This is a genomic window from Virgibacillus sp. 7505 (assembly GCF_002272135.1).
GTDB lineage: Bacteria > Bacillota > Bacilli > Bacillales > Amphibacillaceae > Terribacillus.
Genome location: NZ_NPBF01000025.1, coordinates 56,622 through 114,292, shown reverse-complemented (window position 1 = coordinate 114,292; position 57,671 = coordinate 56,622). Strand labels below are relative to the sequence as shown.

At 43.3% G+C, this 57,671-nt stretch carries 60 protein-coding genes (2 of these 60 cut by a window edge); 17 read left to right on the top strand and 43 right to left on the bottom strand.

Features of this window, described 5'->3' with window-relative positions:
- From CHH91_RS10330 to CHH91_RS10315, 4 genes are all read right to left on the bottom strand, one after another.
- Positions 1–131: the beginning of a carbohydrate ABC transporter permease gene (locus CHH91_RS10330; RefSeq protein ID WP_095223361.1), read on the bottom strand. 808 nt of this gene lie to the left of the window's left edge; 131 of the gene's 939 nt are visible here — the first part of the coding sequence; the start codon lies at positions 129–131; its stop codon lies off the left edge, out of view.
- A gap of 18 nt (positions 132–149) precedes the next feature.
- A complete protein-coding gene (gene arfA / locus CHH91_RS10325; RefSeq protein WP_095223360.1) occupies positions 150–1,670 on the bottom strand; it encodes an arabinosylfuranosidase ArfA in 1,521 nt (506 codons plus the stop codon).
- A 249-nt stretch (positions 1,671–1,919) separates the two neighbouring features.
- On the bottom strand, positions 1,920–3,263 hold the full coding sequence (locus CHH91_RS10320) for an ABC transporter substrate-binding protein (protein ID WP_095223359.1): 1,344 nt from the start codon (positions 3,261–3,263) through the stop codon (positions 1,920–1,922).
- Positions 3,264–3,565: 302 nt separating this feature from the next.
- Positions 3,566–4,696, bottom strand: a complete 1,131-nt coding sequence (locus tag CHH91_RS10315) for a GntR family transcriptional regulator (RefSeq protein ID WP_095223358.1) — start codon at positions 4,694–4,696, stop codon at positions 3,566–3,568.
- A gap of 278 nt (positions 4,697–4,974) precedes the next feature.
- Here CHH91_RS10315 and CHH91_RS10310 point away from each other — a divergent pair, with 278 nt between their 5' ends.
- Positions 4,975–5,601, top strand: a complete 627-nt coding sequence (locus CHH91_RS10310; protein WP_095223357.1) for a Crp/Fnr family transcriptional regulator — start codon at positions 4,975–4,977, stop codon at positions 5,599–5,601.
- An 18-nt stretch (positions 5,602–5,619) separates the two neighbouring features.
- Positions 5,620–6,327, top strand: coding sequence for a YjjG family noncanonical pyrimidine nucleotidase (locus tag CHH91_RS10305; RefSeq protein WP_095223356.1), 708 nt, complete (start codon positions 5,620–5,622; stop codon positions 6,325–6,327).
- Between the two features lie 131 nt (positions 6,328–6,458).
- On the opposite strand, the gene CHH91_RS10300 is transcribed toward CHH91_RS10305, so the two are convergent.
- On the bottom strand, positions 6,459–7,334 hold the full coding sequence (locus CHH91_RS10300) for a LysR family transcriptional regulator (RefSeq protein WP_095223355.1): 876 nt from the start codon (positions 7,332–7,334) through the stop codon (positions 6,459–6,461).
- A 15-nt stretch (positions 7,335–7,349) separates the two neighbouring features.
- The gene (locus CHH91_RS10295; RefSeq protein WP_095223354.1) at positions 7,350–8,654 is read right to left on the bottom strand and encodes a CitMHS family transporter; all 1,305 of its coding nucleotides are present in this window, start codon (positions 8,652–8,654) and stop codon (positions 7,350–7,352) included.
- Between the two features lie 202 nt (positions 8,655–8,856).
- Between CHH91_RS10295 and CHH91_RS10290 the strand changes: the two genes are divergently transcribed.
- Complete coding sequence (locus CHH91_RS10290) at positions 8,857–9,471, top strand: RraA family protein (RefSeq protein WP_176465752.1); 615 nt, start codon at positions 8,857–8,859, stop codon at positions 9,469–9,471.
- On the opposite strand, the gene CHH91_RS10285 is transcribed toward CHH91_RS10290, so the two are convergent.
- The 16 genes from CHH91_RS10285 to CHH91_RS10210 all read right to left on the bottom strand — a co-directional run bounded on the left by CHH91_RS10285 (position 9,464) and on the right by CHH91_RS10210 (position 26,380).
- Positions 9,464–10,315 carry a LysR family transcriptional regulator gene (locus tag CHH91_RS10285; protein WP_095223352.1) on the bottom strand — a complete coding sequence of 284 codons (852 nt, stop codon included), beginning with the start codon at positions 10,313–10,315 and terminating at the stop codon, positions 9,464–9,466. The genes CHH91_RS10290 and CHH91_RS10285 overlap by 8 nt on opposite strands.
- 29 nt (positions 10,316–10,344) lie before the next feature.
- Positions 10,345–13,050 (bottom strand): aconitate hydratase AcnA, encoded by a 2,706-nt coding sequence (gene acnA / locus CHH91_RS10280; protein ID WP_286160747.1) that lies wholly within the window; start codon positions 13,048–13,050, stop codon positions 10,345–10,347.
- A gap of 133 nt (positions 13,051–13,183) precedes the next feature.
- A complete protein-coding gene (gene araA, locus CHH91_RS10275; RefSeq protein WP_095223351.1) occupies positions 13,184–14,656 on the bottom strand; it encodes an L-arabinose isomerase in 1,473 nt (490 codons plus the stop codon).
- A gap of 12 nt (positions 14,657–14,668) precedes the next feature.
- Entirely contained in the window at positions 14,669–16,363 is a 1,695-nt protein-coding gene (locus CHH91_RS10270) for a ribulokinase (protein ID WP_095223350.1), read from the bottom strand.
- Positions 16,364–16,375: 12 nt separating this feature from the next.
- Positions 16,376–17,074 (bottom strand): L-ribulose-5-phosphate 4-epimerase, encoded by a 699-nt coding sequence (araD, locus tag CHH91_RS10265; RefSeq protein ID WP_095223349.1) that lies wholly within the window; start codon positions 17,072–17,074, stop codon positions 16,376–16,378.
- 154 nt (positions 17,075–17,228) lie between these two features.
- Positions 17,229–18,644 carry an amidohydrolase gene (locus CHH91_RS10260; RefSeq protein ID WP_286160746.1) on the bottom strand — a complete coding sequence of 472 codons (1,416 nt, stop codon included), beginning with the start codon at positions 18,642–18,644 and terminating at the stop codon, positions 17,229–17,231.
- A 125-nt stretch (positions 18,645–18,769) separates the two neighbouring features.
- Complete coding sequence (locus tag CHH91_RS10255) at positions 18,770–19,117, bottom strand: PTS sugar transporter subunit IIA (RefSeq protein ID WP_286160745.1); 348 nt, start codon at positions 19,115–19,117, stop codon at positions 18,770–18,772.
- 12 nt (positions 19,118–19,129) lie between these two features.
- Positions 19,130–19,462, bottom strand: a complete 333-nt coding sequence (locus CHH91_RS10250; RefSeq protein WP_095223347.1) for a PTS sugar transporter subunit IIB — start codon at positions 19,460–19,462, stop codon at positions 19,130–19,132.
- Between the two features lie 116 nt (positions 19,463–19,578).
- Positions 19,579–20,916 carry a PTS sugar transporter subunit IIC gene (locus CHH91_RS10245; RefSeq protein ID WP_095223346.1) on the bottom strand — a complete coding sequence of 446 codons (1,338 nt, stop codon included), beginning with the start codon at positions 20,914–20,916 and terminating at the stop codon, positions 19,579–19,581.
- An 88-nt stretch (positions 20,917–21,004) separates the two neighbouring features.
- The gene (locus tag CHH91_RS10240; protein ID WP_095223345.1) at positions 21,005–22,876 is read right to left on the bottom strand and encodes a BglG family transcription antiterminator; all 1,872 of its coding nucleotides are present in this window, start codon (positions 22,874–22,876) and stop codon (positions 21,005–21,007) included.
- Between the two features lie 116 nt (positions 22,877–22,992).
- Complete coding sequence (locus CHH91_RS10235; RefSeq protein WP_095223344.1) at positions 22,993–23,580, bottom strand: type 1 glutamine amidotransferase family protein; 588 nt, start codon at positions 23,578–23,580, stop codon at positions 22,993–22,995.
- Positions 23,581–23,605: 25 nt separating this feature from the next.
- Positions 23,606–24,034, bottom strand: a complete 429-nt coding sequence (locus tag CHH91_RS10230) for a GNAT family N-acetyltransferase (RefSeq protein ID WP_095223343.1) — start codon at positions 24,032–24,034, stop codon at positions 23,606–23,608.
- Positions 24,035–24,046: 12 nt separating this feature from the next.
- On the bottom strand, positions 24,047–24,514 hold the full coding sequence (locus CHH91_RS10225; protein WP_095223342.1) for a GNAT family N-acetyltransferase: 468 nt from the start codon (positions 24,512–24,514) through the stop codon (positions 24,047–24,049).
- A gap of 100 nt (positions 24,515–24,614) precedes the next feature.
- Entirely contained in the window at positions 24,615–25,328 is a 714-nt protein-coding gene (locus CHH91_RS10220; RefSeq protein WP_095223341.1) for an AAA family ATPase, read from the bottom strand.
- A 75-nt stretch (positions 25,329–25,403) separates the two neighbouring features.
- Positions 25,404–25,805: a YvaD family protein gene (locus tag CHH91_RS10215; RefSeq protein ID WP_095223340.1), complete on the bottom strand. Its 402-nt coding sequence runs from the start codon at positions 25,803–25,805 to the stop codon at positions 25,404–25,406.
- Positions 25,805–26,380 (bottom strand): TetR/AcrR family transcriptional regulator, encoded by a 576-nt coding sequence (locus CHH91_RS10210; protein WP_095223339.1) that lies wholly within the window; start codon positions 26,378–26,380, stop codon positions 25,805–25,807. The genes CHH91_RS10215 and CHH91_RS10210 overlap by 1 nt, the downstream gene beginning before the upstream one ends.
- Positions 26,381–26,576: 196 nt before the next feature.
- Here CHH91_RS10210 and CHH91_RS10205 point away from each other — a divergent pair, with 196 nt between their 5' ends.
- Both CHH91_RS10205 and CHH91_RS10200 read left to right on the top strand, forming a co-directional pair.
- Positions 26,577–27,515, top strand: coding sequence for an ATP-binding protein (locus CHH91_RS10205; RefSeq protein ID WP_095223338.1), 939 nt, complete (start codon positions 26,577–26,579; stop codon positions 27,513–27,515).
- An 11-nt stretch (positions 27,516–27,526) separates the two neighbouring features.
- A complete protein-coding gene (locus CHH91_RS10200; RefSeq protein ID WP_095223337.1) occupies positions 27,527–29,218 on the top strand; it encodes a tetratricopeptide repeat protein in 1,692 nt (563 codons plus the stop codon).
- Positions 29,219–29,407: 189 nt separating this feature from the next.
- On the opposite strand, the gene CHH91_RS21465 is transcribed toward CHH91_RS10200, so the two are convergent.
- Positions 29,408–29,494 (bottom strand): putative holin-like toxin, encoded by an 87-nt coding sequence (locus tag CHH91_RS21465; RefSeq protein ID WP_353615322.1) that lies wholly within the window; start codon positions 29,492–29,494, stop codon positions 29,408–29,410.
- A 272-nt stretch (positions 29,495–29,766) separates the two neighbouring features.
- Between CHH91_RS21465 and CHH91_RS10195 the strand changes: the two genes are divergently transcribed.
- A complete protein-coding gene (locus tag CHH91_RS10195; RefSeq protein WP_095223336.1) occupies positions 29,767–30,462 on the top strand; it encodes a FadR/GntR family transcriptional regulator in 696 nt (231 codons plus the stop codon).
- Between the two features lie 31 nt (positions 30,463–30,493).
- On the opposite strand, the gene CHH91_RS20275 is transcribed toward CHH91_RS10195, so the two are convergent.
- From CHH91_RS20275 to CHH91_RS10160, 8 genes are all read right to left on the bottom strand, one after another.
- Entirely contained in the window at positions 30,494–30,637 is a 144-nt protein-coding gene (locus tag CHH91_RS20275; protein ID WP_141234151.1) for a GapA-binding peptide SR1P, read from the bottom strand.
- Between the two features lie 38 nt (positions 30,638–30,675).
- On the bottom strand, positions 30,676–32,007 hold the full coding sequence (locus CHH91_RS10190; RefSeq protein WP_095223335.1) for an MFS transporter: 1,332 nt from the start codon (positions 32,005–32,007) through the stop codon (positions 30,676–30,678).
- A gap of 56 nt (positions 32,008–32,063) precedes the next feature.
- Positions 32,064–32,822, bottom strand: a complete 759-nt coding sequence (locus CHH91_RS10185; RefSeq protein WP_095223334.1) for an SDR family NAD(P)-dependent oxidoreductase — start codon at positions 32,820–32,822, stop codon at positions 32,064–32,066.
- Between the two features lie 21 nt (positions 32,823–32,843).
- Entirely contained in the window at positions 32,844–33,794 is a 951-nt protein-coding gene (locus CHH91_RS10180) for a transketolase family protein (RefSeq protein ID WP_095223333.1), read from the bottom strand.
- Positions 33,791–34,627 (bottom strand): transketolase, encoded by an 837-nt coding sequence (locus CHH91_RS10175; RefSeq protein ID WP_176465751.1) that lies wholly within the window; start codon positions 34,625–34,627, stop codon positions 33,791–33,793. Before CHH91_RS10175 ends, CHH91_RS10180 begins: the two co-directional genes overlap by 4 nt.
- A 234-nt stretch (positions 34,628–34,861) precedes the next feature.
- A complete protein-coding gene (locus tag CHH91_RS10170; RefSeq protein WP_095223331.1) occupies positions 34,862–35,302 on the bottom strand; it encodes a GNAT family N-acetyltransferase in 441 nt (146 codons plus the stop codon).
- Positions 35,303–35,324: 22 nt separating this feature from the next.
- Entirely contained in the window at positions 35,325–35,474 is a 150-nt protein-coding gene (locus CHH91_RS21460; RefSeq protein WP_353615321.1) for a hypothetical protein, read from the bottom strand.
- A 170-nt stretch (positions 35,475–35,644) separates the two neighbouring features.
- Positions 35,645–35,902, bottom strand: a complete 258-nt coding sequence (locus CHH91_RS10160; RefSeq protein ID WP_095223330.1) for a YesK family protein — start codon at positions 35,900–35,902, stop codon at positions 35,645–35,647.
- A gap of 251 nt (positions 35,903–36,153) precedes the next feature.
- Here CHH91_RS10160 and CHH91_RS10155 point away from each other — a divergent pair, with 251 nt between their 5' ends.
- The gene (locus CHH91_RS10155) at positions 36,154–37,590 is read left to right on the top strand and encodes a PrpR N-terminal domain-containing protein (RefSeq protein WP_176465750.1); all 1,437 of its coding nucleotides are present in this window, start codon (positions 36,154–36,156) and stop codon (positions 37,588–37,590) included.
- A gap of 46 nt (positions 37,591–37,636) precedes the next feature.
- Here the strand turns inward: CHH91_RS10155 and CHH91_RS10150 are convergent, their stop codons facing one another.
- From CHH91_RS10150 to CHH91_RS10130, 5 genes are read right to left on the bottom strand one after another with little or no spacing between them, the layout of a single operon-like run.
- Complete coding sequence (locus CHH91_RS10150) at positions 37,637–38,281, bottom strand: isochorismatase family protein (protein ID WP_176465749.1); 645 nt, start codon at positions 38,279–38,281, stop codon at positions 37,637–37,639.
- Positions 38,282–38,297: 16 nt separating this feature from the next.
- Complete coding sequence (locus CHH91_RS10145) at positions 38,298–39,035, bottom strand: sulfite exporter TauE/SafE family protein (RefSeq protein WP_286160744.1); 738 nt, start codon at positions 39,033–39,035, stop codon at positions 38,298–38,300.
- A 39-nt stretch (positions 39,036–39,074) separates the two neighbouring features.
- Entirely contained in the window at positions 39,075–39,617 is a 543-nt protein-coding gene (gene ssuE, locus CHH91_RS10140) for an NADPH-dependent FMN reductase (protein WP_095223326.1), read from the bottom strand.
- 19 nt (positions 39,618–39,636) lie between these two features.
- Positions 39,637–40,536 (bottom strand): carbon-nitrogen hydrolase family protein, encoded by a 900-nt coding sequence (locus CHH91_RS10135; RefSeq protein ID WP_095223325.1) that lies wholly within the window; start codon positions 40,534–40,536, stop codon positions 39,637–39,639.
- Positions 40,537–40,549: 13 nt separating this feature from the next.
- A complete protein-coding gene (locus CHH91_RS10130) occupies positions 40,550–41,614 on the bottom strand; it encodes an LLM class flavin-dependent oxidoreductase (protein ID WP_095223324.1) in 1,065 nt (354 codons plus the stop codon).
- A 176-nt stretch (positions 41,615–41,790) separates the two neighbouring features.
- Here CHH91_RS10130 and CHH91_RS10125 point away from each other — a divergent pair, with 176 nt between their 5' ends.
- A complete protein-coding gene (locus CHH91_RS10125; protein WP_095223323.1) occupies positions 41,791–42,438 on the top strand; it encodes a hypothetical protein in 648 nt (215 codons plus the stop codon).
- 101 nt (positions 42,439–42,539) lie between these two features.
- Here CHH91_RS10125 and CHH91_RS10120 read toward each other — a convergent pair whose 3' ends face one another.
- Positions 42,540–43,412, bottom strand: a complete 873-nt coding sequence (locus CHH91_RS10120) for a YitT family protein (RefSeq protein WP_095223322.1) — start codon at positions 43,410–43,412, stop codon at positions 42,540–42,542.
- Positions 43,413–43,952: 540 nt separating this feature from the next.
- Between CHH91_RS10120 and fbp the strand changes: the two genes are divergently transcribed.
- Entirely contained in the window at positions 43,953–45,884 is a 1,932-nt protein-coding gene (gene fbp / locus CHH91_RS10115) for a fructose-1,6-bisphosphatase (RefSeq protein ID WP_095223321.1), read from the top strand.
- 85 nt (positions 45,885–45,969) lie between these two features.
- Here the strand turns inward: fbp and CHH91_RS10110 are convergent, their stop codons facing one another.
- From CHH91_RS10110 to melA, 5 genes are all read right to left on the bottom strand, one after another.
- Positions 45,970–46,866, bottom strand: coding sequence for an AraC family transcriptional regulator (locus CHH91_RS10110; protein ID WP_095223320.1), 897 nt, complete (start codon positions 46,864–46,866; stop codon positions 45,970–45,972).
- Between the two features lie 93 nt (positions 46,867–46,959).
- Positions 46,960–47,790 (bottom strand): carbohydrate ABC transporter permease, encoded by an 831-nt coding sequence (locus CHH91_RS10105; RefSeq protein ID WP_095223319.1) that lies wholly within the window; start codon positions 47,788–47,790, stop codon positions 46,960–46,962.
- Entirely contained in the window at positions 47,790–48,704 is a 915-nt protein-coding gene (locus CHH91_RS10100; RefSeq protein ID WP_286160743.1) for a carbohydrate ABC transporter permease, read from the bottom strand. The genes CHH91_RS10105 and CHH91_RS10100 overlap by 1 nt, the downstream gene beginning before the upstream one ends.
- 51 nt (positions 48,705–48,755) lie before the next feature.
- Positions 48,756–50,003 carry an ABC transporter substrate-binding protein gene (locus tag CHH91_RS10095; protein ID WP_095223317.1) on the bottom strand — a complete coding sequence of 416 codons (1,248 nt, stop codon included), beginning with the start codon at positions 50,001–50,003 and terminating at the stop codon, positions 48,756–48,758.
- Between the two features lie 77 nt (positions 50,004–50,080).
- Positions 50,081–51,412 carry an alpha-glucosidase/alpha-galactosidase gene (gene melA, locus CHH91_RS10090; protein ID WP_095223316.1) on the bottom strand — a complete coding sequence of 444 codons (1,332 nt, stop codon included), beginning with the start codon at positions 51,410–51,412 and terminating at the stop codon, positions 50,081–50,083.
- Between the two features lie 266 nt (positions 51,413–51,678).
- Here melA and CHH91_RS10085 point away from each other — a divergent pair, with 266 nt between their 5' ends.
- The 8 genes from CHH91_RS10085 (at position 51,679) to CHH91_RS21455 (ending at position 56,713) form a co-directional block, all read left to right on the top strand.
- Positions 51,679–52,098, top strand: a complete 420-nt coding sequence (locus CHH91_RS10085; RefSeq protein ID WP_095223315.1) for a MarR family winged helix-turn-helix transcriptional regulator — start codon at positions 51,679–51,681, stop codon at positions 52,096–52,098.
- Positions 52,099–52,113: 15 nt separating this feature from the next.
- The gene (locus CHH91_RS10080; protein WP_095223314.1) at positions 52,114–52,503 is read left to right on the top strand and encodes a rhodanese-like domain-containing protein; all 390 of its coding nucleotides are present in this window, start codon (positions 52,114–52,116) and stop codon (positions 52,501–52,503) included.
- Positions 52,504–52,815: 312 nt separating this feature from the next.
- Complete coding sequence (locus tag CHH91_RS10075; RefSeq protein ID WP_095223313.1) at positions 52,816–53,868, top strand: tetratricopeptide repeat protein; 1,053 nt, start codon at positions 52,816–52,818, stop codon at positions 53,866–53,868.
- 15 nt (positions 53,869–53,883) lie between these two features.
- Positions 53,884–54,024 (top strand): hypothetical protein, encoded by a 141-nt coding sequence (locus CHH91_RS20555; protein ID WP_175074793.1) that lies wholly within the window; start codon positions 53,884–53,886, stop codon positions 54,022–54,024.
- Between the two features lie 207 nt (positions 54,025–54,231).
- Positions 54,232–54,576 (top strand): winged helix-turn-helix transcriptional regulator, encoded by a 345-nt coding sequence (locus tag CHH91_RS10070; RefSeq protein ID WP_095223312.1) that lies wholly within the window; start codon positions 54,232–54,234, stop codon positions 54,574–54,576.
- Positions 54,577–54,726: 150 nt separating this feature from the next.
- Positions 54,727–55,758, top strand: a complete 1,032-nt coding sequence (locus CHH91_RS10065; protein WP_095223311.1) for a zinc-binding alcohol dehydrogenase family protein — start codon at positions 54,727–54,729, stop codon at positions 55,756–55,758.
- Between the two features lie 276 nt (positions 55,759–56,034).
- Positions 56,035–56,529 (top strand): hypothetical protein, encoded by a 495-nt coding sequence (locus CHH91_RS10060; protein ID WP_095223310.1) that lies wholly within the window; start codon positions 56,035–56,037, stop codon positions 56,527–56,529.
- A gap of 49 nt (positions 56,530–56,578) precedes the next feature.
- Positions 56,579–56,713, top strand: coding sequence for an HAD hydrolase-like protein (locus CHH91_RS21455; protein WP_095223602.1), 135 nt, complete (start codon positions 56,579–56,581; stop codon positions 56,711–56,713).
- A gap of 326 nt (positions 56,714–57,039) precedes the next feature.
- On the opposite strand, the gene CHH91_RS10050 is transcribed toward CHH91_RS21455, so the two are convergent.
- Positions 57,040–57,671, bottom strand: the 3' portion of a protein-coding gene (locus CHH91_RS10050; RefSeq protein WP_095223309.1) for a pyridoxal phosphate-dependent decarboxylase family protein. The gene runs 1,003 nt beyond the window's last position; 632 of the gene's 1,635 nt are visible here — the last part of the coding sequence; its start codon lies beyond the right edge, outside the window; it ends in the stop codon at positions 57,040–57,042.

Below are 57,671 nucleotides of genomic sequence, written 5' to 3'. Positions count from 1 at the left end.
AAAAGAAGCAGAGACAGGACAAATGGCGAAATGAAAACGAACGGGACTACTTTCTTTGAATTTAGAAACCGGAGGAACTTATTCTGTTTCTTCCGTGCTCTCACCGGTGTCACTGGTGTAACTGTATTCATCACAATCCCCCCTCACCCTTAATTTTTACTGGCTTTCCGCAGCCGGATGACATTCCAGGAAGTCCTATTCAATTGCGCCTTCAGTCTGCCGTCTTCCAACCTCGATTCACCATTGCTGTGCGGCGCGACGCGTGATGTGTCTTTTGTGTTAGCTGCCTTCAAATCATGATGCTCCAGCACGATATGCTCTGCAAGTTCATATCCTTCAAAGCTGCGTAGGTCAACATCGAGCGGAATAGCTTCTTCCAAATGCTTGTTCACTAGGAAAATTGTTAACGCCTCTTCTTGCTCATCATAAACAGCAGCGCTATCAATGAACGGGACATCTGTGAAGTCTTTGCTATCATACTTCGGAGAAGAAAGGATCGGCTGCAAGCTGATTCCCCGACCGAATACGGATGCGTGCAAGTAAGGATAATAGATTGTCTGTTTCCAAGATTGGCCGTTGTTCTCCGTCATAATCGGCGCAATGACGTTCACCAGCTGAGCCATGCAAGCCATCTTCACACGATCAGCGTGACGGAGCAAGGTAATGAGCATGCTTCCAACCAATAGAGCATCTTCAAAATTGTAGACGTCCTCCAGCTGAGGCGGTGCGACTGTCCACGGATCCAGCTTTTCATCATGCTCCCTGGAGTGATACCATACGTTCCATTCATCAAAGCTCAAGTTGATTGTTTTCTTGCTGCGATGCTTTGCTTTGATGTAATCACAGGTAGCAGTTACGGTCTTAATAAAATGATCCATATCCATATTCTTCGCCAAATAGTTGGCTGGATCATTGGAAGGGTTGCCGTAATATTGATGCAGGGAGATATAATCCACTTCGTCATATGCGATATCCAATGTTGTCGCCTCATACTCTGGGAAAGTCGGCATATCCGTATTCGAGCTGCCACATGCAACAAGCTCAATACTCGGATCGACGAGTTTCATTGCCTTACCTGTCTCTTTGGCGATTCTGCCATATTCGGCCGCTGTCTTATGCCCTACCTGCCACGGTCCATCCATTTCATTTCCTAAACACCAAGTCTTGATGTTATGGGGCTGCTCGTAACCATGCTCCCTGCGTAAATCACTCCAGTACGTCCCGCTGGGATGGTTTGTATATTCGATTAGATTACGCGCTGCATCAATACCTCGCGTACCAAGGTTCACTGCCATCATAACTTCCGCTTGCGCTTTCTTCGCCCAATCCACGAATTCATTCGTCCCTATTTCATTGGTCTCGATTGTGCGCCAGGCCAGCTCCAGCCGTTTTGGCCGGCTTTCCTTCGCTCCGACACCATCTTCCCAGTTATAAGCAGACACCATATTACCGCCAGGATAACGAACGATAGGCACTTGCAGCTCCTTCACCAGCTCAATTACATCTTTTCGGAAACCTTGTTCATCAGCATCGGGATGACCAGGCTCATAAATACCGCCATATACTGCTCTACCTAGATGTTCAATGAATGATCCGTAAATACGTTTGTCGACTTCGCTGATCTGATAACTCTTATCCAAAACCATCTTCGCTTGCAATTTATCTGCCATTTATCCCCACTCCTCTTTCTTTTTTGATAACGCTTACAATTAAGGTAAAAAAAGAAGGTGACACACATCGCATCACGTACGAACATATTCCACCTTTAATCTCCACATCCAGAAATATGTACGTATAAGTTTATATATTCAGTATAGACAGATGTGTCTGTAAAAACAAGCGTTTTTTGAACCCAGAAACAAATATTATAAAAACCCCAAGCTGCGATAGTGCTGCTTGGGGTTTTTAGGGAGTCTGTTCTATTCCTGCATCGTGCTTTCGATCTTATCAGCAGCTTCTTTCATGGCTTCCTCAGGCGACTTATTCTTCTGCCTCAGCACAGAATCTGCAATTATTGTATTATACTCCGTCGAAACATCTGGTGTATTTTCGGTGATATTCAATGTGTTGATCTCATCCTTCACCTCTAAAAGCATATCGAAGATACCGTCACCGAAGAATTGATAATACTTATTATCTTCTCTGACTGCTTCACTTTCCCATACATCCCAGCGAGGCGGGTCAAATCCGAGAACCTTCCACAGATTGATGCTTCCTTCTTCCGAAAGCTTGGTGTATGCCAGGAATTCCTTCGCCAAGTCCGTCTCTTCTGACTGATTGGTTACGACTGTTCCTGTACCACCCATACCAGCGGAACGCTTACCGCCTTCTTCCCAAGCAGGAAGCGGTTTGATGGCAATTTTACCTTCCATTTCCGGCATATTATCAAGGAAGCGTCCCATGTACCAAAGCGGCGCTAGTATGGCAGCTGACTTTCCTTCTGAATAATACTTATAAAAATCCTCTGATTGGTTCATACCACCAGGAGTAAGTTCAGCAATTTTCTCTGTATAAATAGCATCATACAAGAATTGAAGGGTCTTTACATTGGTTTCGTTATCCAATGTCAAATTTCCTTCGGCATCAAAGAAGTCCGAATCCTGCTGTGAAACCATCGGCCACAAATCCATCAGGAAGTCACCTGTACCGACGTTCCACATAACTGCATCTGTTTTTTCTGTCACTTGTTTACCGGCTTCTACGAAGTCATCCCATGTCTTGATGGAATCGATATCAACTCCTGCTTGCTCCATAATTTCTGTATTATAGTACATGACAGTTGCCCCTACGTGAGTTGGAACGCCGTAATAGTCGCCCTCTTTCGCATATAGGTCAAAACGAGCCTCTACAGAATCAGCAAGTACTGGTTCTACATATTCGTTCATTGGTTCAAGCTGCGGTGTTCCTTGTAAAAAGTTCGGAAACTTACTCAATTCGATATCCGCTATATCCGGTGCACCTTTACCTGATTGCAGACTAAGCAGCAGATTATTGTGCATATTATCGTATGGATATGTTTCGGCTACGAGCTTGATAGGCCGATCAGGAAATTCCTCATTCCAGCGTTCCGCTGAATCCTTGAATAAATCCATATGCTGACCGACAAAAGTCCAATAAGTCAATTCAGTTGCGTTCTCCAAGTCTGCACCGACAACTTCTGTTTCATCCGCCTCACTGCCTCCGCCTCCACTGCCGCCCTTGCTGCAAGCGACCAATACAATGATCATCAAACCAATCATCAGCGTCTTCAAGACTTTCTTCATCAAAGCTACCCCCTCATTTTTTCATTTCAAAGCAGTTATTGAAAGCGTTTACCAAAGAGGTCATACCTCCCTTTCCGTAATCGGCTAACTGAGGATTGTTCTGGATGATAGCGCATACATTTGGATGCGTCAGCCTATACGATGCGTGTTATGAACATGGTATCATCGCAGAAACAATCAGTCAATAAGTTTTGGTTTATTATCCTCATAACTTATACGAACAAGATATTAATATATCAATTATCTATAACACTTATTTAACAAGTCGTATAAAAAAACAGAGCTGACCGTTCCAGCTCTGTTTACTTTATCTTTTCTAACGCATCTGCCTGTATAGCTTGTGTCGACTGCCTCGCTACCAGCTTAGTCGGAAAGACAATACTCTCGATTGCCCCTTCAGAGCCTTTGCCGTGATTACTTTCGATTAAATCCAGGATCAATTTACCTGCTGCCTTGCCAAGCTCTGACTTTGGATGTTCAACAGAAGTAAGCTTCACTTCCGACAATTCGGTCAGGAAGGAATTATCAAAGCCCACAATTGACATGTCCTGTGGAATTTTCATATTGTGTTCCCGCAGCACATTGATCAGTTTGATGGCCAGTTCATCGTTATAGCATACCAATCCAGTCGGCTTGGCATCTGTCTGATTCAATAATGCTTCAAGCTCTTGTATTGGCTTATCATGCTTTTCCTCCGTACTGTATGTCACGATATGCTTCGGATTAATTGGCACCTTATATTCACGGTGCGCCTTCAAATATCCTTTCATCCGCAGCGTTCCCTGCATGTCGTCCGTTTTGAAGAAACCGATAATATCCTTATGCCCTTGCTTGATGAGGTGCTCTGTTTGCAGGAAAGCACCACGCTCATCATCGACAAGCACCCGGTACGGTTCCAATGCATCATAATAAGCATTGATCATGATATACGGAATCTGCAGCCGCTCCAAGTTCAAATAGTAGTTTATATTCGGGTTAGCTGAAGCACTTTTGGTCGGCTCAATAATTGCGCCGTCAAAACCAGTAGTGATGATCCGCTCGAGATACTCCCGCTCTTTTTCATGATTGTTATTCGTATTAAACAAGCTTACATTATAGCCATGATCGCTTAAATAAGCTTCTGCTCCACGAATGATCGATGGGAATATATAATCTGAAATGTACGTAGTTACGATGGCAATATTTTTATTTTGTGTACCATTGTGCTGCAATTGCTGCTTCGAACGATCGGCACAGAAAGTACCCGCTCCCTGCTCGCGGTAGAGCCATCCTTCTGTCACTAGTTCTCCAATTGCCAGCCGCACTGTATGACGGCTCACGTCGAATTGCTTCATCATCTCGCTCTCAGATGGAATTTTTGCATGCGGCTCATACGTACCATCGAGGATTTTAGATTTGATTGCCTGTTTAACAATTGCATATTTTGTCTGCATAACTTACACCAGCTTCCTTGACATGTTCGTATAAGTTAGCATAACACATGCAAAGGGGCTGGCGCACTATGTTGCTTTAAAATAAAAGTCCAATCACGTAAAGTCAGATGGCGGTAAGGAGATGTCTACCTTCCTTTGCCGATCAGATAACGATATGATACGATCGGGACATATGTCCTTTCCTTTGCAAATAACGGACATATAATATAGCTGGAAGGCAGGCCTGCTTATGCAACCTGTACATAATGAGACTCTTCTTGAATCTTATATAGAAAAGTATGATATCAGGAAGCCATTTCCGTTTATACCGTGCCGGTAACGGTGATGCTATCTGTGAACAAGGAGAACATGTATCGCAGCTGTATCTGCTCGTAAAGGGAAAAGCAACCGTCTCTTACATTGCAGAGAATGGCAATAAACTGATCGTTTCATTCAAGCAAGCTTTTGAATTATTTGGTGATATAGAATATATCAAGCAGATGGATGCATTACATACGGTAGAGGCTGCGAGTGAAGTATATTTGATCGGGATACCAATTGATTCACTACATACATATGCGGCGTCATATCCGCCTTTCCTTCAGCTTTTGCTGCGCGAGGTAACAGAGAAGTTCCAGCTGAAATCAAAAGCGTTCAGCTTCAGTCTGACCCATGGCGCCCTTACCAGGTTAGCGAGCTACCTATTCCGTATTATGTCAGAGTATGACGGAAAACGGCTGACTGGTTCCCTGCCCATTAACCGGACAGGCGACATCGCGGATCATATCGGGACGACCTCCCGGCATGTGAACCGTTTACTTACTACGTTAGCTAAAGAAGGTATTATCGAGCGCAGCAACAGTGCAATATCCATAAAAGACTGGGAAAAACTTGAACAGCTAGCAAGTCGATCAATTTATGCTTAATAACTGGAGGTAGACAACATGACAAAGCGATATGATGCTTTATTTTTTGACGTTGACAACACTATTCTAGACTTCACAAAAACCGAGCAGGAAGCTCTGCCGCTTCTATTCAGCCAGCATGGCCTGCCAACAGACGAAGCAGCGATGACTGCGTATCGCACTATCAACCACAGACTTTGGAGTTCTTTTGAAAAAGGGGAAATCGATCGCGATAATGTTGTCAGTTCCAGATTTACTGAGTTCTTCGCCCTCTACGATAAACAAGTAGATGGAGCTGATCTGGATGCCGCTTATCGAGAGCTGCTCGCACAAGGAAGACATATGATAGCTGGTGCTGCAGAAGTATTGGAGAAACTATCCCAGGATTATCCTTTATATATCGTGACAAACGGTGTTTCCGAGACACAATTCCGCCGCCTGAAAGCGACCGGACTGCTTCCTTACTTCCAATCAGTTTTCGTATCAGAAGATACTGGATACCAGAAACCGATGGCAGGGTTCTTTGACTATGTGTTTGAACGCGTTCCTGGAATTAAGCCAGAGCGTTCATTGATTATCGGTGATTCCCTAGTGGCCGATATCCAAGGAGGAAATATGGCAGGCATGGATACTTGCTGGTTCAACCCTGGCAGACTGCCTAACCATCTCCCGCTTCATCCGGATTACGAAATAACTAAATTAGAGGAACTGCTAAGTATACTAAGAGAAAACGCAGTTAACTTATAATCGAACATCCATGGATAATGGTGTGGTTTTAAAAATCTTATATCCTACACCCTTTTCTCCAACTTCTCTCGATAGTATATAAGGCTGTGGATGTTAAAAGAAGATGTGCAATCAGCACATCTTCCTTTTATTTACAATGCTCTCTCATGCAAATAGTTTTGGACATATTCGGTAAATTGACGTAAAGCAAAGAACTGTTCATGTCTCTCATGCTTCGAGAACATCCAGGAGTTGCGCGTTATTTTGTTTCCTTCTTTATCTTGTATCGGGATCTTATGGAGTTCATTATGATTCCGGACTACTAAACCAGGCAGGATCGAGAACCCTAAGTTATTCGATATCATATCAAGACAAGTGTCTGCACGATCGACTTCCATTATGACTTGTGGTGCTACAGTAAAATGTTCATACCACCATTTATCTATCATGTTCTTCAGCTTAATATCCGTCTTATAGCTGATCATTGGAAGCTGAGGCAAAGAGTCAATCATTAATGGTTTGCTGGAGACGACCACCATATCCTCCTCAAATAGAAGCTGCCCCATTCCTGCCCAGCCATAATCCCCTCTGACAAATGCTACATGTAATTCATCCTTCACCAGTAAATCGAATATATCCCTGCTCCACCCTGTCTCAATCTGAAAATGAATACGTGGATAAAGAGCCTGAAAATCGCGCAGGACATCAAGGAATAGGAACTTCGTGAAGAAATTAGAGATACCTACTTTGATTGTTCCACTAGGCTCAGGCTGCATACTCCAGCCGATTTCCCTTATTTCTTGCTGTTTTTTTAAAAGTGATTTCGCTTTGCTGGCGAGGAACTCTCCTTCTGTCGTAAAGCTAATCCCTCTCCGCTCCCTTTTCACTAATGTGATGCCATATTCCGTCTCTATTTGTTTTAACCGCTTCGTAAGAGCAGGCTGTGTCAATCCAAGATTATGTGCAGTTTTTGTGATATTCCGGCTCTTATAAAGATCCTGCAGTGTCAGCAGAGTGGAAAACTTCATCAAATCATTCCTTTATCAAATAATGATACCGAAAAGTATTGCGACTAGTATCATGACTACGCTTGTACCGACTGCCCATTTTAGGATGAATTTCTGATGATCACCGAATTCTACACCAGCCATCCCTACTAGCAAGTAGGTGGAGGCAATTAACGGGCTCATGGCATGCAATGGCTGTCCTAGCACAGAAGCTCTGGCGATGTGTACTGGGTCCACTCCGTAAGCTGCAGCGGTTTCAGCAATGATTGGAAGGACACCAAAGTAATAGGGATCATTCGCCATAAAGTAAGTCAGCGGCATGCTAGTTACAGCTGTAATGATTGCGAACCAGGAGCCGAACTGTTCAGGAATGATCGAAACCAATGAACCAGCCATTTCATCGACCATATGCGTACCAGAAAGTATACCAGTGAAAACACCCGAAGCAAAAATAAGGGAAACAACGATCAAAACGTTAGGTGCATGTGATTCCATCCGTTTCTTTTGTTCCTCCAGATTAGGATAATTAACGCACAGCGCTATTCCAAATGCAATTACAAACAGAACAGGAAGCGGAAGGACACTAGTGACAAGTCCAACAATCAATAAAACAGTGAGTACAAAGTTGAACAAGATAAGCTTTGGACGCTTAGTCGAGCTGCCTGCCTCCAGCGTTGCAGCTTCCTCGGTGCGCAAATCATTCATAAATCCGGATTCCAGCTCGATGATGCCCAGCCTTTTCCGCTCTTTTTTTCCAAGGATGAAGGCTGTAAGGAATACCCAGCCTAATCCAGCCACCATGACAGGGATAAGCGGCGGGAATACCTCTGACGCATCCAGATTCAAGGAAGAAATTGCTCTTGCTGTCGGCCCGCCCCACGGAACGATGTTCATGACGCCAAAAGCCATCATCGCTGTGCATGTCAGTACAAGCGGATTCATTTTAAGCTTTTTATAGAGCGGGAGCATGGCAGATACTGTGATTATATAGGTTGTGGTCCCATCTCCGTCCAGTGCAACCATCGTTGCTAAAACTGCTGTACCGATGACAACCTTTAACGGATCACCCTTTACGATAGCCAAAATTCTATTTATCAAAGGATCGAACAATCCAGCATCAATCATAATGCCAAAATACATAACAGCAAACAACAGCATGATCCCAGTCGGAGCTACCCCTATAAGTCCATCCAGAATCATCGGTCCAAGCTCCAAGCCAAATCCTCCTATAATAGCGAAGATGATTGGTACTAAAATCAGTCCCAGCAAAGCCGATAAACGTTTCGTCACAATAAGCAGGATAAACATAAACATCATCGCAAACCCTAGCAATGCAATCATTTCCAACCCACCCCTTCTTTGTAATCGCTTACAAAGAATATATAGGATTATGCTGAGAGACGGAAATATCGTATATTCATCCATAGCGATAACAATTAGTTATCTGTATGAAGTTATGTGCAGGTATAACTTTAAACTATTTAAAGTTTACTAGATTCAGCAGTATACTAGGTATATCACAAACTGGAAGGAGCAGATGGAATTGGATAATATTCTGGAAAAACTCAGTCAGCTAACGACTACAAGCCTATCTGATGCATTGGATATAACGCATAATATGGATAGTAACATCAAGCCTCTCAATCCTGCACACAAAGTATGCGGCAAGGCATTTACAGTAGATCTGCCTGCCGGAGAGAACAAGACGTTATTCGAAGCAATAAATGAAGCAGGCGAAGACGATATTCTTGTATTAAGCTATAAAAATGAAACACGTTATGCATTTGCGGGAGATTTCATTATCGGCTTGATGCAGACACTTGGTATCCGAGGTGTCGTTGCAGATGGCGCAGTGAGGGATTTACACGGCGTATTAGATCTTAATTATCCGGTATTCTGCCTTGGGACAACGATGGCCGCTGGGAAAAAGAATATTCCTGGAACAATCAAATCGACTATTTCCTGTGGCGGAAGTATTGTCAGACATGGTGATTACATTGTCGGCGATGCAGATGGCGTCATTGTCATTCCGCAGGATAAGGTGAACGACGTCATCCAGGCCGCATCGGAAAAGCTGGAAAAAGATCAAATCCGAGAAGAAAAATACGGAAAAGATCAGGAAAGTGTTCGCGCCTACTTAAATAATGTCATCAATTGAGCAGCATGCCGATGAACTCGCCAGATGGTGCATTCAAGCTGCTCCTTTCAAAATAGATCCACGTATGGATTTCACAAGGCTTTTTATCGTCCAATAGGATATCATCCAAAAATATATGTTCGTGACTGCTCAATGCCAGCTTCGGAAGGATGGCGTAGCCCAGCCCTTGTACTACCATTTCTTTGCAGGAGTCGATGTCATCGACCTCCACGCTGATTGCAGCTTTTTGACCGTAGTTTGCATCCCACCAGCCAGCAATGAGTTCCTCCATCTCCTTATCCATCCGATAGTGGATTTGGGGAAGCTTGGGAAGGTCAGCTGCGTCAATCCTTTCCCTCGAAGCAATGCATAGTCTATCCGTAAACAATAACTCCTTTTCGCCTTTCCAATCCGGTAATTCAGCCTCCATGATAGCGAGCTCAATCTTGTTATGTATAAAAGCTTTTTTGATTTCCTTATTCCAGTCCGTCACGATATCCAGAGATACGTCCGGATATTTTTCTTTAAAGATTTTCAAAATAGTCGGCAAGCAGTATTTTGCATACAAATTCGTCGTGCCAAGACGCAATGTCCCGCTTATCCTCTCTTTTAGCTCCGCTAATTCTCTTCTAACTAACTCATACTCTTCCAGCATAGTGCCCGCACAGGAAACGATATAGCGTCCAAATTCCGTCAGAATGATTCCGTTGCTTTTCTTCTCAATGATACTTGCTCCGAAAAACTTCTCAATCTTTTTCAATCTTTTCGTAACGGAAGGCTGTGAGATGTACAGTAATGACGCTATTTGTGTAATATTCTGATATTCTTTCAAATACTTCAGTATAAGCCAATCTCTCTCATCCAATCCGTTTACCTCCTTGCTAAGAAGAGGGATCAGACATGCGAACCCTCTTCTTGCTTCATGAAGTACTCAAACATATGGGGTAATATGCCCCCCTTGAGATAATATTTCAGATCAATGATACTGTCCAGCCGTACAATTGTATCGAATTGGACTGTCGAACCATCTTTCCTAATCATCTGAACGCTGCATAATTCTTTCGGTCTACTGCTGCTGGTAATCTGCTCAAAGGTAAATGTTTCTTCTCCGGTGATTCCCAGCGTGTCTGCAGAGCTGCCTGGCGTGAACTGCAAAGGCAGGATTCCCATCCCGACAAGATTGCTGCGATGGATTCGTTCAAAGCTTTCAGCAAGCACTGCTTTTACGCCAAGCAATACGGGGCCTTTTGCCGCCCAATCACGAGAGCTCCCAGTTCCATACTCTTTTCCTGCTATAACGATCAAAGGTGTTTGTGTGTTTTTATAAAGAGTAGCAGCCTCGTAGATGGACATAGTTTCCGCCGAAGGAAGATACCTTGTAAAACCGCCTTGCTTTTCAGGCGCAAGCTTATTGTACAATCGCGGATTCCCAAAAGCAGCCCGTTCCATAACCAAATGATTTCCTCTTCGTGACGGGAAAGAATTGAATTCAGATCTTGGTACGCCTTTCGTTTTGAGATATCTTCCAGCTGGACTATCCACCCGAATAGCGCCTGACGGGGAGATATGATCGGTTGTAATACTGTCTCCTAAAAGCGCCAGTACTTTTGCATTTTCTATTCTCTTTCCGGGCTCAGAATGGGAAGCTTCGTCAATGAATGGGGCCTCTTGAATATATGTGGAATTGTTATCCCAGTCATATAAGGCGGCATCAGGGGAATCCATCGCGTCCCATTTTGGATTCAGTTGATCCATATTGCTGTACCTTTCCTCAAACATTTCCGTTTTGATATAGGTAGCGATATACGCTTCGACTTCCTGTTTATCTGGCCAAAGGTCCTTTAAATAAACTGGGCTGCCATTTTGAGTATATCCTATCGGATCCTTCGTGAGGTCCTTATCAATCGTACCCGCTAATGCATAAGCTACGACGAGCGGAGGAGAAGCAAGATAATTCATTTTGACAAGGGGATGAATCCTTCCTTCAAAATTGCGATTGCCGGAAATGACAGAAGCAGCAGGTATACCTGTTTTTTCGATGTATGCCTCGATGTCTTGATCCAAAGGACCTGAATTACCGATGCACGTTGCACACCCGTATCCAGCAATGTGGAAGCCTAATGCTTCCAGATCAGAAAGCAAGCCAGAAGCGCGTAAATAATCTGTCACAACTCTAGATCCTGGTGTGAGCGATGTTTTTACATGCTGAGCAACCTTCATCCCTAACTGCCGCGCTCTCTTGGCGATAAGACCAGCCTGCATGAGCACATGAGGGTTGGACGTATTAGTACAGCTTGTAATCGCTGCTATCACGACGTCACCTGGCTTGACAGCATTATCATATCCTTCTCTATTATTCTCTTTCATTTGGAAGCCGCCGTCTTCCAAAGACTTATGCAGCAATTGCTGATAGTTGTGCTGCACTTCCCCCAGACCTATTCTGTCTTGCGGCCGCTTAGGCCCGGCAAGTGATGCCTCCACCTTTGCCAAATCCAATGCAACAGTATCTTCATAATGTATGCGTTTATTTTCTTCGTCATTGTAAAACAATTTCTGCGCTTTGTAATAGTGTTCTGCCAATTGTATATCATGCTGACTTCTGCCGATATAAGCTAAGTACTCAAGCGTTCGTTCATCCACCGGAAAATAGCCCATTGTTGCGCCGTACTCCGGTGCCATATTCGCAATGGTGGCACGATCAAATACTGTCAGATGTTTCACACCCTGACCGTAGAACTCCACTATTTTTCCGATGACGCCTTTCTTTCGGAGTATGCTCGTAATCGTTAAAGCTAAGTCTGTGGCAGTAGCTGTCTCTGACAGCTCACCCGTCAATTCAAAGCCGACTACTTCCGGAATCGTTGAATACAAAGGGAGCCCCAATATAGCAGCTTCTCCCTCAATGCCCCCGACACCATATCCCAATACTCCTAAACCATTGATCATCGTTGTATGAGAATCTGTTCCTACTAGTGAATCAGGAAATAGAACTGTTTCCTCGCCCACCTGTTTTCGTGCTACTACGGACGACAGGTACTCCAGATTGATTTGATGCATGATACCAGTAGATGGCGGGAAAATGCGGAAGTTATCGAAAGACTTTTTTGCCCAATGCAGAAAACGAAAACGTTCTTTATTTCGTTCAAATTCCAAGTTTTCATTCAGCTGAATGGACTCTTTTACGCCATAGTAATCGACTACCACGGAATGATCCACGACGAGATCGACCGGGATTTGCGGATTTATTTTATGTTCATTGCCTCCAGCTCGACTGACAGCCTGCCTTAATGATGCTAAATCAACAATTGCCGGAACACCTGTCGTATCATGCAGCAGTACACGCGCAGGCTTAAAAGGGATCTCTTGATCTTCTTTCGTATTGTCGGCTAATAATGCTTCTATGTGCTGGCGGGTGATTGCACTGCCATCATAATTCCGGATCATGGATTCCAGGAGTATTCTCCACGTATAAGGTAAACGTGCCACATTACTCTGAAAATGATTATCTACCTTTTGAAGGTCATAATATGTGTATCTGTTTCCATCAAAATGCAGGACGGATTTCAGACTATCACTCATTGTTTCTATTCCGGATGCCATAAGGATACCCCTCTCCTCTTGCTTAGGTGTATCATAATGCATGTGAACGATGAATAAAAATATCGTTTTTTTATAATTAGATATAACAATTGGTTATAATCGATACAAAGAATAAGACCGGCATAAGCCGATCTTATTTCCATAACGCCTGGTTCCACTGCAGTTCTTTCCGGAATTGCTTCAGAACTGTATTATTATCAATCGTCACACATTCGATGCCGACCAATTCCGCAAAGTCCTCCAGCTGTTCTGCTGTCAGTGCAAACGAAAGTGCCGTATGGTGGGCGCCGCCTGCATAGATCCATGCTTCCGTAGCTTCACTTAAGGACGGTTGCGGCTTCCAAAGTACTTTGGCAACCGGCAGATTCGGTGTGTCATTTTGCGATTCGACTGCGTCCACTTTATTGATGATCATACGGAAGCGTCCACCCAGCTCGATGATGGAGACATTGACCGCTTCGCCAGCGATGCCATCGAATACAATTCGGGCCGGATCTTCCTTCCCACCGATGCCAAGCGGATGCACCTGGATGGACGGTCGATTCACTGCCACTGTCGGGCAGACCTCCAGCATATGGGAGCCTAGAATCAGTTCATTGCCTTCTTCTAAATGATATGTGTAATCCTCCATGAAGGACGTTTTCTCATTATTCGCCATCGCCTTCAGCAAGCGTACGAGTGCTGCTGTGCGCCAGTCTCCTTCTCCGGCAAAGCCATAGCCCTGTGCCATCAGATGCTGGACAGCAAGACCCGGGAGCTGCTTCATACCATGCAAATCTTCAAAGTTAGTGCTGAATGCCTGATAGCCACCGCGATCCAAGAAACGCTTTAACGCAACACCAATGCGTGCCTGCTCCCGCACGGAGGCTAGCTGATCTTCTTCTGTCGAGAGATCATAGGCTTCCTTATATGCTCCGAGCAGCTCCTCTACATCTGTATCGGAAACTTCCTTCATTTCGGCAACAAGATCGCCAATACCGTAATAATCGACTGTCCAGCCGAATTTGATCTGTGCTTCGACTTTATCACCGTCTGTAACTGCTACGGTGCGCATATTATCGCCAAAGCGAGCTACTTTGATTTGCTGGCTTTCATTGAATCCGACGGCAGTCGTCATCCAATCTGCAACCCTAGTTTGTACTTCTTTATTGCCCCAATATCCTACAATGACTTTTCTGGCTTTATTAAGGCGTGTTCCCATGAAGCCATACTCGCGATCACCATGAGCGGATTGGTTTAAATTCATAAAGTCCATATCTATCGAATCCCAAGGCACATCACGGTTGTATTGCGTATGCAAATGCAGCAGTGGCTTCTGTAATGTCTTCAATCCGCCGATCCACATCTTTGCAGGTGAAAATGTGTGCATCCAGGTAATCAACCCGGCACATTCCGAATCCGCATTCGCCTCCAGACTTACCCGCTGGATATCAGCCGCATTCGTCAGCACTTCTTTAAACTCGATCGGAAACGGCAGCGATCCTTGTTCATTCAGCTTATTTACCAAATCCTCAGAGTTCCTTTGTACCTGATTGAGCGTTTCTTCTCCGTATAAGTGCTGGCTTCCTGTCACGAACCAAAATACATATGGTTTTACTTGCAGCATGATAGCTCCCCCTTATTTCTGTACTGTTAGTTTTCTTTCAGACTGTGACCGGATCGTTTTCAGACGCTTCATCACATCGTTGGCTCCCCTGCCGAAGTAATCATGCAATGTGTTATATTCCTGATAAATCAGCTCATAGATTTCAACATTTTCCGGTATCGGCTGGATGACTTCTTCCTTCACTCTGGCCATTCTGTCAGCCGCATCAAGGATGCTGTCATATCCGCCTGCTTCTGCACCAGCAGCTACGGCACCGAACATCGCAGCTCCGACAGCTGGCGTTTGTACAGAATCGGCAATATAAATTGGTCGGTTCGTCACATCTGCAAAAATCTGCATGAGCAGCTTATTCTTCTGCGGCAAACCGCCACATGCATACAGCTCCTCAACTGCGACGCCGCTTTGATGAAAAGCGTCTACAATTTTTCGCGTCCCGAATGCCGTTGCTTCGAGTAATGCGCGATATACTTCTTCCGGCTTTGTCGCCAGCGTTAACCCTAGCACCACACCGCTTAATTCTGTGTCAACAAGCACAGAACGGTTGCCATTCATCCAGTCCAGTGCCAGCAGCCCAGTCTCCCCAGGTCGATACGTACTAGCTCGCTCCTCCAGCCATTGATGCACATTTTGTCCGGCAGCTTCCGCCTGACGATGGACATAAGCCGGCACTTGCTCATCGACGAACCAGCCGAAAATATCTCCTACAGCTGACTGCCCAGCTTCATAGCCATAATAACCCTCAATTATCCCATCCTCGACGACACCGCACATCCCTTCGACCGTCCGCTCCTCTGTCCCAAGCAGCATGTGACAAATGGATGTGCCCATTGCCATCACGAGTTTACCTGGAGTTACGACACCCATTGCCGGAACTGCCGCATGAGCATCGACGTTTCCTACTGCAATTGCGATTCCTGGTGATAGATTCATAGAGGCTGCAAATGAGTCTTGGAGTTCTCCAGCTTTTGTTCCGAGCGGATAAACCTCTCCTCGCAGCTTCGTATCAGCCAAATCCCGCATTGCCGGGTGCAGGCTTTCGAAGAAGTCCGCAGTTGGATATCCGTCTTGCTTATGCCAAATTGCTTTATATCCAGCTGTACAGCTATTTCGTTTCAGTTCTCCGGTCAGCTGAGAGATGACCCAATCTGCAGCCTCGATAAATTGATCGGCAGCTTCATATATTTCAGGAGCTTCATCAACAATTTGCCAGATTTTTGGTATCATCCATTCTGAGCTGATTTTTCCGCCGTAGCGAGCAAGGAAGGCCTCTCCACGCTCGCCGGCAATTTCATTCAGCTTATTTGCTTCTTCCTGCGCAGCATGATGCTTCCAAAGCTTCACCCAACTGTGTGGATTGTCACGAAATGCCGGATCAAAGCACAACGGCTCCAGATTCACATCTACCGGTAAAATCGTACAAGCAGTAAAGTCAATCCCGAGTCCGATAACATCTGCCGGATCTACCCCAGCGGCCTGCATCACAGCTGGAACTGATTGTCGCAGTACATCGAGGTAGTCCATCGGGTGCTGCAGTGCCCATTCATAGCCAAGCGCTTTCTCTAAATGCGGCAGTTTCACATCCATTACACCATGACGATATTCCGTCACGTGCTCCGCTATCTCCATCCCATCTTGAAGCCGGACGAGGACTGCTCTGCCGGATTGTGTTCCATAATCAATTCCAATTGAAAATTTGTCCGTACCCATGGAATCTTCCCCCTAATTGGTCTGTCCGTAGTATGCGTCAACGCCGTGTTTTCGTAGATAATGCTTATCCAGCAGATGCTGGTCCATATCCTCCACCTGCTGATCCAGCTGATAGGACAAATGTGCAATCTTTGCCACTTCCTCCAGCACTACAGCGTTATGGACCGCTTCTGCTGGTGTTTTTCCCCAATTGAAAGGCGCATGCTTGTGAACGAGCACACTCGGCACCTGGTTTGGATCAAGCCCCTTCGTCCGGAAAGTCTCGACAATTACATTGCCTGTCTCCAGCTCATAGTCCTGCTGTATTTCTTGTCCGGTCATCGGTCGGGTACAAGGGACAGTTCCGTAGAAGTAGTCCGCATGAGTTGTGCCAAGAGCAGGAACTCCTTTACCAGATTGCGCAAAGGATGTAGCCCACGTAGAATGCGTATGGACGATTCCGCCAATATTTTCGAAATGCTTATACAAAACCAAATGAGTCGCTGTATCCGACGAAGGCTTCATATCACCTTCAACTACTTCGCCGTCCAGATTGACAACTACCATGTCCTTTACCGTCAGCTTCTCATATGCCACACCGCTTGGCTTGATGACAACCAGCCCGGCTTCCCTGTTGATACCGCTTACATTTCCCCACGTAAAAGTTACCAGCTCATGCTTAGGAAGGTCCAAATTCGCTTGAAGCACCTGTTCCTTTAATTCCTCCAGCATCAGGCTCACCTCTTCTTGTACGTATATTTGATTTCATATTGTGATTTTACCTTAATATGTACGTACAATCAATTACTTTTTCTCAACATAAACGTACAAGTTGCATAACTTGCATAAAAAAAGAAGACATTTCCTCGGAAATGCCTTCTTTAGATTATTTTTTTCTTTTTATAGGAGCTGGTTTTGTATCAGACGGTATCAGTGATCTATACGTTTCTCCCTCAAGATTAGCCTGGTGCTCTGCTTTTATTCCTTCAAGCAGCTCTGGCTTTTCCAGCAATTCAACCGCTGATGCTGCTAAAACTTTACCTGTGAACAGCATTCCCTTATGGGCGATGGATGTTTTCCCTTGCGTAACAAGCTGCCAGCTATGGAACGGTGTTGCATAAGCACAAGTGGTGACATAGATCTGACCTGTCGGGACAAGCCAGCTGACGTCACCAACATCTGTCGATCCTTTGAAGAAGCCTGGTACTCGAGGGAAGTCTAGAATACCCTGTGCAATCACTTTATTATCATTTTTCTGTATCACAGCTTTTTCTTCAGCGCTGAATGTTTGCTGTACCTCTTTGGCAAATGCCAATTCCTCTTCCGAATAAGTTGGTGCATCGGTTGCTTCCAAATGCTTATGTATCAGCTTTCCTAGCGTTTCATTTGGAATCAAATCCGCTGAAGCAGCATCGAATTTGATTTCCAATTTGGTACCTGTCATCAAGGCTGCTCCTCTTGCAACGTCTTTGACGCGCTCGAGAATGTCTTCGACCTGACCCATTTTCGGGGCACGGATTTTGTAAAGTACCTCCGCATTTGGCTGAACAACATTGGGACTCATCCCACCAGCATCCGTAATTGCGTAATGCAGCTGCCCTTCTGGAATGATATGCTCCCTAAGGAAGTTGGAACCGATGTTCATCAGCTCTACTGCATCCAATGCACTTCTGCCGAGGTGCGGGCTGAATGCTGCATGACTGCTTGTACCGGTAAAACGGAAATACACTTGGCATGTTGCTAGCATTCTAGCATGATAGACCTGATTTTCATCCCATGGATGCCAAGTCAGTGCCACATCCACATCATTGAAAAGACCTGCTCGGGCCATAAAAGCCTTCCCGCCTCCGCCTTCTTCTGCCGGACAGCCATAATACCGCACTGTTCCTTCCAGCCCGGTTTCTTCCATAAGCTGCTTTACTGCAATCGCAGCAGCCATCGCACCTGTGCCAAGCAGGTTATGTCCGCAGCCATGTCCGTTGCCGCCTTCTTCTATCGGATCCTTTGTTGCGCTGTCTGCCTGCTGGCTCAAACCAGACAATGCATCATACTCGCCTAGGAATGCAATGACAGGCTCCCCGCTTCCGAAGCTAGCAACAAATGCAGTCTCAATCTCACCTGCATTTCGCTCTACTTCAAAACCTTCTTCTTCCAAAGTCATCGCTAGTATTTCCGCAGATTGAACCTCTTCGTATCTCGTCTCCGCAAAATCCCATATTCGATCGCTGACAGCAGTCAGCTTGTTTCTTTTGCCTTCCAGAATTTTCGATATTTCCGTGTACAGATCATGACTTGTTTGCAATAGAGGTTCCTCCTGATAGTGGAATTGTTCACCCCTCATTATAACATTTATAATTCTGAAAATTTAGTCGTTTACTGTAAATGAAGAATAGACTCAACCAATTGGCTTGAGTCTATTGCTTTCTATTATTTTGAGTGTTGATCAATTTTGACCGGAAGTAACTCTGTACACAGTGCCAAAAATTCACTCGCCATTATCTTGATAGTTTCACTCGATAACATCTGATCCTCCGCATGTGCAAGAAGCAGTGAAAATGGCAGCATTTCCCCTGTTGCTTCTCTTTGAATAAAGGAAACATGCACTTTATGAATCTGGTTATATGCTTTATCTCCTGATGCCATTGCAGATTTTGCTCCCTCAAAATCCCTGCTTCTAGCCAATCGCATGGCCTCTACGTAATGACTGCGAGCATCCCCCGCATGGGCGATGATCTGGAAGGCAGCCTGCTGCATTTCTTCTAATGTCTCTTTCACCAGAGCCCCTCCCTATTGTCGCTGACTTGCTAACTGCAGCGCTTTTTCCAATAACTTCTCTCCATCAGCAGTGCCATACAATTTTACATCCATTACATCCACGGGAATACCATATGGTGCTGCTCGTTTTTCTGTCGCTCGTTTAGCAAATCTAACCTGAGGACCTAACATGATGACAACCACTTCATCATGATGTGCCTGCAATTCTTCTTCTATTGCCCCTTCCGGGATAGCATAAATATAATACTCTTGCTCTTCTCCTAAAGCATCTGCTGCCTTTTTCATCTTAGATACAACCATCGATGTTGACATACCTGCTGAGCAGGCTAGTAAAATTCGCTTCATACTGTTACCCCCTATTATTTGTATTCCTTATCTGCACAGTTCAGTAGCCTTGCATGTACTTCAACATGTGCCGTCTGTTTAAATTCGATGAATGACAGTGTAATAAAATTCATTACCTACACTATCTTGGCACTACTTTCATCTTTGTTGCCTTCATCTATTCTGCGGGTGCGATTCGCGATGAAAATGAAAGGCAGGTATATCAAAATGGAAGCAGCTATACAAATCAATTGGGTAACAACCGCTCCCCAGCTGCCGCCTGTAGATAACCATGCATTAATGATCGGCGGCGTTGTCCAAGGAACCATGACGACAGCTTTATCTGCAAATCCGATAAATGTTGCGATATACCCAATTGTACCCGTAATTAACGGAGTAATGATGAATGGAATCGCCAGAATTGGATTAAGCATGACAGGTACACCGAAAATGACAGGCTCATTAATGTTGAACACACCCGGTCCTGCGGATAGCTTTGCAATACTGCGCATCTCCTGCTTTTTCCCGGCAATGAATATCGCAGCTAGAAGTCCAATTGTGACACCGGAGCCTCCGATATTCATGTAAACATCCCAGAAAGGCATCGTGATGATATTCGGTATTTCCTCACCGGCAGCGTAAGCATTCATATTGACTGCTATAGACCCGAGCAAAAGCGGTTCCCGGATCGGCTTGATCATCTGGTTTCCATGGATACCGATCACCCAGAAGAATTGAGCTACGAACATAAGCAGTAAGATTCCTGGTAACCCTTGGATAGCAGACTCCAAGGGACGCTGTATCAGGTTGTAGACTGCTTCATGCAAATAAATTCCTGTCAGACGATGGAAGGCAAACCCGAAGCTGGCAATAATCGTTACCGTGATAATCGATGGAAATAAAGAAGCAAAAGATGTCGTTACATTGGATGGAACACTATCAGGCATCTTAATGGTAAGTTTATCCATCTTGGAAAACCAAGTGAACAGCTCTACAGATATGAGAGCAATGAACATGCCAAGAAAAAGACTTTTCGGATCTGAGAACTCCCTAGCTAATACATTGACCACTTCCTGCAAAGAACCGTCTACCTCCAGAAATACCGTTGTTGGTATGACAGAGATATACGAGATCAAGGCCATTAAGCCTGGGAATAATGATTTGTGACCATTGATTCTCCCAAGCTCTATCCCGATCAGTACCACTGCTGCAATGGTAATGAAGTTCAATGTCGCATAATTTATTGCGCCCATGATTCCTTGTAATTCAGCTAAGAATGAAAACATACTGAAGGCTGCTAAACCAGTCTCTGGATCCAGAATCATATTCTCGACCAGGACTGCAAACGCACCGACAATAATGACTGGCATCAAGGTGACGAATGATTGCTTAATCGCCTTTATGTGCTTCTGATTGGATATGGTATAAGCTACGCTTTCCAAGGCACCTGTAAATTTATCCATTTTCTTGCCCATCTGACTCTCCCCCTTCGCTTATACCAGAGTCTATTATAAAAGCGCTTACATTTACATACATTGTTTTTCCTCATTCATAGGAAAACTATCAGCTTAACAGGGGGAGACAGGCTGCTGAATCCTGTGCTTGTATAAGCTGTTTCACTCTCTGTCTATCTTCGATGAAAACGACCATACTTTCATAAAGCTGCTGCAAACTCTCATTATATTGTTTTGGTATGCAGAAAAGGAATATGACTTGTACTTCGTTTCCTCCCCAATCAATTGACTGCTGCAACGTACAGAGAAGCACCACCGGTTCATCCATGACTGGATAAATAGGATGCGGGACAGCAACGAGATTTTCCTGGAATGTCGGAGCCATCTCTTCTCTTTCCTTTATAAGTGCCAGTAGATTAGATGGGACCGCGAAGCGATTTTCCATTTCCGCAACCAGAAACTGCAAAACATCATCCCGTTTGGTAAAGGTTTGTTGTAAAAAGATATGATCGGCCCGGATATAGGCTGAGAGTGTTTGCTTTCTATCTGTTAGAATACGTTCAATCTGCCCTGCATCAGACTCCCGCAGTAACGTGTGAACGTTAACAATTGGTGTAGAAAGTGTACTCGGCAACGGTACAGTGCTGATTATAAGATCAATATCTTCAAGTGACCTTCTTTGTAAATCTGCAGCACTGCACGTACCTGCAACTTCCATCCTCCCGCTAAATCGGGCTCGCAATTTATAGTACAGGAGCTGCGAACTAGCTATACCAGTTGCACATACGACCAAAGCTCGTTTCTTCACACGCTGACTTCCTTGTCGCTCCATTGCAGCTCCGACATGCAAAGCTAAGTAGCCTAGTTCATCTTGATTAATCGCTACATCTGTAAGTTCCTGCAATTTCTTCCCCATCAATACGCTGGCATCAAACGCTTCTGGATATGCTTGCTTGATCTCTGAAAGCATTGGATTCCGAATCGTGAGTCCGTATTTGAAGCGGTTCAATGCTGGTTTAAGATGCAGAGCAATACCACAGAGCAGCTCGTTATCCTTCGAAAGCGAAAGCTGCATATGGTCATCCACGATACGCAGCAGCTCTGTCGAGATTTCCATGACGTGGGGATCCACTAGCTTCGTAAAATCTTCCACTCCTTTTTCTTCATAAGAAACCGACTTGGCTCCTAGTAAATGCATTGTCATGTATACAATCTCATCTTTTGGCAGGTCTACTCCCAGTACAATCCCAACACTTTCAGCAAGCTTTTCTGCCACTTGGTATTCCTTCGATCGAGTAATAGATTCCTTATCCGATTGGGATATATCTGCAACTAAACCTGCATCTATTCGTTCACTAGCAATCCAAATATGAATTACTAGATTATCCACACCTATATCTGTTACTAATGTATCTTCTTCCTTGAGTACTGAAACTACCAACTCCCGAAGCTCTTGATACCGTTTATCCTTAAGCCCAGGCAAAATGGCATCTGCTTCAAGAAATGAACGATATACATTTCTCAGCTGTCGTTCCGACCCAATGACACGTATCCCATATCTAGGCTTTGTGATAACCTCCAGACCTCTGGATTCCAAATCTTTTTTTAGCACTCTCAGATCATTCTTAACGGTAGATTCACTAACATACAATGTTTCTGCTGCTTCCTCTAATTTCAAGAAGGTCTTCCTTTGCAACAGCAAAAGGGCTAATTTTCCAATACGGTCGGATTGATCCTCCATCTCTTGCGTCTCCAGTTTCATGCGATTAAAGGCTTTAGGATCATACACGATCAGTCTATAACCCTTCCCCCTTTTCGAATCGATGGCTGCTCCGAAACTGGATACCGTCCTAGACAACACGCGCATATCAGCTCTTACTGTTCTCGCTGTAACGCCTAGCATACCTGCAATCTGTTCACCAGTATACTCGTCCACGTGTTCCATTAATTCAAGAATTTCAATCTGTCTTTTTGACAGCAAATTCTATCACCCCTATCTATTAATCCGCTCATACATAACGATTCCGACAATATATTTAACTTATATACCATAGAAAAGAGGCATATTTAGTAAATGCCTCTTCACAGACAAGCGCCCTACTTCGAAAAAGCAATAGACCCTTCTTTAAAAAACCTATACCACGTATCAATCTTCTCGTCTTCCCGAACAGCCAGCAGTTTTAAGATATCTTGCGCAAATTCCAAAGGTGCAGTCCCATTCGCAGTGATCAGGTTCTCGTCCCGGACTGATTGCGCATGAATATAATAGCTATCATTCCTATAATTTGGAGCGCCTTCTTTCAGATTTTCCAGGCTGTTACTCGTATGCTTCCTGCTATCCAAAAAACCATACCTTCCAAGGAAAACAGTTGCATCACAAATGGCTGCCACAGGAATACTGTTTTTAACACAAAGTGCAACCAGCTCTTTTACTGGGACAGTTTCAGGCTGCCTCCATGTGTTTCCGCCAGGCAGGATAAGCATGTGAAAGTCGATAGTCTTTACATCTGCCAAACTATAATCCGGGAGAACCCTGAATCCTCCGATAGATGAAACTGGCTGTCCATCCAGCGTGACGGTCTTTACGTGATACTCTGAATGCGGTGCTTGCAGTTCCGCCGCTACATAGCTTGCTTCCCAATCTGCGTATTGATCGATAAGAAAGATAAGGACTGTTTTTTTCATTCATGCATCCTCTTTTCTACTAGTTTTATACGTCCCTGCTGAGGAACATGAGTCTCTCTACTTCCTTGAATCCAGATCTTTTATAGAAGTTTTCCGCTGGTAACCCACGGTCTGTCAGCAAGGAGATCGTCTCTGCATCTGTCATTCTAATAAGGTGATCCATAAGAGCTTTGCCGACGCCTTTATTCTGCTGGTCAGCTCGTACACACATCTCATTTATAAAGAATTCATCACCAGACCACCATTTCCTTTTTACACCGAAGAGAAATCCAATCACTTCCTCGTTCTCTACCGCAACTAGACCCGTAAAGCCAGGTGTATGATAAAAATCATTCAAATAGGAAAATGCAGATTCTGTAGTCCAAGCTTCCTTCCATGGTGCTTCATTGAAAACTTTCGAATAGGTATCACCGCATGCTTTTACATCCTTCTCTTTACATAACCGTATATCCATACCATTCCCACCTCAAAGTTTCTTCGTCTTCACCATTGATGCTGTCTCGTATCCTAACCGACTATATAAATGCTGTGCACCCGCGTTGTTAGCAAATACATTAAGTGCTATTGCGCCAATCTTTTCTTGCCTCGCTACCTCTTCTAATAGAGTAAGCGCGGCACTGGCGTAGCCCATCTTCCGGAATGCTTCATCTATGTAGATATGAAAAATAAATATCCTGTCCCTTTCTCGCTGAATGTTGTACCAAATGATGCCGACATTCTCTTTCTGCTCTTCACAAAATACGTTACCAATATAATGATCTTTCTTTCTGTTTTCTTCTGTTAATAAATTATGCAGCTGTTTCTCCCCATCCTTGAGAGCTGCTTCTTTTGGGATTCCGAGATTAGCAGATACACTCTCCGCATAGTTGGGAATTTCAAATTCAATATAACGCTGTACTTCTTCTGTATTCATTTCTTTGAAAGTGACTGGCATAAAGCATGCCTCCTAAATTCCATATTTTTCATTTTATTGTACAGGAACAACATATAGAAAAAAAGCCCACCTAAAATTAGGCAGGCTTACGTATTCTTTATCAATCTTGAAACAAATGCTTCAAATACCCTTCCCTATTCTCCAAAAAACCTCTCGTAATCTGATAATGCTCTGTTTCTTCATAATCCACAGACCGAATTCCTTCCTCACTGAAATGCAGGATCTCAGCTCCTGGATAACCAAGCAAGATCGGCGAATGGGTAGCGATGATAAATTGCACTTCTCCTGTTCTCTCTAAATCATGGATGATACGGAGAAAGGTAAGCTGACGCTGCGGCGATAGTGCTGCCTCCGGCTCATCCAGCAGATAAATCGCCCGACCGCCGAAACGGTTTTCAAACAAGGAAAGAAAGGCTTCTCCATGGGATTGATGATGCAGTGATTTTCCTCCGTAGGCATGGATAGATCCTATATCATCAATATGCGAAGCAAAGTGATAGAAGGATTCTGCCCGGAGGAAGAAGCCATTCGTCACCTTCGGCAGCCAGGATAGCCGGATGTGATCGGCAAGTGCTGCTTCGGCTGCTTCCAAATCATATGTATTATTACGTCCTCCACCCGCTGTGTTGAATCCGCATATATCTGCGATTGCTTCCATCAATGTCGATTTGCCGCTGCCGTTCTCCCCGACAAAGAAGGTAACGGCTTTTGTGAAATTAAACTCATCCAGTTGTCGGATAGCCGGTATGGAGAATGGGTAGGTATCAGTATCAAATCTGCCATCGCGCAGCAGCTTTACTCTTTTTAAAAACATGTCTTTCCTCCTTTACTTTAGTGATTGCTCTTATATTAGGGAAAATAACTATGCGTTAGGAAGCACGCGAACTGCTCATTGAACAGCCCTCTTTTCTGATTGTTTCACTAGAGGTACGATGAAAAAGATAGGATAAATCAATAAATAGAGATTCATAATCCACCATGACATATCAAAATCACCATTAAAAGACCAATAGGCAATAGCTTGAAGACCGGAGCAAAAAGTAAGAACCAAGGAAACAAGTGCAATCATTTTCCATTGTTCGGCATTCTTCTCGTACAAATAGAGGCTATAGAGACCTGTAATGGAGATAAGGATATCAAGCGGGAGAAAAGACCAGTTCCAGGCAATGGTTAGGGGATTATTGTAATCCTTGAATGCCCAGCTTTTTGGGATGATATGCAGATAAGTAACTATCCAGTAGATGATGAAGCCAATATCAGTTACGAGAAAAAATGGCTTAAGATATTTCATCAGTCCATTACCTTTCTTCCATCATCAGATAGAACTCCACACAGCAGAATATCAACTAATTCGCTGAATTTCTCCTGCATGTTCATCTGCCTGCTCTGCTCTTGATTCTTGGCGGACATTTCGTTTAAGGCACCTATATATAAATCAATTAGAACCTCTGGCTGTATCGGCCGAATACTTCCTTCGTTAACTCCATCACTTATTATTTTCCTGACAGAATCCCATTCTTCGTTTATGAATTGATCAAGTACTTTCCATTGCTCATAATAATATCGCTTTAAATCTGATAACAGCCTTACATCTAGTACACCATAGCCAACCGGAAGCATCGCCAGCAATCGACGGAGTTTTTCTGCTGTATGTAGCTTTTCGTCTGCCATGACTGTTTGTTCCATTTGTTTTATTTGCTGCATAAGCTGTCTTATTATTTCTTCAACCAAACTAGCCTTGGAATCATAATGCTGGTAAATGGTTCGTTTGCTCGTGCCTAAAATTTGAGCCAGCTCGGAAATCGTAAATGACAAGCCTCTTATTTTTATCAGTTTAATAGTCTCTTCTATAATTCTTTTCTTCATCAGTTCTCCCTCTTGGTACTAAGAATACTTTTATAGTACCAAAGGTTCCTTATCTTTTTCAATTATTTTCCTGTGAGCGGATAGGTCTATTTTCTATATGACTGTAGCACCATTTCTCACCCTTCTTTATGTTTCACATGGAAAAAACAACCACCATCTATTACACTATTGACTAGAGATACAGAGGAGGAGCCTTATGGATAGAGAGATGAAACCAGGCAGAACGAAGACCATCATGTACGATAATGAAAAGAAAAAGATGGTTGAAATTGATCAGCGTTTGGAGACGTTTGAGGATGTTGGTGGTTTGGAGGATGTGAAAAAGAAGATCCGGACCGATTTTATCATGCCAATCCAAAACCCTGAGATTTTCGAGGCTTTCGGGAAGAAAGCAGGCGGCAGCTTGCTCTTTTATGGCCCGCCAGGATGTGGGAAAACTTTCTTGGCACGGACGGTAGCCGGAGAAATAAACGCCAATTTCATCCATTTGGACATTCAAGCGATCCTGTCCAAATGGATGGGTGAATCGGAGCAGAATTTGCATGAGTTGTTTGAGGATGCCAGAAGACAGACGCCTTGTGTGCTGTTCATCGATGAACTGGATGCGCTTGGCGGAAACCGCCAGAAAGTGAGCCATCACAGCCGCACTCTTGTGAATCAGCTTCTAGTGGAAATGGACGGTTCCATGTCAAACAACGATGGAGTCTATATTATAGGCGCAACGAATACACCTTGGTACTTGGATCCTGCACTTCGTCGTCCTGGACGGTTCGATTCCCTCATCTTCCTTCCTCCGCCAGATTTAGAGGAACGGAAAGCAATCCTTTCGATCAAGACGAAAGGCAAGCCAGCAGAGGCACTGCAGCTTGACTTGGTTGCTAAATATACCGAGCATTTTTCAGGAGCAGATCTGGAATATCTCGTAAAAGATGCTGTCGATTCGGCGATTACACGTTCTTTTGAAACAGGTGCCATCCAGCCAATGACAAATGAAGACTTATTGCATGCACTGGAAAAGCGAAAAGCAACAACGCTAGAATGGTTCTCCACTGCAAAAAGCTATGCCAAATTCAGTGATGCCAATCAGGAATATCAGGACGTGCTGGATTATATTTACCAGCACAATGTGAAGTAAGGAAGGATACGATGTCACTATACGAACCTAGCTCAAACGAAGTAATGCTGCTCGGACATTATATTAAGCAAGGCGAATATGTCCGGGCTGAAGAGCTTGCGGAGGATGCTATCCGTGAAAACCCGGAAGCTCCCCGAGGCTATTTTTTACTTGGTCTTTATCATCATTTCATCAATCAGCAGGATGAAGCACTAGTTTGGTGGGACAAGGCCTTAGCCTTAGCACCGACAAATGAGGATGTGCTTTCCACATATACACATTATCTTTTCTTTAGCGGGATTAATCCCGACAAATGGCGGGAATTGGTGTTTACAGGAATAAAGCATTATCCTGATAACTCCTACTTTCATTACCAGTATGCGCAAGCCCACCTGAATAAAGATCATGAAATATCCCTTGCAGCATATGAAGAAGCCATTCGGCTTGATCCGCAGCAAGAGGACTATTTGGCCAACTATAGCATGCTCCTGTATCACTTAGGCAGAAAAAAAGAAGCTGAAAAATATGAACAGCTGGCCCTGAGCATCAATCCAGAGCATGTCCAGCATCTGCTTCGGTTTGCTGAGATAGCCTTCAATCACAGAAAGTACAAAAAGGCGCAAATGCTGATGGACGAAGCGATACGGCTTGCACCTGATAATGAAGAAGTACGACAGGCATACGCACGTATCCACCCGACAAGGAATATAGTTGTCCGGACGAAGAATGACTTGGATTACTTTGCACTCATCCTTCCTGGAAAATGGATTTGGAAAGCCTTCAAGGAAAAAGTGAATATCTTCTGGATCCTGCTGTTTCTTTTCTTTATAGAAAGCACAGTTCTTTACTTACTCTTAGGGCCTTCTTCGCTTATTTTGATTGGTGCCTATGCTGCTTCTTTCTATATAACACATCGAATCAAACGATCTATGCTGGAAAAGAGCGGCATCACAGATAAAGAAGAGACTCTCATGAAGGAGCAGACAGAGAAAAATCAGAAAGCTGCTATCCAAGAAATGCGAGCAGCTATTGCTTCCGCTGCTCAACCCGAAAATAATGATCCTAGTTTGACACAGGAAGAGCTTGAACAGCAGCTCGCGAAAATGTGGCAGACAGAGAATATCTCTGCGGTTAAGGCTCGCATGGAAGATAAAGAAACAGAAGATACTACGGATAAGAAACCACTGGCACCATTCAGACCTGCACCACCGCAGGAATACAGCCAGTGGCCATTCTTTGTAATGTTTGCAGCAGTTCTTATTCTCTTCGGCGTCCGCTCCCTGCCCATGTTTGATAATGGGCCCGAGCCTGTTGCTGCGGATACCGACTTGCAGGAATCCATTCAGGAAGCAAAGCCAGAGGACTTTACCTTTGATACAGAGGCCAACGACGACGTTGTACAGCATTTTATCGACCTTCTGAAGGAAGATGCAACGGAAGAGCAGCTGACAGAGCTTGTTTCCAGTGACTACTCTAGCACCATCCTGGATAATATGGACTCACCTTTTATACAAGCTATTGCAGCTGCTGAAATCACGAAAGAAATAGAGCCTTATAAAGGTCTTCCTATCACGTATGCACTCGTTACGAACGAACAAGAAGATGTGCAGGCGATCATTGGCGTAACCAGCGGCACTGTATCGAATATATACGCTGAGGGCTGGAGCACATCAGAAGCAGACCTGGCCAAGCTTGACGAACTGATGACAGAAATGGAGAAGTAACAGCTTTTACTCCAATAGTCACATGACAATCCCTTCCAATTGCGTTACTATAATATTTGTGCACAGAAAAAGACCGTCCGGTGCTGCCAACACCAATCGGTCTGTCCAGTAATAGCATGATTCCCTAGGGGATCTGCGCGAAAAAGAGGTAACATAACCACCCTTCTCGAGCTGCCAACTCAAGGGTGGTTATTTTTTCTCGTTCTTCTGCGACAAGATCGCAACAATCAACGTTCCAAATCCGATCATCAACCTCAACGCCTCAGCCACCGTCATCCGCTACACCACCCTCCGTTAAAGGAAAGAGTAATGCGCAAACCACCCTTGAGTCACCTATGCTATTGTCCTACCATTATATCAGAGGTCAAAGGCCGAACATACGTTACTATAGTCCATATTTTTCCAAAATGATGTAGGACTTAAATAACTTTTCTGCATTAATCTCAAATGAGGCGATTTCCTGCACACTGTAGCTCACTCCTCTTTTGCCGGAACGCCCGCAAAGCATTATAATTTAAGTAGGAACTTCTATAACGAGGTGGGTCATCATGAACTTTAATCCAGTAACAAACAAACGCTTATACATACAGATTTATGAACAAATTGTTGAGCAGATGAAATCCGGTGCTTTCAAGATTGGCGATAAGCTTCCTTCAGAACGAGAGCTGTGTGAGCAATTCGGCGTAAGCAGAGCTCCGGTGCGCCAAGCAATGAGTGCATTGGAAATGAACGGATTCACATATTCCAGACAAGGCGAGGGTGTTTTCATAAAATCTTTGCCGGCAGATGAAATCTATTCCCCTGCTTTCTTATCCAATGTTTCTCCAGAGGACATCGTGGAAGCTCGGATGAACATTGAACCGCTCATCGTTCGATTCGCTGCCTTGCGCGCGACGGATGAAGATTTGAAAGAGCTGAACGAAACAATCAAGCAAATGGAGAAGGAAACGAATGAAGGCATATACGCTCCGGAGACGGATGAACGGTTGCATAACGGTATCGCAAAAGCATCCCATAATGACCTCTACATCCAATTCATGGCGACTATCAGCAGCGCCATGAAGCAGCAGCAAATGTGGACCTTCATCCGCGATCGCACAGTAACAAGACCTGATTTCCGCGGCGTGAACTTCCATGAGCATAAGAACTTAATCGAAGCAATTGAGGATCATGATGAGGAAAAAGCAGAGGCCTTAATGAAGCTTCACATGGATAACCTATATGAACGCTATTGGAAAGTATAAAAGGAGTCAGCAGCTGCTGACTCCTTTTTCTTTATTCCGCTGCTCCTTTATCCTCTCGGCATTCCAGACATACACCGTATAATACACGTCCGCCTTCCGGGCTGTCTGTCACATCAATCACATCATCGCAATCCTGACAAATAATCGTTTGCTTCGAATTCAATTTTTCTTCCATTTTCTTCGCCTCCGATTGATTTTTTTGTCATGCTTTTATTAGCTTGATTTACCGAGTTTCTTTTCAGCAATCCGGGACACTGCTTTTCCGGACTGCTTCACTAGGAATATTATGATTAGCGAGCTTAGAATCATGCTGATTCCGAGGAAAATCATACTCATTGTGAATGAACCAGTTGTATCACGGATATATCCAACTGCATAAGGGCCGAAGAATCCGCCAAGATTCCCGATACTGTTGATCAAAGCAATCGCCCCGGCTGCTGCTGATTCTGTTAGGAAGGATGGAGGTATTGCCCAGAACGGAGAATATGCTCCAAAGGCTCCGCACAGCGCTATTGTCAGCAGTACGAACGATAGTATGATATTCGATTCAGCCACATAGCTGCTCGCAATCATAGCGATTGCACTCGTTGTTAAACAAGCAGCCACATGCCAGCGTCTTTCATTCTTTTTGTCTGAATGGTTTCCTACTAAGATCATTGCCACCATGGCGATAGCATACATCAAACCTAGAAGCCACCCTAGCCCCTGCGTGCTTATCGACAAGGACTCCGACATAGACTCTGTCACGGTCGGGAGGAACATATTGATGCCGTAGTAGCCGAACATCCAGCAGAAGTAGCCTGCAGAAAGAATAAGGACATCTCGATCTTTCAATGCTTGCGCAAATGTGTAATGCTTTACTTGCTGCTTCGCTTCTTTTTCCTTCTGCGTCACATCCAGCAGCCAGTTCTTCTCTTCTGGCTTCAGCCATTTCACATCTTCCAGACGATCATCCAAATAGAAGAAGCAAATGATTCCCAGAATAAGAGCTGGAACCGCTTCCAAAATAAACAACCATTGCCAGCCTGCAAGGTTCAACCACTCAATCTGCATCAAGAATGTAGATAATGGCGCCCCAACCGCATTGGCTCCAGGTATCGCCAGCATAAAGGCTGCGATCGCCTTCGCGTGATGCTTCGATTGGAAGAAGCCACTCAAATAATACACCATACATGGATAGAAACTTGCTTCTGCTACCCCTAATAGGAATCTAGCAGTATAAAACTGCCATGGTTCCTGTACAAATGCCATCAGGATCGCGATAATTGCCCATGAGATCATAATTCGACTGATCCAGCGCCGCGCTCCAATCCTGGTCATGATTGCACTTCCTGGTACCTCCAGCAGGAAGTAACCTAAGAAGAATATACCCGCTCCAAGGCCGTAGACGGCATTCGAGAAGCCAAGATCTTCATTCATCTGTAAAGCTGCAAAACTGATGTTCACTCGATCGAGGATCGAGATAAAGAAACAGAGAAACAGAAACGGTATCAGACGTAATGTAACTTTCCGGGTAGTGGATTTCTCAAGCATGTGCTGCTCCAAGTTTATTCCTCCAATCATTTAGATGCAGGAGGGGCCAGTGGCCCGCCCTAAATTAATTAGTCCATATGCGAGCCACCATTGATATCGATTTCTTCCCCAGTAATATAGGAGGATTCTTCTGATGCAAGAAATGCAACTGCAGAAGCGATTTCCTTCGTCTCCCCTGGTCTGCCAAGCGGAATACCAGAGATGACTTGCAAAGCATCTTCCTGCGGCAGAGATTTCCAGATATCAGTATTGACTAATCCAGGAGCAACACAGTTAACGGTGATGCCGTCCAGTCCCACTTCCCGTGCAAGGTTTTTGGAGAATCCAAGTACAGCTGCTTTGGATGCGGAGTAATGCGCTCCTCCGAACACACCGCCGCCGCGCTTAGCGGAAACAGACGATAAACTGACGATGCGGCCGAATTTCTGCTCGCGCATCGGCGCTAATACAGCTTGCGTACATAGGAACAGACCGAACATATTGACGTTGAAGACCTTCGTGATGTCCTCGATTGTCATTTCTTCAACTGTGACTTTTTGCGAGATACCGGCATTGTTAACAAGAATATCGATACGCCCGAAGGCATCCAGCGTTTTTTCTACCATTGCATCAACAGATACTTTATCTGTCACATTGACTTCGACTCCCAAAGCTGTTCCGCCTGCTTCCGTTATGACAGCCACAGTCTCTTCAATGCCTTCCTTATTCATATCGGCAATAACTACTTTTGCACCTTGCTCAGCCAATGTCAGCGCGATAGTCCGGCCGATTCCTTTTGCAGATCCACTACCTGTTACGATTGCGACTCGATCATCCAATTTGAACATGTTCTCCAGACTCCTATGCTATTAGTTTGTTAGTAATTTGTTTGCTGTTGCTACTATGTTTTCTACCGTGATTCCGTTGATTTCCAGCAGCTTCTCATAAGGTGCAGATTCACCGAATCTATCTTGCACACCGATTCTTGCCAGCTGTCCCTTCCCTGCTTCAGCTATAACTTCAGCTACAGCACTGCCAAGGCCATTCAAGATATTGTGATCTTCGACGGTAATGATTCTTCCGATATCCAGGCAATCTTTGACTGCTTCTACATCAAGTGGCTTGATGGTATGCATATCAAGCAGCTTGACGGAAACACCATTTTGCTCCAGCTGCTCAGCCGCTTCAATAGCTAGACGCACCGTATCACCATTTGCGATGATGGCAATATCTTCGCCGTCACGAAGCTGTTTTGCTTTGCCGATTTCGAACGTCTCGTTTTCGTCATAAATCAATGGTACTGCATCCCGTGTGAAACGAAGGTAAACCGGACCATACATGGCAGCTGCTTCGGCGATCAATTTGCGAGTGGAATGATAATCCGCGCCCATGATGACCGTCATATTCGGGAAGGATCGCATGACGCCCATGTCCTCGATTGCCTGGTGACTTCCCCCATCATTACCTGGTGTCAGACCACCGTGGGAGCAAGCGATTTTCACATTCAAGTTCGGATAGCATACTTCCTGACGAATTTGCTCTGCCATGCGAAGAGATCCGAATACCGCGTACGTACTGATGAAAGGAATCTTTCCTGTTGTCGCAAGCCCAGCTGCGATACCCGCTCCATTCTGTTCTGCGATCCCGACATTGATATGCTGCATCGGGAATTTTTCAATGAATTTATCTGTTTTACAGGATTTCCCGATATCGATATCCACGACATAAATATCTTTATTTGACTCACCCAAACGGACAATTTCGTCTCCAAATGCAGCTCTTGTCGCTTTTTTCTCGACGGCTTTTTTTGTCACACTCATACTGGCAAGCCTCCTTCTAGTTCCTTGATCGCTAACTCAAATTCTTCTTTGTTCGGTGCTGTACCATGCCATGCAGCTTGGTCCTCCATATAAGAGACGCCTTTTCCTTTAACGGTATCGCAGACAATGCACTTCGGCTTGCCGTTCTTCCGCTTCGCAAAAGTATCCAATGTCTCTACGATTTGTTCCATGCTGTGTCCATCAATACGTGTCGTATCAAAACCGAATGCATCGAATTTCTTTTCCAGATCGAGTAGCGGCATAACGTCCTCACAGAAACCATCAATTTGCAGACGGTTGTTATCCACGAATACGATCAAGTTATCCAGCTTGTATTTGACTGCAGCTTGGATTGCTTCCCAAATCTGTCCTTCCTGACATTCTCCGTCACCTACCATCGCAAATACACGATAGTCTTTCTCATCACGCTGCCCTGCAATTGCCATTCCGACCGCGCAGGATAAGCCTTGGCCTAATGACCCTGTTGATATATCAATTCCGGGACATTTTTTCATATCCGGATGACCTTGGAAAGGTGAACCATACTGGCGCAAAGTGTATACGCTTTCATTTGGAACAAAGCCTCGCAACGCTAAAGCTGCATATTGTATTGGGGCAACATGCCCTTTTGATAAGACGAATCGATCTCGATCTTCCCATTTCGGATTGGCCGGATCTACATTCATCTCCCTGAAATATAAAGCAGAAATAACATCCGCAGCCGACAAGGAACCTCCCGGGTGTCCAGATTGTGCTTCATACACCATCGTGACTGCTGTTTTGCGTAATTCAATCGCATGCTGTTTCAACTGTTCAACACTTGTTTGCTGCATATGCCACACTCCTGTTCCTAAGTGATCCTCTTGTAAACTCATATACTTGTATACTTGTATTACAAGTGGTGTTGGAATCATCATAACTCCATTTTTAAATGATGTCCAGTATAAATGTTAAATTAATGCAAAAGCCCAGTTGATATTGTTTCAAATTCACATGACAATACAAAAAAACACAATTCTCTACACAGAATTGTGTTTAAAACCAACATATTATCGCTGTAAGAGTATTCATACCAACTGTTTCACCATCACCAGCTCTTCCCACAAGATTTCCCCAGTCATACGGAATCCTGCGTTTTCATAGATCTTCTTTGCAGCAAGATTATCTGGCACAATGCTTGTATAGAAAGAAATAGGCCCGTATCTGATTTTAATTAGATCGAATAGCGTCACAAGTGCAGCTGTCCCATAGCCCTTTCCTTGATACTGCTTGTCAAGCATGAAACGGCACAGTTCCACGCGCTTCGTTTCCTGATCCGTTCCGAACATCAGAAAACCAACTAGCATATCATCCGCATATATACCATGTGGATACCACTGCTTCTCATAAGCGGCCTGCGCAAGCGACACCGCATTTTCAGCTACATTCTGTTTCTGTTCCTCACTTACTGTCAGCTTCACGCAAGCATGCCAGTTATCCGCATCAATAGCTCTTAATATCATTCCCATTACAGAGTGCTCCCTTCTGTGCTTATTGGTAAATCTCTGTCGACGTGATCCATTTCATAAACGGCTTATAAGGATAATATGTCGTTCCGTCCAATACTACTTTCGGCGCATTAGGATTCTTATTGAGTAAGTCCGCTACTTCTGCTTTGCTCAAATTTAAATATGTATGCAAATCTTTCTCTTTAATTAAGGTGGGATATTCCTCAAACTGAAAACCAGAACCGGGATTTTAAAAATTCTTCAATCCATCCCCGATGAAATAACCAAGCACTGCTATTCCCAGTCCAATCCAAAAGAAATCTATTTCCATGTAATCCACTCCTTTATTCCTTCACAAGACTTTTATTCGCTCCCTAAAAAACCAAAGAAACTAACAACAATTAATGCAGCTGCCGAAGAAATTAACAGGCCGATGCTGCTAACTGTCATTCCCATTCCACTGAAACCGCCAATTGTAAAGCTAGCTATCAGTAATACAATACTTATTAGCGTAAAAGCAAAAGGAATGATGTACATAAGTGGCGGCTTCTTATTTTTAAAGAATAAAGAAATGCCGATAATAAGTGCTGTGAAAAGAATGATCATAATCCAAAACTCCATCGTGATTCCTCCTTTGCAATCCGTGATATGTACACCTTTCCTTTCATTCAGGCTAACCTTCCCTTTTTACCGATTTGGAAAGCGTGATCTAAGATGTACTACGAATCTCATTACCAAAAGTTTCTATTTATTTACATCCCTATAAATTTTCTTGTTAACTAACATGACAGAAGCTTTGTAACCCATTTCGCGACATGCTATATTTTTTAGAAATTAAAGACGGCTACTACAAAGGTGAAGGAGTGTATGCAGTGCCATCAAAAGTCCTGATTCTCAGTCATCCGAAGCTGACAAATGTTGTACAGCAGGTTATGGATAATACAGAGCAATTGCCGGATGTGACAATCCGTGATGTCCATTTTGGTCATGTTGTGGATTACTTGAACGATCATCTGCATACGATCCGGCCGCAGATGATCATTACTGGCGGAGCACATTGGACGATGCTGGATAAAAGTGTTTATCAATCAGCGCTGCCTATCCTTCAGATTCCCATTACACGGTACGATGTGCTGCAGGCTGCCTTGCAAGCCCGCCAATTTGGCAGGCTCATTGCTGTGATTCATTATGGAGAGGATTTGCAGAGTTATCAGGATGTTGTACAGCATCTGGATGGGGAATATTTGTTTTTTGCGTACAGCTCCAAGCATGATGCAGCCGCATTGCTTGCATCACTCAAACAAGCCGGCATTGATGCTATCATTGGCAGCGGCTTTATTTGCACCCTCGCTGATCAATTAGAGATACCTTCCGTTTTTCTTCATTCGAAAGATTCTATCATAAAAATATTGGAGCATGTGGCCCGCTTGGAGTCCTCTCAAATGGAGATAGAACAGGTTACTAGAAAATGGGCGCAGGAATTCATGCGTCACCCACTTGATGCATATGAATCTACTTCGTTATCAGGTTCACCATGGATACGCCAACCCATTCAATCTCATAAAAGCAGCAAAAGTCAACTTGCGCTTGATGATTTTCTATATCCATTGAAAGTACCAGCTTATTGTAAGGAAAATCCCTATCTATCCATAGGCGTCCTGGAGAGTAAAGAAGGAATTGGACATTTAACTTCCTCCCTGGATCAACTGGAAGCTGACTGTGGAGAAAATCTTGTTTACTCTATCCGAAAGAAGCGAGCTCATGTGCTATTTTTTTCCACGGACTCAAACCAAATAGGAGAACGATTAAAATTTCTCAAAGCTATACCTGATCTTATGGCTGGTATCAGCTCCGAAACATCCTGGACTGAAGATCCAGCTGATAAAATACGGGAAGCACAGATTGCACTGGAGCTTGCCAAGCATTCCAATTCACCCGAAACTATCTGCCTTCTAGACCATAACAGTCCGTATCACATGCTGCTGCCACTTGTACGTAGGGAATCCGTTCCAGAAATAAAACTGCTTCTCCCGCTTTTCGGACATCGTAATACAGCCAAGCTGCTGGAAGTGTTGCGACTGCTGCTGGATCACGGTTTATCTGTTACTACAGTTGCAAACCATTTAGGTGTATCCAGACAAACTGTGTATGGTCATCTGGAACGAATAGAGGCATTGGTTGGCTTACTGACTGATCCTGAAAAACGCTTCGCTCTTTCGCTTGAGCTGCGTGTCCAGGAGCTGAAAACAGCTGTAGAAAATTTGGGCAGCATGCAGAAGAACGCATATATTTACCCTATTAGTATGTAAGTAAATAAAAAAAACACATCTCTTTCATAGAGATGTGTTTTTTCACTTATGTTGTTATTGGCGCAGCTTTCAACGCCGTCAAATAATCCACTACCTGCTGCTTCGGCAGCACATCGGCATATCGTGCATCCACATCAAACAAATTCGCATCATGTGATTCCTTTGCTTGATCTCCGACACACTCCTCCGGCACAATCGTTTTGAATCCATAGGAAAACGCGTCAATGATCGTTGCCCGTACACAACCGCTTGTCGTGCAGCCTGTGACAATGACGGTATCCACTTGCTTTGTCGTCAGCAGCGACAGCACCTCTGTACCGAAGAATGCCGATGGATACTTTTTCAACACAATTGGCTCTCCTGTAACTGGTTCTACTTCCGGACTTACTTCGGCTGCATGTGACCCGATAGAAATCCAGCTGATATCTGTTTTCCAATTTCCTGTATCCCACTTATCATCCCTGTAGCCGACGACTGTATAGATAACTGGAATGTCCTTCTTGCGGGCTAACTCAAGGAGCTCCGCTGTTTCAGTCACAGCCTGCTTAATAAGGGGACTTTTTCCCGTCGGATATTCACTATTCGTAAATGCATGCTGAAAATCGACTAGTAAAAGTGCCGGCTTCTCTCCGAACCCTACTTGCTTCTGACCATAACCTGCTTGCTGATAGACTGACAGTTTATCCGCCATATACATCCCTCCTGTTTTATGTAAGCAATAGAATACCGCCGAAGATCGGCAGCAAAATAATAACTGTCCGCAGCACCTGCACTGGTGCAAGACGAGTGAATTTCGCTCCAATGAACGAGCCTATCATCGTACCAGCGACCACTTGTACGAGCAAAGAGATATCGACAAACCCAGCTTGAGCAAAACCGAATGATCCAAGAAATGAAATTGGGATCAGTACAAACATGCTTGTCGCTGCCGCCTGCTGTATACTTAGCCCGAAAAAGATCATCAATCCCAACTGAATCAAGGGTGTCGACCCGATGCCAAAGCATCCGGACAAGAACCCAGTACTGCCCCCGACTCCTATCGCCAGCAGCAGATATTGCTTTTTGCTGAACACTTTCTCCACCTTTATACTGCCGCTGAGCCTGGTACGGAAAAACAGCAGGATAGAAGAAACGAATAAAAGAAGAGCTGAAATGACAATTAGCGGAGTCTCTGGCAGCTGAGCCGCTACTTTTGTACCCAGATAAGCACCTACGCCACCGAATGCTCCGACCATTGCGCCAGTTTTCAGCTGCATATTGCCTTCTTTAAAATGACTGATCGATCCGGAAATAACGGTGAAAATCATGGCTGTTGTGCTCGTGCCGAGTGCGGTATGAATCGGAATCTGGAAAACACTAATCAATAGTGCCAGCACAAATCCAGATCCACCACCGCCGGCAAAGCCCAACAGCAGTCCTAATGCAAACATCGTCGCCAGCATCATGATACGTTCCGACCTTTTCTATTTATATTAGTGTAGGGATTATACAACCTGTTCGATCGTCACACCCTCCAAAAGCCCCTCGACTGCTTGATCCAGTCTTAGCTTGCAGTCTTCCCCAATCTCAAAGCTGTTGTCCACGTCTCGGACTACTTGCTTATCCTGAATGAATACGCCCTGTTCAATTGCATTGGCACCCAATACAGATAGCACCGGCTTCAGAGAAAATTCCAGCATCAGCAAATGCGCTGTCGTTCCGCCCATTGCTAGCGGCAGCACCTTTTTGCCAGCCAACCCTCTTTCCGGAATCAGATCCAGGAAGCATTTCAATACACCAGTATAGGAAGCTTTATACACCTGCGTTGCCACTACAACGACATCTGCATTCTTCACCTGCTGTGTAGCCTGGATAATCGCATCACTCGTGAAGTTGGCATACAGCAGATCCTCCGCCGGCAAATCTGCAACTACAACATGTGATACATCACAGCCTTTGCTTTCCAAATCAGCAATCACATACTCCACGGGTCCATTCAATCGGGATGTTTTCTTCGGACTGCCTGTAATCACAACTGCTTTCGTCATCTTATCGCCCTCCATTTGGTTAGTTTACTACTTCCGTTTGATAGCGTTCATAGACTTCCAGTTTCCGGTTGGCCAGCCAGTCGACACGATTACGCGATTCAACAAGTGTAGCTTTACTGATCTCTGCAGATACATGCTGCCACTCTCCATCTTCGGCTATTGCCATCACGTCCCCGAATGGATTGAGAATGCAAGACTGTCCGAAGTGATGGCGGAGCACCTCCTCGCCCTGCAGCTGTTCTGCTCCTGCTTTATTCACACCCATGACAAACAGATTATTTTCCAAGGCCCTCACTCGCAGCTCTGCCACATACAGATCCTTGCGGAAGCCGTAAGTCGCTGTCGGCACGACGATCGCATCCACATCCTGCACACGCAAGGAACGCCACGCTTCTGGGAACGACCGGTCAAAGCAAATGAGGATGCCAATCTTCCAGCCATTGTCCAGGGGGAACGTTGGGAACGCATTTCCTCCGCCGCCGTACTGTTCAAAATAATATTTCTCATCCGTCTTCATCGTCGCATCATCGACTTTCGGCACATGGACTTTTCGATAGCTGCCGATCAGTCCTCTTGTTGGGGAACAGACAAACGCTGTATTGTAATAATTCGTGTGTTCACCTTCCTCTGCTCTCTCGAAAACTGTTCCGATCAGATGTGTTCCTGTCTCCTCAGCCAAAGCGACCATAGCTGTCACTGTAGGTCCATCCATAGGCTCAGCAAAGTCGAAGAAAGTCTCATCCGGCGTTGTGACTGCCGCAAAATACGGGGCCGTCATCAGCTCAGCACAAACAAGCAAATCCGGCTTATCTGCCGCAATAACCCGTCTGCATTCTGCCACTATCCTTTCTAAATTCGTTTCAACATCTCCTGCATACGCACCATTCTGCAGCCCGGCAATCACCATGCTTTCCTTCACTAGATCTTCCTCCTTACCCGATGATTTCTTTTACGACTGTATTCCGAAGTCCTTTCGCATCCAGCAATGGAACGATGTCACTTTCGAAGAAATTCATATCTGTCACAAAGTCAGGGAATGTGAACAGCAAGCCATCTATCATCGTTTCCTTCTCGATTTTTTCAATCTGCGCAGCTATCGTCTGCGGTGATCCGACAAGCGTTGGTACGATGAAAATCTCCCCTAGAAGCTCCATTGTCGAGCCTGTTTTATCATTATCACGCGCGTTTTGCAGTCCATCGAACCCGCCTTTATCCGTTCCTTCAATAAAGTTCAAGTAGATATCTTCCGCCTCTTCATCCGTTTCAGCAGAAATGATTGTATACACGGCATATGTCTTGATCGACTTGTTCATACTTGCCGCCATTTCTTTACCCTTGGCACTAAGCTCCGCAATGCGGTCAAAGTCACCTGCAACGAAATTGATATCACCATGCTTAATCGTGAATTCCAAGCCTTTATCTGACATACCTGCACAAACAATCGGCGGATTCGGCTTTGTTTTAGGTGTCGGCTGACACATGCAATCCTCCAGCCCGAAATATTTGCCCTTATGTGTCAGTCTCCCTTTATCCCACAGCTGCTTCACAACCGTCAGCCACTCATCCGCGTATTCATAGCGATCGCCATAAAACTCATCACCAGGCCATAATCCCATTTGGGAATACTCATACTTATTCCAGCCCGCCACGACATTCAAGCCGAAGCGTCCGTCACTGATATCATCAATTGTCGCCGCCATCCGAGCTGCCATTGCCGGATTATATGTGAGCGGCTGCACCGATGCGTAAATCCCGATCCTGTCTGTGACAGCTGCCAGCCCTGCCATCAAATTGAAAGACTCCATCGCATAATCCCAATGCTCCGTCTTTCCGCCATACCCACGATATTTCACCATCGACAACACAAAATCCAACCCCATATTCTCCGCCCGCAGCGCAATATCCTTATTCAATTCAAACGTTGGCATATACTGCGGTGAGTTATTCGACATGATCCACCCATTATTCGCTATTGGCAAGAAAATTCCGAAGTCCATTTGTATCGCTCCTTTTGTGTTGTGTATTTAACCTAATCAAATTGTATAATTATTCAGAAAATAAAAGGAGATTACAAAGTGTTAAGCTGAAGTGACAAAGTGTAACCATTAGATACAACTTCTCGAATTAAGCTATAATGAATCCTCATTAAAGTATCGAAAAGGTGGGTATTCCGTTGGTTAATCTCGCACAAGAACTCTCACATATCTATTGGATAGGCGGCTCTCCGTGTGCCGGTAAAACAACCATTGCCCGAAAGCTGGCCGCTGAATATGGATTTACCTATTATAAATGCGATGATTGCTATGATGACCATATGTGCCGCAGTACACCTGATCAGCACCCAAATATGTACAAAATAAAAGACCTGACATGGAATCAGGTCTGGTCTACACAGTTTTGTTCTTTATCTATTAAGGAGCAAATTGAAGATGTAGTTCGTGTGTATGAGGAGCAGAATAGTCTGATACTGGAGGACTTGTTATCACGACCTAAAACAACACCTATTATTGCGGAAGGAGCAGCACTGCTGCCACATAAGGTAGCTCCACTTCTTACTGACTTGAACCATGCAATTTGGATGGTTCCGACACCAGAATTTCAGATAAAGCATTATAAGAATAGAGAGTGGATTCATGGGATACTTGATCAGTATGAAAATCCTGATTTAGCTTTTTCTAATTGGATGAAGAGGGATAATGGATTTGCTCTGAAGATTATAAGAGATGCAGAAGATATGGGTCTTCAGACATTAAACGTAGATGGTAGTTTCTCTATTCATGATAATGTTAAGATAATAAAACAACAATTTGGATTATCGTAAAAGGCTTTTCTTTCATCTCTACTTAAGGAGTTAACCTATACATATAAAAAGCGCCAAACTAGACTGTTTGACGCTTTAAAAACTGATTACATTCTAGAACCTTAGTGAATATCACTCTTCCTAAAGGTACCACCCTTTACTTCCGCTACATCATAAATCGTAACAAAAGCTCCATCATCAATATCATTGATGATTTCTTTCAGCTTACTTTCCTCTAGACGGTTAATGACACAAGTGATTTCCATGAATTTCTCATGTGTATATCCGCCGTAAGCTTCCTTATAGGTAGCGCTTCGTCCAAGCCGGTCACGAATGGTTTCCACCATTAACTTCGGCTCGGTTGTAATGATCTTGAAGGTTTTCGAACCGCTTAAACCTTCTTCTACAATGTGGATGACTTTGGATGCGATAAAGTAGGCGATTGCTGAGAGAATGGCTCCCGTCAGACCAAATACAGTGGAAACAAAGATGAAGACAAACATATTAAGGAATAAGATCAAATCACTTGTTCCAAATGGTAGTTTACGTGATAGAAGAACTGCCAGCATATCAATGCCGTCTACTGCTCCGCCATTACGCAATGCAAGACCCATACCTAAACCTAGGATAATACCTCCGACAACGGTGACGAGCAAAGTGTCTCCTTCGATAATTGCTGGAGTATGATGCATGAGAACCGTACCTATTGATAATGACGCGATTCCGATAATGGAATAAATCGCGAAGCTTTTCCCTATCTGTTTATAACCCAACCATACAAACGGAAGGTTGATAATAGCGATTAGTGCACCTAGCGGCAAACCGGCAAGTTGAGAAATGACGATACTGATACCAGTGACGCCTCCGTCTGATACGTTGTTTGGGATCAGGACGGTTTCCAAGCCGTATGCTGCGATGAATCCTCCGAGGATGACGAACAGTCCTCGTAACAAAATGAATAACTTACTTCGGTTACGCTTTCTGATTTTGCTCATACAAATACCTCATTCTAAAATTTTTAACCTTATAATTTTACCACAAGCAGTATGACCTCTGCTAATTTCCAGTATAGGTGGAGACTCCAATCTACATACAAAAAAAGAAAGGTCATTTCCTCTTAAGGGATTGCCTTCCTTTCTCTTTGTTTCTTCACCATATATTTTATCGTTTTATAAATAAGACATCCTCTTCCATCTATTCCTTCGCTTGCATTCTGACAACGATTTTCCGCGAACTGATTACCTGTTAAGTTGCGACACTGCCTGCTGTTCAATACCCATGCTTACATTTCTGTCAGATCCTCTTTATCTATGAAAACAACCATATCAACAAACGAGTTATATTTCAGAATATAACTGTAAATCTTATCCTGTTTCACAGCTTGTTCAGAAAGGGAAAAATAAGATACTATCAATTATGTAACTATTAAAATTCGATACAATAGCACAAATTCCACCTATACTTGCAAATTTATTTTATAATGGAAGAAGTAAAATTATGTAAAAGTTAGTAATTCTGAAAGGAGATACATAATCTTGAACACCAAATACTTAGACTTACTAGCTCAGAAATATGACACGGAAGAAAAAGTAGTCACTGAAATCATCAACCTAAAAGCAATTCTCAATCTCCCTAAGGGTACGGAGCACTTTGTCAGTGACTTACATGGAGAATATCAAGCCTTCCAGCATGTGCTGCGAAACGGCTCTGGAAGAGTAAAAGAAAAAATCAGGGATATCTTCAGCGGCGTTATCTTTGAAAAAGAAATCGATGAGCTGGCTGCTTTGGTTTATTATCCAGAAGAGAAACTGCAAATCATTAAAAATGACTTTAATCAGGAAGAAGATCTAAACGAGTGGTACAAAAAGACGATCAAACGGATGATCAAGCTTATCTCGTATGCCTCTTCCAAATATACGCGTTCGAAATTGCGCAAGGCGTTACCTAATCAATTTGCTTATATTATTGAAGAACTTCTATATAAAACAGAGGAATCCGGAAATAAGGAGCAGTATTATCACGAGATTCTCGAGCAAGTCATCTCGCTCGGACAAGCTGATAAGCTTATAACAGGGCTTGCCTACAGTACGCATCAGCTGGTAGTGGATCATCTGCATGTCGTAGGTGATATTTATGATCGCGGACCTGAACCGGATAAAATTATGGAAGAACTCATCAATTATCATTCTGTTGATGTGCAATGGGGCAATCACGATGTCCTGTGGATTGGTGCCTTTGCCGGATCAAAGGTTTGCCTGGCGAATATCCTTCGAATTTGTGCGCGCTATGACAACTTGGACATTATCGAAGATGTGTATGGCATCAACCTGCGTCCGCTATTGAATCTAGCAGAGAAATATTATGACGATAACCCTGCTTTCCGTCCTAAAACGCAAGCAGATAAGAAAACATCTGAAGAAGAAATTATACAAATAACTAAAATGCATCAGGCCATTTCCATGATTCAATTCAAGCTGGAAAGCCCAATTATCAAAAGAAGAAAGTTTTTCAATATGGAAGAACGATTGCTGCTTGAGAAGATCGATTTTGACACAAACGAGATTACATTGAATGGCAAGTCTTACCCATTAGAAAATACATGCTTCACCACAATCAATCCTAAGCAGCCTGACATGCTGCTGGAGGAAGAACAGCAAGTGATCGACAAGCTGCTATTCTCTGTGCAGCATTCCGAAAAGCTGGCTCGTCATATGAACTTCCTTATGAGGAAAGGCAGTCTTTATCTGCGATATAACGGCAACCTATTGATTCATGGATGCATACCGGTAGATGAAAATGGCAATATGGAGAAAATGGAGATTGATGGTAAGAGCTACGCAGGCCGCGAGCTGCTGGATAGATTCGAGCAATATCTTCGTCACTCATTTGCTCATCCAGAAGAAACAGATGATTTGGCGACAGATATGGTCTGGTACTTATGGACAGGTGAATACTCTTCCCTATTCGGTAAAAGAGCGATGACAACCTTTGAGCGTTATTTTATCAGTGATAAAGTGACCCATAAAGAAATCAAAAACCATTATTACCACCTGCGCGAAAACGAGGAAACCTGCGAAAAGATCCTGATAGAATTTGATTTAGATCCGGAGCATGGCCACATCATTAATGGTCATACACCTGTAAAAGAGATTGAAGGAGAAAATCCGATCAAAGCGAACGGGAAAATAATCGTTATCGATGGCGGATTTTCCAAAGCCTATCAATCGAAGACAGGCATCGCTGGATACACATTATTGTATAACTCCTACGGCATGAAGCTCGTCGCCCATAAGCATTTCAACTCCAAGAACGAAGTGCTGCATGACGGAACAGATGTATTATCCGTTAAGCGACTGGTGGATAAAGAACTGGAGCGGAAAAAGGTTCTGGAGACGAATGTTGGTGAGGAATTATGCCAGGAGATCAATATACTTAAGGATTTGATGGAATATCGGTATATGAAGTAAGAATGAAAGATACCTATTTCCCCAATACGTAATTTGCAATAACCCCTATTTTACTCAATAGGGGTTATTGCCTTTTAAGCCGCACCTAATCAATAATCAAATGATCAATCTTAGATGCATCCTTGCTCCTCCTGAACTTACCGGCAGACATCCCCACTGCTTTACGGAAGACCTTATTGAAATAATTAGCATTGGCGTAGCCTACTTTCACAGCAATTTCGTTAACAGAATAAGTTGTCGCAAGCAGGAGATCGGCTGCTTTCTGCACTCTAATCTTGGTTAGATACTGAATCGGAGTCATATGCAGCTCCTTCTGAAACTGCTTCAGAAAATAATAACGTGAGTAGCCAGAAACAGCTGCAATATCATTCAATGTAAGAGGGTCAGCATATTGCGTTTGGATATAGGAGAGTGTTTTAGCTATTTGGAAAGAAAGATCGTTTGGTGATTTTTCGATGTTTCTAATAAACCGGTACACTTCCATCATAAACTCATAGGCTTTTGCCGAGGCATGATAGACATCGGTAATCTTCTGATCAGCCGTATCCTGATAAATACGGAACAACAGATGAATCAATTTTGAATCAGGGGAAATTTTTAACACAGATCCGCTTTGCGCTTTAGCAAATCTCCAGCATTCGGCTGCTTTGCTGCCTACTAACGTAATAAAAATGAATTCCCATCCGTCACTGTCCTTTGGCAGATAATAACGATGATCACTTGGTATTTCCACCATAAATGCTTCTCCTGGCCCCAACGTATAGTTAGTTCCTTCAATCTGAATTTGTCCTGTTCCTGATAATGTATATTGGAATACGTAAGTCCCTACGTCCTCTCGCTGCATGCCATACCAATCATAGATAGTGCCAGGCACTTTTTTATCTTTTCCAAGCAGTAAAATGTTTGCCATCTCATTAAAGAGTGCGTCGTAAAAGTGAAAACCATATACACCGTACCCTTCCTCACGCCGATTAACAGACATAATCCTCCTCCGATCCAACTATAAACACAAACAAAGCGACTGGAAAATAGCCGCTTTACTTTTGCTTGCTTATGCTTTTGATAAGACTTTTCCTTACCCTTTGACACTTCCCGCTGCAAGTCCTTCAATAAAGAAGCGCTGCAGGAACAGAAACAAGAAAACCATTGGTAGCGATGCAATCAGTGCAGCTGCTCCGACAAGGCCGAGTTGGCTGGTGTTTTGCCCGAAGAAGCTTGACAGGGCTACAGTCAATGTATGCATATCGGAATCTTGTAAGAAGAAGATAGCAAATTGATAGTCGTTCCAAATATATACACAGGACAGGATTAATACTGTTGCCGTAATTGGCTTCAGCAGCGGGAACACTACGCGAAAGAAGATTCCAATCGTGCTGGCACCATCCATTTTCGCGGCTTCCTCCAATTCTTTCGGTACTGTGGAACGAATAAAACCAGCGTACAGGAAGATGGTTAATGGCAAAAATGCGGCTACGTTATTGAGTACTGCAACCAGGCGTGTATTCATAAGACCAACGTCTACGACGAGCTGATACAACGGTACAAGAGCCGTCAGCGGCGGGATGACCATCACTGCAACAAACAGCATATACACATACTTATTCAGCTTTGTTTGACGCCTTGCCAGTGCATAGGCTGCCAAGGAACCGAACAATATGAGCATTGCTGCCGCAAAGAAAGTAATGACAAAGGTATTCATTAACGCATTAGACAAATTCGCCTGTTCCCAAGCATTTGTAAAGTTTTCGAAGCTAAAGTAATCCGGGAACAGCCATTTTGATGAAAAATCGCCGGCTCGTTTAAAAGAGGTAGTTAATAAAATGTAGTAAGGAATTAAGTGGAGCAAAGTTATCACTAAAGCCACAGCTGTTAAAAACCATTTGGCTCTTTTGGATACTTGATTCATTATGCTTCCACCTCTTTTCGTTTTAAGTAGAGAAGTGCTCCCAAACTAAGCACTAGGATAATCAGTGCCATTAATACCCCTTGCGTTGCTGCATAACCGGCATCCTGCCGCGCAAAATAAAGGGAATACATAAATGTCGACATCGATTGAGAGGCATTTCCCGGTCCGCCATTTGTCAGCGAGACAATTACATCGAATAATTTCAATCCACCAATAATGTTGATAACCACATTGATGGTAATCGCAGGTGCCAGCAATGGCAGCGTGATATTTTTGAATTTAGACCAGCTTGACGCACCATCTATATTCGCCGCTTCATAATATTCCTTGGAAATACTCTGCAAACCAGCCAAATAGATGATCATCGCAACACCCACAAACTGAAATGTATTAACGAAAACGATAATGTATGGGTTCACCTCTGGGTTCCCTAGCGCATTGACTGGATCCAAACCAAGCCAGTTATAAATATCGTTCAGCGCTCCTCCTTGATAGGCAAAGAAGAAGTACCAGATGTAACCCATGACAAGCGGGCTGATAATAACAGGTAAGTAAATGATCGTGCGCGTTAAGGTCCGTACCTTCAGTTGCTGATTAAGCAATAATGCATAGCCCAGCCCGATAATATTTTGCAGTAATGTACTCCCAATTCCGTACAGCAGGGTGTTCTTTACAACAAGCCATGTGTCCGGATCTGCAAACATTCGCTTGTATTGCTCAAGCCCAATATAATCATAGACTTGTGAAAATCCATTCCAGTTCGTTAAGGATATTCGGATGCCATCTAAAAAGGGATACACAATAAACAGCAGGACGAGCAAGACACTTGGCAGGTACATCCACCAAAGAGAGGATTCTTTTCTGCGTTTTTTCGCTTTTTTCGCTTGTGCAGTCGATGATAAAGGCTGATCCATTCTCTTCATCTCCTTTTAGTAAACAAAGGGAGCATCCGCTCCCTCAGTTTGTTATTTCACTAAGCGACTATATTCTTCGCTCATTTTCTTTGATACTTGTTCCGGCGCCATTGCTCCTGAGATAAGCTCCTGACCTGTTGCTCCCATTGGATCCCACATGCCGCTTGGCAAGTAAGCACGGTCAAAATAAGGCTCAATCCGTGTACCTTCATACTGGCTGTAGAAATCGGCAAAATAATTCTCGGCATCAACATTCGTTAACGCATCAGGCAGTGACGTTCCTTCCGCAAACTTTTTCGCTACTTCCGGCTGTGCAATATAATCGATGAATTTCTTGGCTTCTTCCTTATGCTCGGAGTCCTTAGAAATAGCTAAAGTAAATCGTTCGCCGCCAATCCAGCTCGGTTTATCGTCTTCATGTATCGCTGGAACCGGCATCGTGCCCAGCTGCACATCTGGATTAAGCTCGGATACCTCACGTCCTATCGAGCCACTCATCATAATAAAGGCCACTTTGTTCTGAGCTAGCAGCTCCGCAACCTGTGTTATTTGTGCCGTAACTGCATCCTTATTCAGCAATCCTTTATCATTCATCTCTTTCAGCTTCTCCGGCAGATACGTGTAATTTGACCAATCAAAGGATCCATCCAGCAAAGCATCACCATGGCTGTTGGAAGGCGATGTGATCAACAGCGGAGTTGCGAACTGATCGAAGTACTGACCAAATTGGCTTTTATCTGAACCGCCCAGCCAGAAAGGCACAACCTCTCCGTTACTCTTTTCTTTCACTGTTTCGAGTGCTGTCATAAACTCATCAAACGTTTCTGGCGGCTCGATCCCATACTCATCCAACAGATTTTTGTTATAGGTCAGTCCATCAAGTGCTTGGTTTATCGGATAAGCATTCAGCTTTCCAGTCTCATCTGTTAAAATATCAGCCATTGCTTCATCCAAATTCCCTGTCCATTCCATATCACTTAGATCCTCGGTATATTCGGCATAACGAGTAGTTGACCAGCCATGTGTATCAAATAGGTCTGGCATATCGTTTGCTGCCATCTTGACGCGTGCCATCTCTTCATACCCATCGGTTGGATACGTATCTTCAATATCGATATCCGGATTTTCCTCTTCAAATTCAGACACGACTTCCTTAAAAATTTCTTGGTCTGCCTTATTCGTTGCTGTTGACATGAGCGTTAATTTCGTTTGTCCATCCCCACTTGCACCGTTTCCGCACGCCGACAGTACAAAAGCCGCTGATAAAGAAACTAGAAGTAATGTCATTTTCTTATTCATGATATCCCTCACATTTCTATTTTTGATAGACCACCATTTTTAAAGCGCTTACATTTATATTCAGAAACTAACAGCCTTTAATTTCTAAGGCTGACCGTTTCACTTTCAGAATGGTACGCTGGCAGCATCTCACCATGTGCCTCAATTAAATCATCACACATACTGATAATATCCTCCATAGAAAGCTCAGCAGCGGTGTGCGGATCAAGCAGCGCTGCCTGATAGATTTTTTCTTTTGATTTTGTCATTGCAGCTTCAATCGTTACGAGCTGTGTATTGATATTTGTGCGATTTAAAGCCGCCAGCTGTTCCGGCAATTCGCCCATATAGGCTGGTGTAATTCCATTTCGGTTCGCTATACAAGGCACTTCTACAACCGCTTTTACAGGTAAGTTGCTGATCAGTCCCCCCGTATTCACGACATTCCCGCCAAATACAAACGGTTCATTTGTTTCCATGGCTTCAATGATCCGCGACCCATATTCTCGAGAACGCTTATGGGTTAAACCTTGATTGTTCATCAGCTCGCTTTTGGTTTTCTGCCAATTGTCAATTTGTGCCTCACAACGACGCGGGTACTCATCGAGCGGAATATTCAGCCGATCAATCAATTCCGGATACTTATCTTTGATAAAATACGGATGGTACTCCGCATTGTGCTCAGAGGATTCCGTTACGTAATAGCCGAATTTGTCCATTAACTCATAGCGAACCATATCATGATGCTTTTCTGTTTGTTTTGCTTTAGCACGCTTTTTGATCTCAGGGTACAAGTCCTTGCCATTCGATTTGATCTCAAGCAGCCAAGCCATATGGTTAATACCGGCGATTCGCTCCTCAATATTATCATGCGGAATATTAAGATCCCTCAGCAGATCCCTCGTGCACACCTGCACACTATGACACAGCCCGACCATTTTCACATTCGTAAAACGAGAAACCGCACCTGTAAGAGCTGCCATTGGATTCGTGTAATTTAATAACCAAGCATCTGGACAGACTTCCTCGATATCCTTGGCGATATCAAGCATTACCGGAATTGTCCGCAGCGACCGGAATATACCCCCTATCCCAACCGTATCGGCGATTGTCTGCCGGAGCCCATACTTCTTCGGAATCTCAAAGTCGATTACAGTACTCGGCTTATAACCGCCCACTTGTATCGCGTTAATAACGTAACTCGCTTGCTTTAGCGCTTCTTTTCGATTTGTATATGCCTTGATGGTGACATCTGCCTGCAATGAAAACTTCAATGCATTTAACAACAGCTCTGACTCCTCCAACCGCTCCTCGTTGATATCGAATAAAGCAAATTCGAATCCTTGCAGTGCAGGAGACAACATGCAATCACCTAATACGTTCTTTGTGAAAATTGTACTCCCCGCTCCGATAAACGTAATTTTTTTCATCTGACAGCCTCCTGGATAATGAAAAGATTCACTTTTTCAATCATTGCCTTAGTCAATGTTAAAGCGCTTACACATTGAGTGGCAATGGTAAATAAAACTGAAATAAGGGTAAAATATTGCTTTCTATATTTCTTGATACTTTTCACAATGTTTCCATCGATCTCGTGCAATGTAGAATACACATTTTCTTTAACAATTGCTTTTTATAAATTAATCAGTTAAACTGATTATATAATTAACTGATTAATCATCCGAGGTGAGTAACAATGAATAAATGGAATCAATCTTATGGCTTCTTACTTGGGAAGGTTTTGCAGCAAATGGAAAATAAATTTGCAGAAGGTCTTGTCCCCTTCCACATTAATGCCAGACAATATGGTGTTCTTTTATATGTGCTGGAAAACCCTTATACCGCGCAAAAAGATATTTCAGAAAATCTCCAAATCGATCGTACAACAATGGTTAGTCATATCGATCACTTGGAAGGGTTGGGATTCGTGGAAAGGACAAGAAATCCGAATGATAGAAGATCCTATAGTCTTCTCATTACGGAAAAAGGCAACGAGGTTTTAACTTCTCGCTGGGAATTCCTGACTGATATAGAATCAGAAGTTTTAAACCCTTTAAACCAGCAGGAAAGACAATTATTGAAAGATTATCTCATTAAAATTTGGAAGTCATTATAAAAGGAGAGTATATAAATGAATGCACTAGAATATTTCAATGCACGTCTGGAAGCTACAATAAGCCCAATGGATTACATGAGATCAAATCAAGCCAATCCGGAAAAATACTTTCTAATCGATGTACGGAATGGCCCAGAACATGTAAGGAATGTAATGATTCAGGGTGCTGCTGTAATCCCTGAACAAGAAATAGTAAAACGTATAAATGAAATACCAAAAGATAAAGAAATCATACTTTTTTGCTGGGATGTATGGTGTAATACAGCGGCCAAAGCAGCAAAATTGCTACTTGAGAAAGGGTATAATGTGAAAGAATTAACCGGAGGAATTGCTGCCTGGAAGGAAATGAACTTTCCCGTCACAACAGCGGTCCAAGATAATGTAGCTGATAATTGCGGATGTTAAAGAAAAAAGGCTAATTCTTAGAAATAGAAAATAAAAAAAGGAGATATGCGTGCTAAATTCAATGAGGCACTTTTCTTGCCTTTCCTTGATTTTGCAGCTATATCTCCCTATTCCCTCAATATACTTTGATTTCTCCCCTTCTGCATTCCTATCTTTATTAGTTAAACCTTATATAGAAGCCTATGTCCTATCTCAGGAAATCTACTGATATTATTTCACATAAAGATGCCTTAATAGTATAAATAATTCCCAACACACAAAGCGACAATAGTTGGTAAAATGGAATTATATTAATTTAAGGAGCCCTGCACTATGAGTCGAAACAGTACTGAACTTATCGACATTGCAGCTCGCTTGGAAAACTGGTCTGTCAGCATTCGACTGGATAAAAAAGAAGCTGCAGCTAGTATCCATAAAGAACTGCAAAATCACATCGATGAATACAAGCACGATTCGAGGCTTTCGTACTTCCTGCTGGAAAGCCGACATTACATCATTCAGAATGACCTGATGAATAGTATTGCCTCAATAGAACAAGCCAAAAATCTCTATGAATACTTCTCAGATACCCACCGCTATCACCTTCATTTAGCAGAAGCTATGATTTTTTATGAAGAAGAACATTATCAAGAAGCATTGGATTGTTTTGAAAAAGCCGAAAAATATCTGCATAAGCTGCGTGACCCTGTAGACGTTGGCGAGTTTCATTTTCGGAAGGCCATGGCTTATTTCTTCCTAGAGATCATTGCCCTATCAGTTGTACATACAGAAAAAGCCATTCAATTATTTAAACCGCATCAACCGTTTCATTTTTTACTTGCTCGTTCAGAAATGCTGCAGGGGTTAAATTTTATAGAGCTCTCTAATTTTGATTTAGCAGAAGAATATCTTCATAACGCCCTAACACATGCTAGAAAAACAGAAGAACAAGCATTGATTTCCTACATTCATCACAATTTAGGCGGCCTTTATGCAAGACGAAACTTACCAGCTGCAGCAATTCGATATTTGGAGGAAGCCTATAAAAATAAACAACAGCGCACAAAGTTAAAAGTCTTATTTTTGTTAGCAGATTGCTATTGGAAGACGAATCAACGATCTAAGGCTATAAAAGCATATAAAGAAGGATTCCAAGCTAGCATGGAAGAAGACAACATGAAAATGAATTGGGAATTTGCCATGCTTCATAAGAAATATGAAGATAGATTAAATTTTGAAAGCGTATGGCAAGAAGGGATAGACTACTTCCAAAGAATCAACGATAATTACAATGTAAGACATTATGCAAAAGAGTTAGCAGACTACTATTTATCCAAGAAGAACTATGAACTTGCAAATCGGTACTATGCTCTTGCTCTACAATAAAAAGGAGGGCTTTATATGAAAAAAGTAACTTTTACTTTGATTCTGGCTATCACGATTATTGTAAGTGGATTAACAGGATACGCTGACCATGGCTCTACCGCAAGTAATAAAAACGATCCGGGTGGTGGCGGTTTTTCTATCATCTTAGATAAATAAGCACAAAAAAGAAGATCACCGAGTGATCTTCTTTTTTGTTTGTATACTTAGATATTTAACTGATTTTTACTTTTCACCTAATTCCTTTGGTTTATGTTTTGTTTTCCACAAAGCTAAAGATGTATATTACTGATATTTTCCTTATAAATTTAGTAGAATGATTAAAAGCATGGAAAACAAATACATATTATATGGGGGAATATCGATATGAGGGACCGTAAGAGCGGCTATGGTCATTGTCCAAATGATGAGGCTTGCCCGGTAGAATATACACTTGATGTGATAGGCGGAAAATGGAAAGGCATAGTGCTGTATCATTTAATGGAGGGGCCAAAGCGGTTTAATGAATTTCGAAGAATTTGTCCAGGTGTCACCCAGCGCATGCTGACACTTCAACTAAGGGAATTGGAGGAAGATGGTGTAATTCACCGGGAAGTATACAAACAAGTACCACCAAAAGTCGAATACTCTTTAACTGATTTCGGAAAGACATTGATTCCTATTATTTCTTTAATGAAGAATTGGGGAGAAACGTATAAGAAAACGGTCTAGCTCTGTAAACTGTCCGAATATCTGGCAGTTTTTTTATCTCCAATAGTATAAAAATTTATACTATCTCACATAAATGTGCGTACTTACACTTACAAATTCGATCTACTATACTGACTAGGCAGGAATAAAACAGTCAGGAGTGAAGATAAAATGAATCAAGATAAAATGAAAGCAGTGGGACTTTTCAAATACTTACCGATAGATGACCCGGAAAGCTTAATAGATGCTGAGATTGACAAACCCATCCCGACTGGAAAAGATTTATTAGTAAAAGTAAAAGCAATCTCTGTAAATCCAGTCGACACAAAGGTCCGCTCACCGAAAGATACCACAGAAAATCAGCTTAAAGTGCTTGGCTGGGATGCAGCAGGCATAGTGGAACAAGTCGGGCAGGATTGTTCTATGTTTAAACCAGGAGATGAAGTCTTCTATGCTGGCAGCATAACTCGTCCAGGAGCCAATAGTGAGTATCATCTCGTAGATGAAAGAATTGTTGGTCACAAACCAGACAGTCTAGACTTTGCTAATGCCGCTGCATTACCATTAACCGCAATAACAGCATGGGAAGCATTATTTGATCGCTTAGGCATCGACTCTGATCCTTCAAAGAATGAAGGAAAGAATATATTGATTATAGGTGCAGCAGGCGGAGTCGGTTCTATAGCAATACAATTGGCCAAACACGCCGGCCTATCTATCATTGCAACAGCTTCTCGACAGGAATCAGTTGACTGGGTCAAGAAGCTGGGTGGAGATTACGTCATTAATCACTATGAAGCATTCAGTCCCCAACTGTTGCATAACGGGATAAAGGAAGTCGATTTTATACTTTGTTTGAACAGTACAGAAAAACATTGGAACAATATGGCGGAAGCAATTGCACCTCAAGGAAAGATCTGTTCTATTGTTGAAACCGACGAAAATCTAAACTTAACTCTGTTGAAAAATAAGAGTGCAACATTTGTATGGGAATTTATGTTCACTCGTTCAAGCTATCAAACAAAAGATATGGTCGAACAGCATCATTTGTTAAATGAACTAGCTCGTCTTGTGGATTCCGGAATAATCCAGACAACTGTATCAGAAAAAATAGCCCCTATAAACGCTGTCAATCTCCGCAAAGCACATACAATCCTAGAATCAGGACGTACGGTTGGAAAGGTTGTTCTAGAGGAATTTTGAGACTTAGAGACGCTAATAAGCCATATAGCTGATTATGCCTGATACCTTTACACGGAGAGCTTGCATAGAATAAAGAAGAAGTGTAGAACTTTTCTGCCCTTCTTCTTTGCGTATACAATATTTAAATGCTTAAACGAATCAGCTGTTTTAACAACTCATTCAGTTCTCCCTTTGCAGCTAATCACACACAGAAAGAAAAAGATGAATTCTTTTCTGTAGGCATTCACACACTCTTTTAGACCTTACTCCACATATTGTACCAATGGAGGTGTGTATATGACCAATTTTCATTCTTTTCATGGAACTGTAACGATGATCAGTGATTTCCAGGGAAATGGCCGAGCGGATGGCTGTTATAAATTCTTCACCGTAGAAAATGAATCAGGATCAATCGTGAATTTTGTTGTATCACCTACTACCTACTTCGTGGATCATGCAATGGTATCCGTAGGCGATCGCGTGACTGGCTATTATGACGGAGATGCACCTGCGATTCTTATTTATCCTCCCCAGTTTCCAGCGCTTGTTATGGTGAAGGAAAACCAGAATCAGAATGTAAAGGTCAGCTTCTTCGATAATCAGCTGTTGAGCAGTGATGGGCAATTGAAGTTGAATGTATCCCAATTTACGCCGCTGCTATTAACGAACGGGCAAGCTTTTACTGGTAACCTAGGTAACCGCGATTTAATTGTTGTTTATGGACCCACTACGAAAAGCATCCCTGCTCAGACTACTCCTTATTGGGTCATTGTTTTGTGCAAGAGTCTATAATACAGTTGATGATGTGATCGGTAAACCATCAGCTTATTACATTTAAAAAATCCAGGAACACTTAAATGTTTCAAAGGAAAAATGCTTAATCATTAGCGACCGGTTAGAAACGGATATCTTGATGGGCAAAAGCTATAACATACCTACCTTGTCTAGACTGGTATCTCTGTCTGCATGTTTTTAAAAAATAGAACCAAATTATATAATACAGAATTTATTAGAGCTGTTTGAAGATGTTGTACCGTCTGAGATGCGATTAATAGTAGAAGCTTTGTTTGGGATAAGGAAGATGGAATTTAATAGCTTAAATACACCTATAACATATTTCGATAAAAAAACATCAAACGCTAGTGTATCAAGGTTTGATGTTTTTTTGAGAAAAGATATTACATCATGTAAGGTAAGGACTGCTGCCAGCTGTTTCTTCTGACTTGTCAGCTACTTCATAGTACATGCTAATATAAAGATCCACTCTCCTATAAACTTAGAGAGTGGAACAGAATCTTACAATTATACTTGTACTACTGCTGTCTTCATAAATAAGTCTAAGTGTTCTTTTAAGAATCCAACATAACGGTCGACTTCTTCTATTGTCGTGTATGGCGAGATTGCAAAAAATTTATGCGCATATACGGATATTCGATTGTTTGAGTTTGCAGCTTCCACGAGACGCTGCTTTTTTGTAAATCCAAAGTAGACGGTATCTCGTTCGGCTCCAATCATCTCTGCAAACCCGTCATTAAATTGATTAATTTCCGTCAGTTCTTCTATAGTTAGCAGTCCATTCAATTCACCATTCCATTTATTCTTCTCGGGATAAAAACGGAATGTTGTAATAGGAGAAACCTCATTCGTGATTGCCACATTCGGAAATTCCCTTTTTAGTGTCTCTCTAAATGTAATATTAACAAGAATATAATTGGCTAAAAGCTTTTGATAGCCTTCGATTCCAAATGCTAGTAAAGATGCATAAATCGCTAAAGCACTTCCCATTCGCGAGCATTCGAGCGTGTAGCCTGTATGATAACTACCATAACCGCGATTCCCAACATACGGCGTTTCTACTGCATCTAAATCAACATTCTTAAGATACTCTTTGTTTTTGATTAAAAATAAACTTGTGATATATGGCGTTTGTCCAA

Bases quoted from the DNA above. Each gene is read 5' to 3' on its own strand.
- CHH91_RS10150 (WP_176465749.1), bottom strand. From the start codon at position 38,281: ATGGCGGATAAACTGTCAGTCTATCAGCAAGCAGGTTATGGTCAGAAG.
- acnA (WP_286160747.1), bottom strand. From the start codon at position 13,050: ATGGCATCCGGAATAGAAACAATGAGTGATAGTCTGAAATCCGTCCTG.
- CHH91_RS10065 (WP_095223311.1), top strand. From the start codon at position 54,727: ATGAATCAAGATAAAATGAAAGCAGTGGGACTTTTCAAATACTTACCG.
- CHH91_RS10175 (WP_176465751.1), bottom strand. From the start codon at position 34,627: ATGCAGCAAACAAGTGTTGAACAGTTGAAACAGCATGCGATTGAATTA.
- CHH91_RS10060 (WP_095223310.1), top strand. From the start codon at position 56,035: ATGACCAATTTTCATTCTTTTCATGGAACTGTAACGATGATCAGTGAT.
- CHH91_RS10120 (WP_095223322.1), bottom strand. From the start codon at position 43,412: ATGAGCAAAATCAGAAAGCGTAACCGAAGTAAGTTATTCATTTTGTTA.
- CHH91_RS21465 (WP_353615322.1), bottom strand. From the start codon at position 29,494: ATGACGGTGGCTGAGGCGTTGAGGTTGATGATCGGATTTGGAACGTTG.
- CHH91_RS10235 (WP_095223344.1), bottom strand. From the start codon at position 23,580: ATGAAAAAAACAGTCCTTATCTTTCTTATCGATCAATACGCAGATTGG.
- CHH91_RS10170 (WP_095223331.1), bottom strand. From the start codon at position 35,302: ATGGGAATGATATTAAGAGCTATTGATGCGGATAACTGGCATGCTTGC.
- CHH91_RS10145 (WP_286160744.1), bottom strand. From the start codon at position 39,035: ATGATGCTGGCGACGATGTTTGCATTAGGACTGCTGTTGGGCTTTGCC.
- CHH91_RS10220 (WP_095223341.1), bottom strand. From the start codon at position 25,328: ATGTTTTTAAAAAGAGTAAAGCTGCTGCGCGATGGCAGATTTGATACT.
- CHH91_RS10315 (WP_095223358.1), bottom strand. From the start codon at position 4,696: ATGCAGACAAAATATGCAATTGTTAAACAGGCAATCAAATCTAAAATC.
- CHH91_RS10210 (WP_095223339.1), bottom strand. From the start codon at position 26,380: ATGAAGAAAAGAATTATAGAAGAGACTATTAAACTGATAAAAATAAGA.
- CHH91_RS10095 (WP_095223317.1), bottom strand. From the start codon at position 50,003: ATGAATAAGAAAATGACATTACTTCTAGTTTCTTTATCAGCGGCTTTT.
- CHH91_RS10295 (WP_095223354.1), bottom strand. From the start codon at position 8,654: ATGATTGCATTGCTAGGGTTTGCGATGATGTTTATGTTTATCCTGCTT.
- araA (WP_095223351.1), bottom strand. From the start codon at position 14,656: ATGCTGCAAGTAAAACCATATGTATTTTGGTTCGTGACAGGAAGCCAG.
- CHH91_RS10105 (WP_095223319.1), bottom strand. From the start codon at position 47,790: ATGAATCAAGTATCCAAAAGAGCCAAATGGTTTTTAACAGCTGTGGCT.
- araD (WP_095223349.1), bottom strand. From the start codon at position 17,074: ATGCTGGAGGAATTAAAGGAACAGGTGCTTCAAGCGAATTTGGACCTT.
- CHH91_RS10310 (WP_095223357.1), top strand. From the start codon at position 4,975: ATGATATCAGGAAGCCATTTCCGTTTATACCGTGCCGGTAACGGTGAT.
- CHH91_RS10205 (WP_095223338.1), top strand. From the start codon at position 26,577: ATGGATAGAGAGATGAAACCAGGCAGAACGAAGACCATCATGTACGAT.
- CHH91_RS10085 (WP_095223315.1), top strand. From the start codon at position 51,679: ATGAATAAATGGAATCAATCTTATGGCTTCTTACTTGGGAAGGTTTTG.
- CHH91_RS10160 (WP_095223330.1), bottom strand. From the start codon at position 35,902: ATGGAGTTTTGGATTATGATCATTCTTTTCACAGCACTTATTATCGGC.
- melA (WP_095223316.1), bottom strand. From the start codon at position 51,412: ATGAAAAAAATTACGTTTATCGGAGCGGGGAGTACAATTTTCACAAAG.
- CHH91_RS10245 (WP_095223346.1), bottom strand. From the start codon at position 20,916: ATGGGCAAGAAAATGGATAAATTTACAGGTGCCTTGGAAAGCGTAGCT.
- CHH91_RS10305 (WP_095223356.1), top strand. From the start codon at position 5,620: ATGACAAAGCGATATGATGCTTTATTTTTTGACGTTGACAACACTATT.
- CHH91_RS10180 (WP_095223333.1), bottom strand. From the start codon at position 33,794: ATGAGTGTGACAAAAAAAGCCGTCGAGAAAAAAGCGACAAGAGCTGCA.
- CHH91_RS10225 (WP_095223342.1), bottom strand. From the start codon at position 24,514: ATGCCAGTCACTTTCAAAGAAATGAATACAGAAGAAGTACAGCGTTAT.
- CHH91_RS10230 (WP_095223343.1), bottom strand. From the start codon at position 24,034: ATGGATATACGGTTATGTAAAGAGAAGGATGTAAAAGCATGCGGTGAT.
- CHH91_RS10100 (WP_286160743.1), bottom strand. From the start codon at position 48,704: ATGGATCAGCCTTTATCATCGACTGCACAAGCGAAAAAAGCGAAAAAA.
- CHH91_RS10200 (WP_095223337.1), top strand. From the start codon at position 27,527: ATGTCACTATACGAACCTAGCTCAAACGAAGTAATGCTGCTCGGACAT.
- CHH91_RS10270 (WP_095223350.1), bottom strand. From the start codon at position 16,363: ATGGGTACGGACAAATTTTCAATTGGAATTGATTATGGAACACAATCC.
- CHH91_RS10195 (WP_095223336.1), top strand. From the start codon at position 29,767: ATGAACTTTAATCCAGTAACAAACAAACGCTTATACATACAGATTTAT.
- CHH91_RS10080 (WP_095223314.1), top strand. From the start codon at position 52,114: ATGAATGCACTAGAATATTTCAATGCACGTCTGGAAGCTACAATAAGC.
- CHH91_RS10300 (WP_095223355.1), bottom strand. From the start codon at position 7,334: ATGAAGTTTTCCACTCTGCTGACACTGCAGGATCTTTATAAGAGCCGG.
- CHH91_RS20555 (WP_175074793.1), top strand. From the start codon at position 53,884: ATGAAAAAAGTAACTTTTACTTTGATTCTGGCTATCACGATTATTGTA.
- CHH91_RS10130 (WP_095223324.1), bottom strand. From the start codon at position 41,614: ATGGACTTCGGAATTTTCTTGCCAATAGCGAATAATGGGTGGATCATG.
- CHH91_RS10075 (WP_095223313.1), top strand. From the start codon at position 52,816: ATGAGTCGAAACAGTACTGAACTTATCGACATTGCAGCTCGCTTGGAA.
- CHH91_RS10215 (WP_095223340.1), bottom strand. From the start codon at position 25,805: ATGAAATATCTTAAGCCATTTTTTCTCGTAACTGATATTGGCTTCATC.
- CHH91_RS10320 (WP_095223359.1), bottom strand. From the start codon at position 3,263: ATGAAGAAAGTCTTGAAGACGCTGATGATTGGTTTGATGATCATTGTA.
- arfA (WP_095223360.1), bottom strand. From the start codon at position 1,670: ATGGCAGATAAATTGCAAGCGAAGATGGTTTTGGATAAGAGTTATCAG.
- ssuE (WP_095223326.1), bottom strand. From the start codon at position 39,617: ATGACGAAAGCAGTTGTGATTACAGGCAGTCCGAAGAAAACATCCCGA.
- CHH91_RS20275 (WP_141234151.1), bottom strand. From the start codon at position 30,637: ATGGAAGAAAAATTGAATTCGAAGCAAACGATTATTTGTCAGGATTGC.
- CHH91_RS10110 (WP_095223320.1), bottom strand. From the start codon at position 46,866: ATGTCTGTTAATCGGCGTGAGGAAGGGTACGGTGTATATGGTTTTCAC.
- CHH91_RS10185 (WP_095223334.1), bottom strand. From the start codon at position 32,822: ATGTTCAAATTGGATGATCGAGTCGCAATCGTAACAGGTAGTGGATCT.
- CHH91_RS10070 (WP_095223312.1), top strand. From the start codon at position 54,232: ATGAGGGACCGTAAGAGCGGCTATGGTCATTGTCCAAATGATGAGGCT.
- CHH91_RS10250 (WP_095223347.1), bottom strand. From the start codon at position 19,462: ATGAAGCGAATTTTACTAGCCTGCTCAGCAGGTATGTCAACATCGATG.